The 57,671-nt window shown below is 66.1% G+C and carries 47 protein-coding genes, 4 tRNA genes and 2 pseudogenes (2 of these 53 running past the window's edge); 30 read left to right on the top strand and 23 right to left on the bottom strand.

What is annotated here, in order from left to right; all coding sequences use genetic code 11:
• Both OG203_RS10690 and OG203_RS10685 read right to left on the bottom strand, forming a co-directional pair.
• On the bottom strand, positions 1–992 hold the 5' portion of the coding sequence (locus OG203_RS10690) for a sigma factor-like helix-turn-helix DNA-binding protein (RefSeq protein ID WP_405165518.1). 238 nt of this gene lie to the left of the window's left edge; 992 of the gene's 1,230 nt are visible here — the first part of the coding sequence; the start codon lies at positions 990–992; its stop codon lies off the left edge, out of view.
• A gap of 89 nt (positions 993–1,081) precedes the next feature.
• Positions 1,082–2,146 carry a cobalamin-independent methionine synthase II family protein gene (locus OG203_RS10685; protein WP_405165517.1) on the bottom strand — a complete coding sequence of 355 codons (1,065 nt, stop codon included), beginning with the start codon at positions 2,144–2,146 and terminating at the stop codon, positions 1,082–1,084.
• A gap of 177 nt (positions 2,147–2,323) precedes the next feature.
• Between OG203_RS10685 and OG203_RS10680 the strand changes: the two genes are divergently transcribed.
• The 3 genes from OG203_RS10680 (at position 2,324) to gyrB (ending at position 5,412) form a co-directional block, all read left to right on the top strand.
• Positions 2,324–2,665, top strand: a complete 342-nt coding sequence (locus tag OG203_RS10680) for an SDR family NAD(P)-dependent oxidoreductase (RefSeq protein ID WP_405165516.1) — start codon at positions 2,324–2,326, stop codon at positions 2,663–2,665.
• Positions 2,650–2,901, top strand: coding sequence for an SDR family oxidoreductase (locus OG203_RS10675; RefSeq protein ID WP_405165515.1), 252 nt, complete (start codon positions 2,650–2,652; stop codon positions 2,899–2,901). The genes OG203_RS10680 and OG203_RS10675 overlap by 16 nt, the downstream gene beginning before the upstream one ends.
• Positions 2,902–3,420: 519 nt before the next feature.
• The gene (gene gyrB / locus OG203_RS10670) at positions 3,421–5,412 is read left to right on the top strand and encodes a DNA topoisomerase (ATP-hydrolyzing) subunit B (RefSeq protein ID WP_405165514.1); all 1,992 of its coding nucleotides are present in this window, start codon (positions 3,421–3,423) and stop codon (positions 5,410–5,412) included.
• A 7-nt stretch (positions 5,413–5,419) separates the two neighbouring features.
• Here the strand turns inward: gyrB and OG203_RS10665 are convergent, their stop codons facing one another.
• On the bottom strand, positions 5,420–5,746 hold the full coding sequence (locus OG203_RS10665) for a hypothetical protein (protein ID WP_405165513.1): 327 nt from the start codon (positions 5,744–5,746) through the stop codon (positions 5,420–5,422).
• Between the two features lie 210 nt (positions 5,747–5,956).
• Between OG203_RS10665 and OG203_RS10660 the strand changes: the two genes are divergently transcribed.
• A complete protein-coding gene (locus OG203_RS10660; protein WP_405165512.1) occupies positions 5,957–6,199 on the top strand; it encodes a hypothetical protein in 243 nt (80 codons plus the stop codon).
• 258 nt (positions 6,200–6,457) lie between these two features.
• Here the strand turns inward: OG203_RS10660 and OG203_RS10655 are convergent, their stop codons facing one another.
• From OG203_RS10655 to OG203_RS10640, 4 genes are all read right to left on the bottom strand, one after another.
• Positions 6,458–6,610 carry a hypothetical protein gene (locus tag OG203_RS10655; RefSeq protein WP_405165511.1) on the bottom strand — a complete coding sequence of 51 codons (153 nt, stop codon included), beginning with the start codon at positions 6,608–6,610 and terminating at the stop codon, positions 6,458–6,460.
• Between the two features lie 341 nt (positions 6,611–6,951).
• Positions 6,952–7,026, bottom strand: a tRNA-Val gene (locus tag OG203_RS10650).
• 1 nt (position 7,027) lies between these two features.
• Positions 7,028–7,098, bottom strand: a tRNA-Cys gene (locus OG203_RS10645).
• Positions 7,099–7,144: 46 nt separating this feature from the next.
• Positions 7,145–7,216, bottom strand: a tRNA-Gly gene (locus OG203_RS10640).
• A gap of 357 nt (positions 7,217–7,573) precedes the next feature.
• Here OG203_RS10640 and OG203_RS10635 point away from each other — a divergent pair.
• The 5 genes and pseudogenes from OG203_RS10635 to OG203_RS10615 all read left to right on the top strand — a co-directional run bounded on the left by OG203_RS10635 (position 7,574) and on the right by OG203_RS10615 (position 10,681).
• Positions 7,574–7,645, top strand: a tRNA-Val gene (locus tag OG203_RS10635).
• A gap of 396 nt (positions 7,646–8,041) precedes the next feature.
• Entirely contained in the window at positions 8,042–8,239 is a 198-nt protein-coding gene (locus OG203_RS10630; protein WP_405165510.1) for an excisionase family DNA-binding protein, read from the top strand.
• 274 nt (positions 8,240–8,513) lie between these two features.
• Positions 8,514–8,678: a hypothetical protein gene (locus tag OG203_RS10625; RefSeq protein ID WP_405165509.1), complete on the top strand. Its 165-nt coding sequence runs from the start codon at positions 8,514–8,516 to the stop codon at positions 8,676–8,678.
• 54 nt (positions 8,679–8,732) lie between these two features.
• Positions 8,733–8,975: pseudogene (locus OG203_RS10620) on the top strand (LGFP repeat-containing protein); the annotation flags it as partial.
• Between the two features lie 20 nt (positions 8,976–8,995).
• Complete coding sequence (locus OG203_RS10615; protein WP_405165508.1) at positions 8,996–10,681, top strand: LGFP repeat-containing protein; 1,686 nt, start codon at positions 8,996–8,998, stop codon at positions 10,679–10,681.
• Positions 10,682–10,799: 118 nt separating this feature from the next.
• On the opposite strand, the gene OG203_RS10610 is transcribed toward OG203_RS10615, so the two are convergent.
• Positions 10,800–11,066 (bottom strand): Arm DNA-binding domain-containing protein, encoded by a 267-nt coding sequence (locus OG203_RS10610; protein ID WP_405165507.1) that lies wholly within the window; start codon positions 11,064–11,066, stop codon positions 10,800–10,802.
• 892 nt (positions 11,067–11,958) lie between these two features.
• On the opposite strand from OG203_RS10610, the gene OG203_RS10605 reads away from it, so the two are divergent.
• Positions 11,959–13,020 (top strand): serine hydrolase domain-containing protein, encoded by a 1,062-nt coding sequence (locus OG203_RS10605; protein ID WP_405165506.1) that lies wholly within the window; start codon positions 11,959–11,961, stop codon positions 13,018–13,020.
• 1,007 nt (positions 13,021–14,027) lie between these two features.
• On the opposite strand, the gene OG203_RS10600 is transcribed toward OG203_RS10605, so the two are convergent.
• Entirely contained in the window at positions 14,028–14,387 is a 360-nt protein-coding gene (locus OG203_RS10600; RefSeq protein WP_405165505.1) for a MerR family transcriptional regulator, read from the bottom strand.
• A 147-nt stretch (positions 14,388–14,534) separates the two neighbouring features.
• Between OG203_RS10600 and OG203_RS10595 the strand changes: the two genes are divergently transcribed.
• The 5 genes from OG203_RS10595 to OG203_RS10575 all read left to right on the top strand — a co-directional run bounded on the left by OG203_RS10595 (position 14,535) and on the right by OG203_RS10575 (position 18,255).
• Entirely contained in the window at positions 14,535–14,957 is a 423-nt protein-coding gene (locus OG203_RS10595; protein ID WP_405167823.1) for an Hsp20/alpha crystallin family protein, read from the top strand.
• A gap of 36 nt (positions 14,958–14,993) precedes the next feature.
• Complete coding sequence (locus tag OG203_RS10590; protein WP_405165504.1) at positions 14,994–15,269, top strand: hypothetical protein; 276 nt, start codon at positions 14,994–14,996, stop codon at positions 15,267–15,269.
• A gap of 196 nt (positions 15,270–15,465) precedes the next feature.
• On the top strand, positions 15,466–15,732 hold the full coding sequence (locus OG203_RS10585; protein WP_405165503.1) for a hypothetical protein: 267 nt from the start codon (positions 15,466–15,468) through the stop codon (positions 15,730–15,732).
• Positions 15,722–16,150 carry a hypothetical protein gene (locus OG203_RS10580; RefSeq protein WP_405165502.1) on the top strand — a complete coding sequence of 143 codons (429 nt, stop codon included), beginning with the start codon at positions 15,722–15,724 and terminating at the stop codon, positions 16,148–16,150. Before OG203_RS10585 ends, OG203_RS10580 begins: the two co-directional genes overlap by 11 nt.
• A gap of 650 nt (positions 16,151–16,800) precedes the next feature.
• Positions 16,801–18,255, top strand: a complete 1,455-nt coding sequence (locus tag OG203_RS10575) for a threonine/serine exporter ThrE family protein (protein ID WP_405165501.1) — start codon at positions 16,801–16,803, stop codon at positions 18,253–18,255.
• Between the two features lie 250 nt (positions 18,256–18,505).
• On the opposite strand, the pseudogene OG203_RS10570 reads toward OG203_RS10575, so the two are convergent.
• Positions 18,506–19,127, bottom strand: a pseudogene (locus OG203_RS10570) (response regulator).
• Positions 19,128–19,319: 192 nt separating this feature from the next.
• Between OG203_RS10570 and OG203_RS10565 the strand changes: the two are divergent.
• Complete coding sequence (locus tag OG203_RS10565; RefSeq protein WP_405165500.1) at positions 19,320–19,964, top strand: helix-turn-helix domain-containing protein; 645 nt, start codon at positions 19,320–19,322, stop codon at positions 19,962–19,964.
• 412 nt (positions 19,965–20,376) lie between these two features.
• Here OG203_RS10565 and OG203_RS10560 read toward each other — a convergent pair whose 3' ends face one another.
• From OG203_RS10560 to OG203_RS10540, 5 genes are all read right to left on the bottom strand, one after another.
• The gene (locus OG203_RS10560) at positions 20,377–20,997 is read right to left on the bottom strand and encodes a response regulator (RefSeq protein WP_405165499.1); all 621 of its coding nucleotides are present in this window, start codon (positions 20,995–20,997) and stop codon (positions 20,377–20,379) included.
• The gene (locus OG203_RS10555) at positions 20,994–22,163 is read right to left on the bottom strand and encodes a sensor histidine kinase (protein WP_405165498.1); all 1,170 of its coding nucleotides are present in this window, start codon (positions 22,161–22,163) and stop codon (positions 20,994–20,996) included. The genes OG203_RS10560 and OG203_RS10555 overlap by 4 nt, the downstream gene beginning before the upstream one ends.
• Positions 22,160–22,972, bottom strand: a complete 813-nt coding sequence (locus OG203_RS10550) for an ABC transporter permease (RefSeq protein ID WP_405165497.1) — start codon at positions 22,970–22,972, stop codon at positions 22,160–22,162. Before OG203_RS10550 ends, OG203_RS10555 begins: the two co-directional genes overlap by 4 nt.
• Positions 22,969–23,805 (bottom strand): ABC transporter ATP-binding protein, encoded by an 837-nt coding sequence (locus tag OG203_RS10545; protein ID WP_405165496.1) that lies wholly within the window; start codon positions 23,803–23,805, stop codon positions 22,969–22,971. Before OG203_RS10545 ends, OG203_RS10550 begins: the two co-directional genes overlap by 4 nt.
• A 664-nt stretch (positions 23,806–24,469) precedes the next feature.
• Entirely contained in the window at positions 24,470–25,075 is a 606-nt protein-coding gene (locus OG203_RS10540) for an LmbU family transcriptional regulator (protein ID WP_405165495.1), read from the bottom strand.
• Between the two features lie 746 nt (positions 25,076–25,821).
• Between OG203_RS10540 and OG203_RS10535 the strand changes: the two genes are divergently transcribed.
• The 4 genes from OG203_RS10535 (at position 25,822) to OG203_RS10520 (ending at position 31,061) form a co-directional block, all read left to right on the top strand.
• Positions 25,822–26,811 (top strand): hypothetical protein, encoded by a 990-nt coding sequence (locus OG203_RS10535; protein WP_405165494.1) that lies wholly within the window; start codon positions 25,822–25,824, stop codon positions 26,809–26,811.
• A 190-nt stretch (positions 26,812–27,001) separates the two neighbouring features.
• Positions 27,002–29,068 (top strand): iron-containing redox enzyme family protein, encoded by a 2,067-nt coding sequence (locus OG203_RS10530; RefSeq protein ID WP_405165493.1) that lies wholly within the window; start codon positions 27,002–27,004, stop codon positions 29,066–29,068.
• Entirely contained in the window at positions 29,068–30,903 is a 1,836-nt protein-coding gene (locus OG203_RS10525; protein WP_405165492.1) for a carbamoyltransferase, read from the top strand. Before OG203_RS10530 ends, OG203_RS10525 begins: the two co-directional genes overlap by 1 nt.
• A gap of 26 nt (positions 30,904–30,929) precedes the next feature.
• Entirely contained in the window at positions 30,930–31,061 is a 132-nt protein-coding gene (locus OG203_RS10520; protein ID WP_405165491.1) for a hypothetical protein, read from the top strand.
• 90 nt (positions 31,062–31,151) lie between these two features.
• On the opposite strand, the gene OG203_RS10515 is transcribed toward OG203_RS10520, so the two are convergent.
• Positions 31,152–32,951 (bottom strand): non-ribosomal peptide synthetase, encoded by a 1,800-nt coding sequence (locus OG203_RS10515; RefSeq protein WP_405165490.1) that lies wholly within the window; start codon positions 32,949–32,951, stop codon positions 31,152–31,154.
• Positions 32,948–33,178, bottom strand: coding sequence for an MbtH family protein (locus tag OG203_RS10510; RefSeq protein ID WP_405165489.1), 231 nt, complete (start codon positions 33,176–33,178; stop codon positions 32,948–32,950). The genes OG203_RS10515 and OG203_RS10510 overlap by 4 nt, the downstream gene beginning before the upstream one ends.
• Before the next feature lie 270 nt (positions 33,179–33,448).
• Here OG203_RS10510 and OG203_RS10505 point away from each other — a divergent pair, with 270 nt between their 5' ends.
• Genes OG203_RS10505 through OG203_RS10485 form a run of 5 tightly spaced genes read left to right on the top strand, consistent with a single transcriptional unit; the run spans position 33,449 to position 39,588 of the window.
• Entirely contained in the window at positions 33,449–34,843 is a 1,395-nt protein-coding gene (locus tag OG203_RS10505; RefSeq protein ID WP_405165488.1) for a condensation domain-containing protein, read from the top strand.
• Positions 34,840–36,132: a lysine N(6)-hydroxylase/L-ornithine N(5)-oxygenase family protein gene (locus OG203_RS10500; protein ID WP_405165487.1), complete on the top strand. Its 1,293-nt coding sequence runs from the start codon at positions 34,840–34,842 to the stop codon at positions 36,130–36,132. Before OG203_RS10505 ends, OG203_RS10500 begins: the two co-directional genes overlap by 4 nt.
• A complete protein-coding gene (locus tag OG203_RS10495; RefSeq protein ID WP_405165486.1) occupies positions 36,132–36,776 on the top strand; it encodes an FMN-binding negative transcriptional regulator in 645 nt (214 codons plus the stop codon). Before OG203_RS10500 ends, OG203_RS10495 begins: the two co-directional genes overlap by 1 nt.
• A gap of 11 nt (positions 36,777–36,787) precedes the next feature.
• Positions 36,788–38,332 (top strand): condensation domain-containing protein, encoded by a 1,545-nt coding sequence (locus OG203_RS10490; protein ID WP_405165485.1) that lies wholly within the window; start codon positions 36,788–36,790, stop codon positions 38,330–38,332.
• A 2-nt stretch (positions 38,333–38,334) separates the two neighbouring features.
• Positions 38,335–39,588 (top strand): ATP-grasp domain-containing protein, encoded by a 1,254-nt coding sequence (locus OG203_RS10485; protein ID WP_405167822.1) that lies wholly within the window; start codon positions 38,335–38,337, stop codon positions 39,586–39,588.
• On the opposite strand, the gene OG203_RS10480 is transcribed toward OG203_RS10485, so the two are convergent.
• From OG203_RS10480 to OG203_RS10465, 4 genes are read right to left on the bottom strand one after another with little or no spacing between them, the layout of a single operon-like run.
• Positions 39,575–40,834 carry a cytochrome P450 gene (locus tag OG203_RS10480; protein WP_405165484.1) on the bottom strand — a complete coding sequence of 420 codons (1,260 nt, stop codon included), beginning with the start codon at positions 40,832–40,834 and terminating at the stop codon, positions 39,575–39,577. The genes OG203_RS10485 and OG203_RS10480 overlap by 14 nt on opposite strands.
• On the bottom strand, positions 40,831–42,606 hold the full coding sequence (locus OG203_RS10475) for an amino acid adenylation domain-containing protein (protein WP_405165483.1): 1,776 nt from the start codon (positions 42,604–42,606) through the stop codon (positions 40,831–40,833). Before OG203_RS10475 ends, OG203_RS10480 begins: the two co-directional genes overlap by 4 nt.
• 14 nt (positions 42,607–42,620) lie before the next feature.
• Positions 42,621–43,364, bottom strand: coding sequence for a thioesterase II family protein (locus OG203_RS10470; RefSeq protein ID WP_405165482.1), 744 nt, complete (start codon positions 43,362–43,364; stop codon positions 42,621–42,623).
• A 13-nt stretch (positions 43,365–43,377) separates the two neighbouring features.
• On the bottom strand, positions 43,378–44,646 hold the full coding sequence (locus OG203_RS10465) for an MFS transporter (protein ID WP_405165481.1): 1,269 nt from the start codon (positions 44,644–44,646) through the stop codon (positions 43,378–43,380).
• A gap of 391 nt (positions 44,647–45,037) precedes the next feature.
• On the opposite strand from OG203_RS10465, the gene OG203_RS10460 reads away from it, so the two are divergent.
• From OG203_RS10460 to OG203_RS10440, 5 genes are all read left to right on the top strand, one after another.
• Positions 45,038–46,222: a cytochrome P450 gene (locus OG203_RS10460; protein ID WP_405165480.1), complete on the top strand. Its 1,185-nt coding sequence runs from the start codon at positions 45,038–45,040 to the stop codon at positions 46,220–46,222.
• Positions 46,223–46,317: 95 nt separating this feature from the next.
• On the top strand, positions 46,318–48,096 hold the full coding sequence (locus tag OG203_RS10455) for a non-ribosomal peptide synthetase (RefSeq protein ID WP_405165479.1): 1,779 nt from the start codon (positions 46,318–46,320) through the stop codon (positions 48,094–48,096).
• 5 nt (positions 48,097–48,101) lie between these two features.
• Positions 48,102–51,257, top strand: a complete 3,156-nt coding sequence (locus tag OG203_RS10450) for a non-ribosomal peptide synthetase (RefSeq protein WP_405165478.1) — start codon at positions 48,102–48,104, stop codon at positions 51,255–51,257.
• A 3-nt stretch (positions 51,258–51,260) separates the two neighbouring features.
• A complete protein-coding gene (locus OG203_RS10445) occupies positions 51,261–52,556 on the top strand; it encodes an ATP-grasp domain-containing protein (protein ID WP_405165477.1) in 1,296 nt (431 codons plus the stop codon).
• Positions 52,557–52,651: 95 nt separating this feature from the next.
• Positions 52,652–55,600, top strand: a complete 2,949-nt coding sequence (locus tag OG203_RS10440) for an amino acid adenylation domain-containing protein (protein ID WP_405165476.1) — start codon at positions 52,652–52,654, stop codon at positions 55,598–55,600.
• 59 nt (positions 55,601–55,659) lie between these two features.
• Here the strand turns inward: OG203_RS10440 and OG203_RS10435 are convergent, their stop codons facing one another.
• Entirely contained in the window at positions 55,660–57,258 is a 1,599-nt protein-coding gene (locus tag OG203_RS10435; RefSeq protein WP_405165475.1) for a hypothetical protein, read from the bottom strand.
• A gap of 4 nt (positions 57,259–57,262) precedes the next feature.
• Positions 57,263–57,671 carry the end of an MFS transporter gene (locus OG203_RS10430; protein WP_405165474.1) on the bottom strand. It continues 950 nt past the right edge of the window, so the window shows 409 of its 1,359 coding nt (coding positions 951–1,359); its start codon lies off the right edge, out of view; it ends in the stop codon at positions 57,263–57,265.

Raw genomic sequence — 57,671 nt, 5'->3', positions numbered from 1 at the left:
GTCCAGATGAGCCAGCCCCACCCTTTGCCGTGCGCGTAGGCGCGTGCCGCGGCCGCCTTCGCCCGATTGACGTGGAAGGCAACGTGTCCGAGCGGTTGGACATCGATCAGCACCACCCGGCCGTCGGTGAGCCGCGCGGCGATGCTCGGGTAGCAGAGCTGTTCGGTGCCGTTCATGTCGAAACCGACGGCGCCGGGTTGTTCCTGGAACGAGTCGACGAGATCGCTCGCGTTGAGGATCCACAGCAGGCGTGCTTCCAGCCCGGAGTCGAACGGTACATCTCGCCCGACCTTGTCCAGGTAGAAGTGCCCCCGCCCGTCGTCATCACTGTCGACGGTGCGCGCCGATGTCACGGGCAGCGCGTCCGGCGCCGCCGAGCCCGGCCAATCCACTTGCCCAAGCCACGGATTCAGCTGACTCGTCGCGCGCGGTTCCGCGTCGCGCAGTTTGGCCAGCCGCCGGTTCGTCTTCTTCTGCCAGGCCGCGATCCGCTGCGTCACGAATCCCGCGACCCTTTTCGCGTCCTCGGCGGCGTGCCCGGCCAGCCGTAACTTCAAGTACGACAGCTCGTTTGCCGCGATATCGGTGTCGGTGGCGTAGGTCTCCACCAGCAAGGTGCGCATCAGCTGCTGGTCGCGGGCGCCGATCGGATAGCGCGCGGCGAACACGCTCGCCGCGCGATGCCCGCTCAGCTGGGCGTTGCGGATCAGCTGGCCGACAGCCTTGGTGTGCAGCTGACGGATCCGGTCGCGGGACAGGTCGTAGCGCGCGCCGATCTTGGCCAGCGTCTCGGGCTGCTCGCCGGTGACGCCGAGTCGATAGGACAGGATCTCGCCGTCCTTGGCCTTGCGGTCGGCCTGCAGCGCGATCAGTTCGGCGAGCAGCTCGTTGACTTCCTCGAGCTCGAACGAGATATCGTCCTGCAGATCGAGTAGCTCGGGGTCCGTCCCGTCCGCCGCGGCGGGTGTCTCGACCTCCCGGCTTGCCGTCACGCTGCGACCCCCTCGGCTCGGTTTCGGTGTGCCGCTCAGCCTAATGCCGACCACCGACAATTCCGTCGCACCGAGGGGGTTGCCCCGTGTCAGACGCCTAGCTGCTCAGCGGCCAGTGCCGTGCCGTCGATGCGCGCCTTGATCTTGGCGAACGCGGTATCCCGCGAGGTCGAGGTGTCGTCGGAGAAGGGGGAGAACCCGCAGTCGTCACAGGTGCCCAACCGCTCGACCGGCAGATGACGGGCCGCGACCAGCACCCGATCGCACACCTCTTCGGCCGTTTCCACCCTCGGATCGATCGGGTCGATGACGCCGACGAAGATGCGCGCGGCCGCGGGCAGATGCTCGGCGATGACGGTGAGCACTCGCTCCGCGTCCGGCTCGCTGGCCAGCTGGACGTAGAAGTTGCCCACCTTGAGCCGCAACAGCTTCGGCAGCAGCGCGGTGTAGTCCACGTCGAGGCTGTGCGTCGAATCCTGGTCACCACCCGGGCACGTGTGCACCCCGATCCGCGTCCGCTCCTCGGCCGAGAACCGTTCGAGCACCAGGTTGTTCAGCTCGATGAACTGATCGAGCAGCTCGCCGCTCGGATCGAGCTTCAGCGACAGCCTGCCCTCGGTGAAATCGAGCTGCACCACCTCGGCCCCGGCGTCGAGGCAGTCGCGAATGTCGGCCTCGGCCTCGGCGATCAGGTCCTTCAGAAAGGCCTCCCGCGAATAGCCGTCGATGCCGTCGGCCGGATACAGCAGGCTCATCGCCGACGGCGCGATCACCGCCTGCTTCACCGGCACAGTTGCCTGCGCCTGTGCCGCCCGCAGGTAATCGACCGCATGGGCCTGGTATCGGAACGGCCCGGCGGTGAGCACCGGCAACTGCCGCTGATGCCCGTCGGCGAACGGAATCGTCACGCCCGCCGGCGCCAACTGACTGAGCCCGGCGATCGGATACGTGACGAAACTGGGTTTGCTCTGCTCGCCGTCACTGACGACCGGCGACCCTAGCTCTTCTAGTCGGCGAACAGTGTCACTGACAGCCCGCTGCTGTACTTCAGCGAGCCCAGCGTCATCGATCTTGCCTGCTGCGTGGGCCGCCATCGCGGCAAGCAACTCGTGGGGACGCGGAATGCTACCGATCAGCTCTGTGGGAATGGTCACATTGACGAGTGTAGGTGAATTACTCTGGTGTACATCTCAAATCACCTGTGCCGGTATCAAATTCACGCGCGGTACGGGTCCTGACCAGTCATTGCGCGGCGACGTGCGCGGGTTGGTCAAGGCTGAGCCGGATACTCGCTGCCAGATGATTCCGGCGTCGCGCAGCACTCGGTAGCGGTGGATCAGGTTCGGCTGGGGCACGCCGTACATGATCGAGCCGCAGGTGTGCTCGCGGCCGTCGGACAGCACGCGAACGATGCACAGCCGCAACGGGTTTCCCACGGCGTAGAGCATGTTCGCCACGACAAGATCGCTCTGATCACCGGCGGCACCAGTGGAATGGGGCTGGCGACCGCCCGCCGCCTGCTGGACAAGGGCGCGCGGGTGGTCATCGCGGGGCGCGACAAGGCGCTCCTCGACGCCGCCGTCGAGGAGCTGGCGCGCGGGGGCCGCATGCTCGCGGTGCCAGGCGACGCGCGAATCTCGCTGACCTCGATGAGCTGGTGGCTGCGATCGTGATCAACGCGTCGTTTGCGATGCGCCGGGTGCCCCGGCGCCGCGCTCTGCTCGGCAACCGAGCGGCCGTGCACAATCTGGTGCGCACGCTGGCGGCGGCACTGGCGCCCAAGCGAATTCGGGTCGACGCCGTGAGTTCCTGCTGCACCGTTACTCCGGCGTTCGGTGTCGAACCGTCAGCCGAGGTGCGGGCCGCTGTCGTCACCACCCGTGGCGTCAGGCCGCATCGGCACGTCTGAGGCGGTCGCATACCGCGCCTCGGGCGACGGTGCCTACATCAATGGACAAGACCTGCTCATCGATGGAAGTCCGGTCGCCGCTACGCCCATGGGGCCATGGTCTAGGCACCGAGCGATCGGTCAGTGGTTGCTGCGTATCTGTCCGAATTGTCGTTGTTTTTGAGGGGGCGCCTGCTCGCTCGGCCTGATAGTTGATGTGTCATTTTCAGTCTCTTCCGTCAGATCTGCCGATTTCCCTCGTTTGGCGTCTAGCGTGGCCGTGGAGGCTCTGGTAATGAAACTCGAATAGGGGGGGTCGACTTGGTCGGTTGTGATGGATCTGCATGGACTCTAGCGGTATTGAATCGACATCTGTTGACCATCTATGGATAGGATGGAGAAGTAACTAGCGGCGAACCCTTCGGCGCGTAGCGCGCAGCACGCGCGAGGACCCGTACTTCTGCTCGACACCACCCCTGGGCCTTCCGTGTGCGATCGACGCTGCGTCGAAGATCGACAAGTAGGGAGGGCTACCGACCAGTGGCTGCCACAGACTCCGAATCCAAGGACTACGACGCCTCGTCCATCCGGCTGCTCGAGGGGCTGGACGCGGTCCGCCTACGTCCCGGCATGTACATCGGTTCCACCGGTGAGCAGGGTCTGCACCACCTGGTGCGGGAGATCGTCGACAACTCCGTCGACGAGGCGATGGCCGGATACGCCACCCGCATCGACGTCACGCTGCTGGCCGATGGCGGCGTCGAAGTGGCCGACGACGGCCGCGGCATTCCCGTGGAGATGCACGCGCTCGGGGTGCCGACGGTCGAGGTCGTCATGACCGAGCTGCACGCGGGCGGCAAATTCGACTCCAACACCTATGCGGTGGCCGGTGGCCTCAACGGCGTCGGGCTGTCGGTGGTGAACGCGCTGTCGGTCCGGATCGAGTTGGAGATCGACCGCGACGGCTACCACTGGACGCAGAACTACCTGCGCGCCAAGCCGGAGGAGCTGGTGCGCGGCGCGCCGACCAAGCGAACCGGCAACACGACGCGGTTCTGGCCGGATCCGGAGATCTTCGAGACGACCACGTTCAACTTCGACACCGTCGCACGTCGCATGCAGGAGATGGCGTTCCTCAACAAAGGCTTGATCATCGTCTTGACCGATGAGCGGGCCACCGAGGTCCTCGATGACGTGGTCGAGGCGCCCCGAGCCGGGGACGTCGCGCCGGTCGAGAAGCTCAGGACGCGTACCTACCACTACCCTGGCGGCCTGGAAGACTTTGTCCGCCACCTCAATCGGACCAAACAGCCGATCCACAACTCGATCGTCACCTTCACCGGCAAGGGTCCAGGGCATGAGCTGGAGGTGGCGATGCAGTGGAACGCGGGGTACTCCGAGTCGGTGCACACCTTCGCCAACACCATCAACACCCACGATGGCGGCACCCATGAGGAGGGCTTTCGTGCCGCGCTGACCTCGGTGGTCAACAAGTACGCCAGGGACAAGAAGCTGCTCAAGGACAAGGAGGGGAACCTCACCGGTGAGGACATCCGCGAGGGCCTCACCGCCATCGTGAGCGTGCGCCTGGCCGAACCGCAGTTCGAGGCGCAGACCAAGATCAAACTCAGTAATACCGAGATCAGGTCGTTCGTGCAGCGCACGTGCAACGAGCATCTCGCGCACTGGTTCGAGGCCAATCCCGCCGACGCCAAAACTATTGTGAGCAAGGCGGTTTCGTCCGCCCAAGCGCGCAGTGCCGCCCGCAAAGCTCGCGAACTCGTACGCCGCAAGAGTGCCAACGACCTCGGCGGGTTGCCGGGCAAACTGGCCGACTGCCGGTCCAAAGATCCGCGTAAGTCCGAGATCTACATCGTCGAGGGCGACTCCGCCGGCGGCTCGGCCAAATCCGGGCGCGACTCGATGTATCAGGCGATCCTGCCGCTGCGCGGAAAGATCATCAATGTCGAGAAGGCCCGCATCGACCGGGTGCTCAAGAACAACGAAGTCCAGTCGATCATCACCGCGTTCGGCACCGGTATCCACGACGAGTTCGATATCGCCAAGCTGCGCTATCACAAGATCGTGCTGATGGCCGACGCCGACGTCGACGGCCAGCACATCGCGACCCTGCTGCTCACGCTGCTGTTCCGCTTCATGCGCCCCTTGATCGAACAAGGCCACGTCTACCTCGCCCAGCCGCCGCTGTACAAACTCAAGTGGCAGCGCGGCGATCCGGAGTTCGCCTACTCCGACCGCGAACGCGACGCCCTACTGGCCGACGGCCTGGCCGCAGGCAAGAAGATCAACCGCGACGACGGCGTCCAGCGCTACAAGGGCCTCGGCGAAATGAACCCCAAAGAACTCTGGGAAACAACCATGGATCCCTCGATCCGCGTCTTGCGCCAAGTGACGTTGGACGACGCCGCCGCGGCCGACGAGCTGTTCAGCATCCTGATGGGCGAAGACGTCGAAGCCCGCCGCACCTTCATCACCCACAACGCCAAGGACGTCCGCTTCCTCGACGTGTAGTCGGACGTCAGCCGCAACAGAACGGGTTGTCGCAGGCTTGCCCCACCTCGCTGCCGTACGCCACGAAATCCTCGACAGGCGCCAAAACCGCCTTGGCTGTATCGGACTCCAGCCTCGGAGCGGACGGATCAAGCGGTCGCCCCCAGGTCGACGGAGCATCATCCACATCGAAGCGCGGCGCACCATCGATGAACAACGTATAGAGCGCATGATCCGGAAAACTGTTGAGCCGCAACACCCACCACCGGCCATCAACCAGCGCCGCAACCGGGAAGTACGTATTCCCGGTCCAACGCCACTCGGGGCGTGCATCCAGTTCAGGCGGGGCCATCATGCCAGTCTCCCCGATCCCACGGCGACCGCACCAGCCGCGAGAACCGGTGTGTGCGGCCAACTCCGGGGGTCCTGTTCCCGGGGCACATTTCATGCCGTCGACCGGCGCGCAGCTGCCCCACGAACGTCGAATACGCCGCAGGATAGAGGAGGTGAACCCAGGTTGTGCCTCGAACGTGGTACGGGAGGGTGTTCGACCACGGGAGGAACCATGAAACGGATCATCGCGGGCACTGTGTTCGCAGGGGCGATCGCGACAGGAATAGCGATCGCGGCAGGACCGGCTGCCGCCGACAACGGTGTGATCCACATAGAGGCGAGGGGCGCCGAAGCGGCATCGACACCAGGCGGTTCGGCCACACGCGATGCGACGGCGATCGAGTACGGACTGGTGGCGAAGTCTGGCGGTGGCGCGGTGCTCACCGACTCGAACGCCCTCGGACCATCTCGCTGAACGCGCAGCGGGAAACCGTCCTTGCGGTAGCCACTGAGGGGTGCGAGAGATGCGCTCTCCCGCTGAGCTGATCGCACGAGGACGGGGCCGCGAAGTCCCACGAATTACTTCTCGCTACCCGCGGAGGTGTGGTCGGTCGCTTGTTCTCCAGACGCGTTGTCCTGCTGCTGTTTCTGCGCTCGCTCAGCCTGAAGTTCGCGATACCACGGTTCGTACTCGGTGCCGACCATGTCGTCGTGGAACCGCTCGGGCAGTGGCTCAGCCCGAGGTGTGTCGGTTGGCGACGCCGCACGCTGTCGGGTCGTACTCGGCGAAAATGGCCAAGGCGTGTGCGACCAACTTCGGGTTTGGTGGTTCGTCGGGGGTGCTGAAGGTCTTCCCTGCGATCCGGTTGCCCTCGTTGTTGTTCACGGTGTCCCCTTCCCCTAGCTGGACTTCTCTACCAGTGTGATGACCGTGCGACCGGAGACGAGGTCATCGACGCAGTTGAACTTGGTACCGGGCTTAGACAGGATCTCCGGGTTACCAGGGCCGAGTACGGCGTGATGTCCTACGACGCCGATCGTGGCGCAGCACGGAGCGAATTCGGCAACAAGGCGGTCGATCTGCCAGGCCCTTGTGAGAAGGCGTTCTGCATCCTCTGCGGACACTGCCCGTAAGAGGTGCGCTCGGTGATGCAACGCCCGCGGAGGCAGGGCTGCGCCGGAAACAAGAAAGGCCCCCTCGAAAGGGGGCCTGACCTGGTACTACGGTGGTGCGCGATACTGGGATTGAACCAGTGACCTCTTCCGTGTCAGGGAAGCGCTCTCCCGCTGAGCTAATCGCGCGAGGTGGAGACGGGAATCGAACCCGTGTGCACGGCTTTGCAGGCCGTTGCCTCACCACTCGGCCACTCCACCGTGCGAAGGGGGACGGCTAAACTAATTGCCTGGCCCTACCTCTTCGAGCGGATGACGGGATTCGAACCCGCGACCCTCACCTTGGCAAGGTGATGCGCTACCACTGCGCTACATCCGCATTGTGCATCTCGGTGACCGTTCTGGCCTCCGTGGTGCGAGACAGAACATTAGCGGACGCCCGGTGAAAGCTACAAATCCGCTGGTAGAACGGGGGAAATCGGCGAGGTTGCCAGTGTGGCGGAGGTGGCCGGTGTGGTTTGGGAGGATTTTCGGCCGCCCGAACTGATCGGGGGACGGCTCGCAAGCCAGGGGAGCGGACCCCACCCTCGCCCCACCGAGACGAACTGCCGCACAGCACGTTCCGCCCCTGTCCGGATGGCGATTTGGTGAACCGCCGGTGCCGCATGCTAATGTTCCATCTCGTTCGGAGGGCGCTCCCACGCCACCCGGCCCGCCACCATGTGGCATGAGTTCAGGTCCCATAGCTCAGCGGGAGAGCGTCCGCCTCACACGCGGAAGGTCGCTGGTTCGAAACCAGCTGGGACCACAGAGAAACTGCAGGTCAACGCTAAGAAGAGCGATGGCCTGCTTTTTTCGTGCCAAATACGTGCCAGATTGTGACGCGATTTCGCATGTGCCTCTTGCCGGGCGTCAATGGGCCCGCCAATCGGCGAATGGAAGATCGGCAGGCGGCGGTCAGATGTCGGCAGTGACTGGGCATCCCGCTTACCGGCCAACGGGGGGCATAACCGGGGGCTTGACTCGACGACCGTAATCCGGCGCGGACGGACCGTCGGATCAGCGATCGGGGTTGTCCTTCGTCTGTTGGAGGACCCTCTGTCGAATTCCCAACCAAATTCCGGAGTCCAGGTGTGTCAAGAGCGCTCCAGGCGGACGCGCACTACACCGGACGTCAGTATGACGGGATGCGGAGGCCATCAACATGACTCGACGCGATCACGCCGACCTCGGTCGGCCGAGTTACTACCTGTCGATCCCAGCGGCAGCGGGCCGTGCATGCGTTAGTAGGGACACCATCAGACGGATGATTGCTTCCGGCCAGCTCAAGGCGTATCGGTTCCGTGGGCAGATCCGAATCGCGATCGAGGATTTCGACAATGCAATGCGTCCGGTGCGTTGAGCTGGATGCCTCGCCGTCGAACGCCGGTGGCATCGACTGGGCCGTGCATCGTTGCCGAGGTGGCCGATCGGCTCGAACTGGATCGGTTCGTATTGCTCGGCGCCTCCGGTGGTGGCCCTTATGTGTTGGCGTGCGACCGCCGTCTGACTCCACCGTGTGACTCGGGCGGTTGTGGTCAGCTCGCCTGCCCGGTTCGACGACCAGGTGAACAACGAAGGCGCAAGGGGCTTCAAGCGTCCTGGTGGGCTGATGGTGTTGCGACGGTTTCCTTTTCTTGCGCGACCAGCGGCTGGCTCGGATCGCCGCGGTCATGGCCCCCGAGCTGCACTGGACCTCCGTCGCGAAGCCGACCGCGAAGTCATCGCTGTGCACCGCGACCTCCGAGACAAGCAAGCGCAACTCGACGCTGCGCACGGCTACGCGCCCACGGCTGGCATAGCCGGTGATCAGCGCGATGAGTTGATCCCGCCGTTCATCACGTGCCTCGGCGTGGATCACCGGCTGGGAAGGTGGAGTCCTGGGCTATCCGACCTCCGACGAGATCGTCAACCCGGACAACATCGGCCGCCGCCAATACTTCCGGGGTGGCACCATCTATTGGAAACTCAACGAGGCCTACTACGTCGCAGGCGCGATCCGTGACAGCTGGGGCGAAACCGGTTGGGAGGGCGGCTGGCTCGGCTATCCGACCAGTGACGAGACAGGCACTGCGGACGGGGCAGGACGGTTCAACCGATTCGAGCGCGGCGTCATCTATTGGTCATCGCAGACCGGCGCGCAGCCGGTGACGGCCGGGTCCTCGACGCGTGGGCCGCATCCGGCTATGAGCGGGGTCAGTATGGTTATCCCGTTGCCGCACAGACCAGCCCGGACAACGGCGTGACCGCGGAACAACGTTTCCAGCACGGCACGATCACCGCGCCCGGCCCGAAGACGGTGCAGTTGGCCGACTTTCTGCCCGCCACGCCCGAGCATGTTCTCGCTGATGCGCGCAAGGCGATCGACGGGCTCGGCCGATCGTTGCGGGAGGCGATCGAGCAGGCACTGATCGAAGCCAGCGGCAACAGCGACTCCAGGAGCACGCCCCGTGACGAGAAAGACGCGGTCCAGCTCCCGCCCGCGAGGCGGGCCGGTGACCTCTTCTACTCCGACGCCGCGACTGGAGTGGGCAGGGTGCAGTATGAACACGGCCACAACGGCATATTCATCAACGTACGAGACACGATCCAAGCGTTGGATCCGGAGCAAGGCGTGAAATTGGTCCTCGGCGACTCCTCCAAGGGACCTGCCCTCGTGGCGTTGGTGATCGCCACCTCGGCCTGCGGGCGAGATTCCGCTCCGATCACCGCGGCCGAGATGGCCAGCGTGCCGGGCGAGGCGATCGCCGTGCTCACGGTCGGTCCGTCGCAACCTCCGATCATGACCAAGATCGACCACACGTCGGCCTTCGCCATCGACGCCAACGGCAACCTCGTCGGCAAGCTCCAGGGCGGCGCGATCGACTCGGCACGCATTGTCAGTTGGAATCGCGGGTTCACCTTCGCCACAGCTGATTCGGTGATGACCGTCGGTCCCTCCGGCCGCACCATGCTCGCGAACAACCAGGACGCGGTCGAAGGCATCGCCCACGATGTCGCCTCCGGCCGAAGCCTGATCTGGTTCAACACCGGCACCCGCGGCGGAACAGCGGCGCAGTATCGGCACGACTACGTCCTGACCTCCCCGGACGCAGCACCACTGCCGGGGTCAGTCCCCGGGATCATGCTCTCGGCGGCGCACTGCGGCGAGCGCGCGTTCGGGGTCGTCGTCACGTTCGACGACCTCACCTCGGACCAATCGATGATCAAACACCGACTGTTCGAACTCCCCATCAACGGTGGCGAACCCGTCCTGCGCGGTGAATGGCAGTGGCCCAACATGTTCCGCAGCGAGTCACGGACCTCGACATGCTCGGCGGACGGGTCGGCGCTGTTCAACCTCTACGGCTCGGCCGACGCAAGCTACGACCGCACCGGCGGGCTCGGACTGGAGTTGGTGCAACTCGATACCGGCACCGGTGCGCGCACTCAGTCACACGTGGGTATGGCCGGGCATTCCGCACGGTCCCGGCCGAACACGCTGACCCGGAGCGGGGATCGGCTGTACTGGATCAACGGTGACGACGGGGCAGTACTTTCCATACCGCTGAATCAGCCATCCGAAGCCCGCAAAGAATGGGAACTCCCTGCAAAGGGATTCGGACATCAAGCGACGGTGACCGGAACCACGGTCGCACACATCGACTCCCACAACACACCGGCATACACCGAGTACGACCTGATCACCGGCAAAAAGATGCGCGGCCCGATCGACCTGCCGTGGCTGAAGCCGATCGTCGACTCGCAAACCGAAAGCGGCAAAACGACTTACGCGGTGACCGGCGTCACGTGCCTTCCTGCATAACCGGATCTCCATCCGGGCTGTCGTCACGCGCGAGGTTTCTCGAACAGCAAGTTGTACAACACCGTCCTCGGCAATGCGATTGTGCCGAACCGCGGGCTCGGCCGCGGGCCTGCGGTGGTCAGCGCGGCAGGGTGACTGGGTCGGTGCAACTGTCGGGGAAATCGACGAACGAGCAGACGGCCGGGCCGCGTTCGGTCTCTGCGATCGCGTCGCGGGCTGCTGTCCATGCTTCCTTCTCGGTCTTGAATCCGCCCTTCGTGATCGAGGGCCCAGTGGCTTGAAGGGCAGCTCGCCCGCATGCGCGAGACGGTAGCCAGCCGATCGGCTGATGCCCATCAGCTTCGCCGCACGAGGAACCGCCAGTAGCAGCGGCAGGTCTTGCCATGCTTCGGGGTGTTCGGTGTCCAGCTCGACTTTGTCCATGAAACCGTCCTCTCTAGGAGCCAACAGTTCGCGCGTCCCACGCGTATGGACATCCACGCTCCATGCGATCGGTTAGTCAATAGTGTTGCAGGAGAAGAAAGTTCATTTCGTTGTTCTGGGTGGGTCAGGTTCGGGATCGTGGGCACGGGCAGACACGGTTGGTACGCTGCACCCTTGGCCTCCGGATATCGGCCATGGTTTCAACAAGACGAAACGCGATTTCTCGGCGAGCTGTCGATCCGGCGGCGTTGGTAGGTCTGCAACGCACCATCGGTGTGCACGGTCGATGACGCCCCGGCGGGTCGCAGGTTCGCGCCAGGGGCGGGGCACCATATACATGGGAACAGGACCGACCAGCATCTTCTTGCTGGTCGGCTGGTCATCGAAGCCGATTTCATCCTGAGCAGCGTTAAGAGCCAGGAGGTCATTGGCGTTGAGACCTCCTGGCGGAGGTGGCTACCGCCCCCGGGGATTCCCAAGTGGACTACTCCTGTCGCGATGCCTGCCATTTCGTGATCGCCCGCAACACCTCGGCTCGGCGTCGCGCGAGCATCTCGCCGTCACGCCCCTCGGCGATCACGATCTCGAACTCCGCATCCAGCGGCTCATGCCTGGCTCGCCTGAACGAGCGGGTACGACCGTAGAGGTAGGACGAATTCAGGGTGATACCGGATAGGCGTGGGTGTCCCGCATTCCTAGAGTCGTAGCCGAGGAGTCGTTGTGGTGTCGTCGAGAGAGGGAATTACGTGGGCGTGAGCATTTTGCGGCGTGGATGGTACGGTCTCGTGGCCGCGGCCGTGCTGGTGACGGCCGGTTGTGGTAGGAGCGCGACGACTTCGAGCCCGGCAGCTCCGATGCCCGCTCCGGTGTCCGACGCGCTGGCCGCGCTCGTCCGCTCCGGAATGCCCGGGGCGCAGGCCGTCCTGTACGGACCCGACGGACAGCGCACCGCCACCGCGGGCGTGGGTGACCTCGCTACCGGTGCGCCCTACGCCGACAACGCCCACTTCCGCATCGGCAGCGTCACCAAGACCTTCGTCGCCACAGTCGTGCTGCAACTCGCCGCCGAGGGCGTGATAGACCTCGAGGCCCCGATCGCACGCTATCTACCGAATGTGGTGGCGGGCAACGGGAACGACGGCGCCCGGATCACCGTGCACCAGCTGCTACAGCACACCAGCGGCCTGGCGGACTTCGCTCCCGAGGACCCCTCGCACAAACTGCCCCAGCAACTCGATCAGACCAGCGACGGCAAGGCATATCGCGATCTGACCCCGGCCGACGTGGTCGCCATCGCCATGAGCATCCCGCCGCAGTTCGAGCCCGGCGCAAAATTCCAGTACACCAACACCAATTACGCGCTGCTGAACCTGCTGATCGAACACGTCACCGGCCGTCCGCTCGCCGCCGAGATCGGTAGCCGCATTCTCGATCCCCTCGCCCTGCGCGAGACCTACATCCCCTCGGCGGGCGATACCGCACTGCGGGATCCCCACGCGCACGGCTACCGCAGCGTCGACGGCACGTGGCTCGATGTCACCGACACCGAGGTGGCGTGGGCGGGCGCGGCCGGCGCGATCGTCTCCACGGGGGCCGATCTGAGCCGGTTCGTCGCCGCCCTGCTCTCCGGAAAACTCCTCCCCGCAGCACAACTCGCGCAGATGGAACAGACCATGCCGATGTCAACCTCCACCGAGATGGAATACGGCCTCGGCCTGATCCGATTCCGGATGCCGTGCGGCGCGGACGGCAAGGACGTGCGGGAAGTCTGGGGCCACGCCGGCGGCATCCCCGGCTTCAGCACCCTGGCCATCGCCACCCCCAAGGGAACCGCGGCATCCCTCAGCATCAACACTGTGGAGACTAACGGCCAGTTCTCGACCGTCGCAACCGCCCTCGCCTGTGCGATCGCCTAGCCTCTATCATCCGGCAGTTCACTGCCATTCGCCCCAGAACACCTACACGGGGTAGAAGCGGCTCCGCCAGTAGGTGGCAGCCGCGCTCGACGCTGCCTTGACTGAAATCGCCCATGAGGGCACGAGGGGAGTCGATCCGAAGGTGGGGTTGATGTGCTAGCGCAGGAGGTAGTTGTAGCTGTCGACGGTGCGACGCGCGAGCGGCTTGCCGCGGCGGGATACGCGCGTTGCGACGACCTTCTTGGCGTACGGGCCGAACAGTATCGGGGGCGGAGGGCGTCGCGGATGGTGCTGGCGGGGAAGCCGGTGAGTCTGCTGCAGGTGGCGAGGGAGTGACCGGCGAGGTAGAGCCGTTCGGTGTGGTCGATGTCGGTGGTGGTCATCGACTGGTGGCGCCGCGGGACCTCGTGGTTGGTCAACAGCGTGAGCACCGCAGTCTTGGATATCCCGTACCGGGTGGCGAGTTGGGCGGTGGAGGCTCCGTCGCCGTATGCCTGGATCAGCTCTTCGACGATCGTGGAAGTGAGTCGCCGCTCGATGTTGCGAGGCACGCGAGGCTTGGCGGCGAGTGGCTGTTACGTCGGTGGCTCAATCCCTTCGCGACAGCTTGCCAGGACGTGCCCCCTGCTCGACATCTGGGCTCGCGATTCTTCGCAACGAACTGTACGGATGAAGACGCACGAAATTCGGATAGCGGATAGGAGACGCCCCTCTGGCCCGGCATGGACCGAGGGTGTTTCATCTGTCCGGTCACCGAAGAGGTGATACCTGCGGGTTCGGGTGGACCTTTCATCGGCTGACACGCCATGCCCAACGAGTAGCTGGCGACAGTCCGGTCGTAGACCGCGGACCGGCCGCCTACAAATGTGCGGCAACTAGCCGCTTGGCGGGCGTTCTGCGCGATGAGATCGACTGCGGCGCAGGACGTTTGCTCTCAGCCGAATACCGTGCACCCGTTCGCACCACTTCCCGGTTCGGGCGGAGTTCGGTCGTGACCAGCCCGGCAATCAGGGGATCGGTCGGGGATCCGAGACAGTGTCGGAGGGGTTGCTGGTCTGGGTGTGGCGGTGGTCGTTGGCGGCGCGCAGCTCGGCGTTGAGGTCTTCGAGGTCGAGGATGCGGGCGATGCCGGCGAGGTTGACTCCGGTCGCGGCGAGGGTGGTGATGCGGTGCAGGCGTGCGAGGTCGTTGCTGCTGTAGCGGCGGGTGCCGCCGTCGCTGCGCGCGGGGGTGATCAGGCCGTGGTGTTCATAGAGTCGCAGTGTCTGCACGCCGATGCCCGCCAGGTCCGCGGTGACCGAGATTCCGTATACCGCGCGGCCCGGATCGGGCAGCGGTGATCGGGGTGGTCGTTGTTCCTCGGGCATAGGTCTCCTCGCCTCCGCATCGCAGTCAGATTTTCTATTGTAGATACTTGCACTCTCCTATCGAGAGTGCTAAAACAAATCTATGCCAGATGGCATAGGTTATCTGGTTTCTACGATGAAGGATGGAGTGTGTTGGAGGTGGCGACCATGTTGATGCGTACCGATCCGTTCCGTGATCTGGACCGTCTCACGCAGCAGGTGTTCGGCACAGCGGCGCGGCCCGCGGTGATGCCGATGGACGCCTGGCGCGACGGTGAGCAGTTCCTGGTCGAGCTCGACTTGCCCGGGATCGACCCGGCATCGCTGGACCTGGATATCGAACGCAATGTGGTGACCGTGAAAGCCCAACGCCCAGGGCTGGATTCGAACCGATCGATGATCGCCGCGGAACGCCCGCGCGGTATGTTCAGCCGCCAGTTGTTCCTCGGTGAGGGCCTCGATACCGACCACATTCGCGCCGATTACACCGATGGTGTGCTGCGCCTGGCGATTCCGGTCGCGGAGAAGGCCAAGCCCCGCAAGATCGAGATCGAACGCGCCAACGGCAAGTCTCAGGCCATCAACGCCTGAACCGCGCCCGGCGCTTCCTTCGGAGGAGGCAGCGTCATGACCGCGGAACCCGCCCGCATCAGATCGACAGTGATCCTCGACGCGCGGCTGCTCGTGCTCGATCCTGACCTCGAGCCGTTGTTCGCCGAGGTGGAGCAGATCCTGTGCGAAGCTCTCGCGCCGCGGCTCTGTGCGCGGTGCGCGCCGGTTCCTGAGTCTGCGCCGAACCTGGTGTCGTGGCAGTACTACCGACGGTGGCGGGGGTGCCGTCCCGCGCCTGGGCGCGCTACCCAGCGCGGGCCTCCGCCACGCCCGAAATTTCCCCGACAGTGAACCAGCCCAGCGGGAATGGAGGTGATGCCCGTATCCCGACACCGTGGGAAGCACACCGTGCGGTGGCGGCGACACCCGCCACGATCCCCGCGCCGCGGCGCGTTCGAGATCCCGGCACTGACCGGAACTCCGCGCAACGCCACCTATGTGAGTGCAGCGGGCAGCGGGTGTCAGCGCCACCGCACGGACCGCAGGAATGTTCACAACCTTCCATCACGGCCGTGGGCCCGGACCCGGTAACTGGTATATCGAGGCCGAACGCGGGGTCGAAGAGTTCCTGGCACTCGGCGCCCACCACCGGACCGTGTCCCGTGCCGGACTGGGACTGTTCGATGTGGTCCTCGACACGGTGGGCACCGACCTGCGTACCGTGCGGCGGACGCTCGAGCCCGGCGGACGCATGGTCACCATCGCCATCGACCTGACGCGGCTCGCCGACTCGCTGGGCTACATTGCCGCGTGAGCTGCTCCTCCAGCCGGAGGTGGACGAGGACGGCCCGCGCGGCAAGTTCGGGATCGACGGCGGCCTCGCCCCAGACCTGCACCGACAGGCGGGCGTGCTCGCCTGGATCTGCCACCTACACGAGGCCAAGACCCCCGAGGCCGACTGGTTCGAGGTCGCGGTCATCCACCACACCGACTGTGGCTCAGCACTATTCGCCGACGACGATCTCCGCCACACCTTCGCCGCCCGCGGCGGCCACGACGAGCAGACCGCGGCAGACATGGCGGTCCTCGACCCCGTCGTGACCGTGCGCGCGGACGTCGCGCTCCTGCGGGCGGCACCTGAATTACGTCCCAGTAGTGAGCATTTCGCCATCGGGGGATATGCCTACGATCTGGAAACCGGCTTGTTGACCACGGTTGTTCCGCCCGCGTGAGGGTGCTGTGTCCACCTTGAGTTGACCAACTGCGACGGTTACGCCCCTGAATCGCGACTGGAAAAGTCAGGTCGGCGCTTCGGCATTCTTGGATGTATGAACGGGCCGAGTCATGGAATAGGTGAGAAATCGAGACTAAGCGCAGCGGGAACGTCCGGCTCGCTGAGGTGGTGATTCCTTGGCTCAGGACAGGAGCGGGCGGTGAACCAGATCCGGGGTTGTGGGCAGTTAGTGTCGTCACACTCCGAGATTTCCGGACCGCCATTGGGCAATCTTGCAGCAGCGCGCACCCCAGCGCCGCCGCTGGCTTCGCCGTTCCTTCCAGCACTCGATTGGAGATCATGCCAAGCACAATCGAGATGTACCCGCTCTGCCTTCGCGCCGTCGACAATGGGCAGATAACCGGCTGCGGTGTGTCGACGGTGGCGTTGACGCTATGGCGCGCGGCATACGCACAGGCTGCGTAGATCGGTATGCGACGAATCCGCATCGGACGCGCCTCTGAACCAGCCGACCGGCCCGAGACCGGTCGGCCCGAGCTTGGCGATCGTGGCCGGTCACGCGCGCCTGCGCCGAAGCGTCGACCTCGCACGTCGGTCACCCATACGGCTAACGGTGCTCGGCGTCCCGTTCGGCAGCGTCGACGACGGGTGACGACGGCCGAGCAGCGGCGCGATATCGCACTGCTGCTGCGCGGGAGCATCTACTCGGGCGTAACGCCGTCGCCGACCGCGGCGGGGGAAGAGTATTCGCCCCGCCAGGTCATCGACTTCTGTCTGGATCTAGGCGAGGTGATGTTGTCGTCGGGAGCCGATGCGCGCAGCGTCGAGGTAGCAATTGTCGCCGTCTCGGCAACCTGGAATCTGGCGGCCGTCGAACTCGACTTTCCTGGCTCGTCGATCCACATGGTGTACGCCGTGCCCGACGAGCCGACCATCGCCGGATTGCGGGCTGTTCGTGACACGGGCGCCGATCTGCACCGGCTCAACAATGTGTACGGCGTGGTCGACGATATCGTCGGCCATCAGACCGATATGACTCAGGCAAGCCGGCGACTGGTCGAGGAGATACGGTCGGATCCGCGCTGGCCTTATCGTGTTGTCGCGGGCGCCATGGGAGTTCTGGGCGTTGTCGTCGCGCTACAGGCAGGCGGGACCTACCGGTCGGCGGCCGGTGCGTTCGTGCTGATGTTCGTCCTGATGTATCTCGGTAAGGTACTTGGGAGACGTTATCTTCCAACGTTTTTCGTCGCCGTTGCGCAAATGGCGCTGGCGACGACGGTCGGCAGCGTGGCGATCGCGTACAGCCCGATCGATCCGGGCGAGGCGGCCAGTATGGTCGCTGCGTGTGTGGTGCTGCTCCTACCGCATCCGTCGATCGTCGCGACGGCGCAGGACGCAATATCCGGATTTCGGAGCTTGGCTCTGGTGCGCGGCCTCGGCATCGGCCTGGTGGTGCTCGGGATGGTCACCGGCATTCAGGCGGGTCTGATGTCGGCTCGGTGGGTCGATCTCGAAGTCGATCCGTCGGCGATCCACCTGATGGGTTTGACACCGTTCTGGGCGTTGTTCGCTTCGGCGATCGCGGCCGCGGCCAATGCCTTCGCGCAAGGAGCGACCGCGCGTGTGGTGCCTATCTCTATGGCGTTAGCGGTATTTACCCAGCTGATTGTGCAGTTATGTGCCCGTGCGCATATCGGCCTGCAATTGTCGTTGATGCTCGGCGCGGCGATACTAGGCGCACTCAGTACATGGACGGCCGCCCGCCTACGCATCTCCCCGGCATCGATAGTTGTTCCCGCATTCTGCGGCGCTCTACTGCCATCGCTGACCGTGGCCCACTCATTACTACAGTTCATCGGGCACTCGCCAGGATCGGGAGTCGCGTTCGCCTTTTCCGTGCTCACCACGCTGGCAATAGGCGCGGGCCTGGTCCTAGGCAATATCGTGGCCACGGGCGGGGCACGTCGGATGGTAAGCACCCGAACCCGGATCCGCTCGGCGAGCCTGGATACCGAACCGCGACCGACTACTCCGGAGAGTAAGCCCCGGCCGAGCAACACGGCAAACGGTCAGCACAGTGCCGGACCGCTCGGTCGGGAGTGATTCTCGACGGCCGATCCAACTCGGCTGGCGAGGTTCACCTTCCCGGTATTACTGGTTCAGCCCTGCTCTCGAAGGGCGGCCCTGCCTCGCTGCCCTAGAACCCACAGCCCCGGCCGAGGCCGCGACACCCGGGAGACGATGCGCCGGAGCTACTCCGGCGCATCGTTCGACAGGTTCGTCGATAGCGGGGTGCCGTTGTCGCCTATCCCGAGAACCTGCGGTAGGTCATGGTTTCCGGCACGTCCTGGCTTCACCCCGCGCCGAGGTAGCGCAGTACCGCGAGTACCCGGCGGTGGTCGGAATCGGCTTGCGGCAGGTCCAGTTTGGTGAGGATGTGGTTGGTGGCGGCTCGCTCGCAACCAGCCGGGCCGCGATGCCGGAGTTGGAGCGACCGCTGGCCATTAGTTCAAGCACCTCGGGTTCGCGAGGGGTGGGCCGGTCGAGCGGGTCACGATCGTGGCGCACCAGCAGCTGCGTCACCACTTCGGGATCGAGGGCTGTGCCGCCGGTGGCGACGCGGCGTAGCACCTCGCCGCACTCTTCGATATCGGCGACGCGTTGTTTGAGTAGATAGCCTATCCCGCTGGTCTGTGTCACGAGAAGCTCTGCGGCATAACGCTCTTCGATGTACTGCGATAGCAGCATCGGCCGTGCCTGGCCGGTCGCGCCGGATGGTGAGGACGGCACGGACGCCTTCGTCCCGGAAGTCTGGCGGGCATCCGGACATCGACGACGGCCAGGTCAGGCCGATGCTGTTCGACCACGTCGAGGAGCGCTTGCGCGTCGGCCGCCTCGGCCACGACATCGAATCCGGCGAGCCGCAGCACCGCTACCACGCCGACTCGCAGCGGCACTGAGTCTTCGGCGATCACTGCCCGCCTGGCAACTCCGCGGCGAGCCGGGTTGGACCGCCGGGCGTGCTGGTCACCTCGAAACGCCCGTCGATTGAGGCGACGCGCCAGGCCAGTCCCGTCAACCCGGTACCGACGCCCCGTATGAAACTGCGAAGACTTCTTCGCGAAGAAGCCTTCGCGAAGAACTGTTGGCGGTCTAGAGTGTGCGGTATGACTGATGCAGGCGCGGCGCCGGACAGCCCGAAAGTCGAAGCGGGCGTTGTTGTTCTGGATGCCAAGGGGCTACGCGTATTAGCGCATCCGGTGCGCGTGCAGTTGGTCGGGCTGCTGCGCAAGTACGGCCCGTCGACCGCTACCCGCCTATCCGAACGGCTGGGAGTGGGTTCCGGCACGACCAGCTACCACCTGCGCCAGCTCGGCGCGGCCGGTTTCGTCGAGGAGGACACCGAACGCGGCAACGCGCGAGAACGCTGGTGGCGTGCGGTGCATCAGGCAACGCAGTTCGACAGCGCTGAGTTGACCGGGCGAGAGCCCGAGGCCACACTCGCCTACTTGCAGTCCATCGCGACCGCCCACACGCTGCACGTCCAGCGGACGCTCAACGAGCTTCAGACGATGCCGCGCGCGTGGCGCGACACCTTCACTATGAGCGACTGGGCCCTGCGGCTCACCCCCGAGGAAACCGAAGCCTTGGGCCAAGAGTTGCGGGCGGTGATCGCCCGCTACCGCAAAGACGCACCGGAGGAGGCGGCGAATGCCCCTGCGGGGGCCGAGCGGGTCGAGCTCATTACGCATCTGCTGCCTGAGCTGGATGTGCCCGCTGTCGGCGCCATTTCAGTCCTTGGCGAACGCTAGGGACGGAGATGCGTTGTGACCGAAGATGTCTCGAGCGTCGACGACGTACCCAGCGGACGGTGCTCCCGACGGCTGAGCCGACTACTGGCGGCCATAGCCCGTGCCGCTGAACGGTCCTCGGATCTTGACCACCGCATTGCACTGGTTCGTGCTCGTCAGGACCGCCAGCTCCCCGCATGGTGGTCAAGACGTTCACCGGGCCACTGGTAGACCGGATCAGCCCGCCCGGCAGGCTCCTGGGCCACTGACCTGGCCAGACTCTCGCGGCAGCCCCCTCGCCGAAGCAGAATCGAAGCCGCCTCGCTCCTGCTCCGCTCAGTGCTGGCCAAAATGTGCGGACTCGGCTGGCTCAACGACCTCGCCGCCGCCAGCAGGTTCCGCCCGACCGCCGATAAGTGGCGGTTTTGGCTGGTCACCCGAGGAGGCCGCGCTCCATGGCGGTGGTGACGGCGGCGGTCCGGTCGGACACGCTGAGCTTTGCGAACACGCGCAGCAGGTGGGTCTTCACCGTGGCCTCGCTGATGTGTAGCGCGCGCCCGATGTCCGCGTTCGTCCCGCCCTTTGCGACGAGCCGCAACACCTGCGTCTCGCGGGCCGACAACGGCGGCGGCTGCGGGTTCCGAACCCGGTTCACCAGCTTCCCGGCCACCGACGGCGCCAGCACGGTCTCCCCGCGGGCTGCCGCCCGGATCGCCCCGACCAGCTCGGTCCGCGACACGTCCTTGAGCAGGTACCCCGACGCGCCGGCCTCGACCGCGCGCAGGATGTCGGCGTCGGTCTCGTAGGTGGTCAGCACGACGACCCGCCGCCGCGGTGTCTGCCGCAGGATCTTCCTGGTCGCGCTGACGCCGTCGAGGCCGGGCATCCGCAGGTCCATCAGGATTACGTCTGGCTGCTTGACTCGGTCGAGCGCGACGGCTTCGTCGCCGGACCCCGCCTCGCCGACCACACTGAAGTCTGGTTCTGACTCCAGCATCCCGCGCAGTCCCTCCCGCACCACGGGATGGTCGTCGACCAGCATGATCGTGATCACGCGGGCACCTGCAGTTCCACGTCGGTCCCCTCGGAATATCCACTGCGGATGCTGAGCTGTCCGCCGATCTGCCCCGCCCGCGACCTCATCCCGGACAGTCCGAACCCCCCGGTCGGTGCGCCGGGGTCGAAACCCGCGCCGTCGTCGTGCACCAGCAGACGTACCGAGTCGTCCACGGCGGAGACTCGGACGAGCACCGCCGACGCCGACGCGTGCTTGCCGATGTTGGCCAGTGCCTCCTGCGCGGCACGCAGCAGGACCACCTCGGTCGCCATCGGCAGTGTCGGCAACGGACTGTGCACTTCGTAGGTCACCGTGAGGGTGCTCTCCTCGGCGAGCCGGTCGGCGAGGCGTCGCAGCGCCTCCTCCAGCGATCCCGCCGCCAGCCCGGTAGGCGCGAGTGCGGCCACCATTGTCCGTGCCTCGCCGAGGTTTTCTCGCGCGGTGCGCGCGGCGAGGCCGAGATGCCGTCTCGCTGCGGCGGGGTCGGTGTCCATTTCGGACTCGATCGCCTGGGTGAGGGTGACGATGCTGGTGAATCCCTGCGCCAGCGTGTCGTGGATCTCGCGGGCCAATCGCTCGCGCTCGATGGCCGTGCCCGCCTCCAGGGAGAGCCGGGCGACCTCGGCCTGGCTGGCTTCCAGCCGCTCGATCAGCCCGGCGCGGGCATGGCTCTCCTCGATGATCCCGGTGATGTAGCGCCCGGTGAGCATGCTGAAGACGATCACGATCATCGGCACCACGATGGCCAGGGCCTCGGCCCCGTCGCGGACGATCGAAGCGACCAGGCTCAGCATGATCGTCAATGACGTGAGCGCGGCGGCCGGTGCGAAGTCCAGCGTCATGTACACCAGCGGGCAGACGATGAACAGACCGAAGCTCGCTTTGGGGTCGGCGAACATCGCGACGACGATGAGCAGCGACAGAACCCCGGCGAACAGCCAGCGCTGTGTGTCGTTGTCCTCGCGGGTGAGGGCTCGGCGGCCCTGGGACAAGTAGACGATCGCGATCCCGGTCAGCGCCGCGACGCTGACCAGTCTGGCCGCTATCGCCGTCGTCGGCTCGTCGGTGAGGACGTAGGCCACTGTCCCGACGTAGGCCACCCCGAATACCACGTCCCAGACCCAGCGGAAGCGCTGCCACGCGCTGCGCGATGACGGGTTCACCGGCCCTCGTTCGTCCAGCGGAACGTCAGCCTCGCCAGCAGCAGTCCCACCACGCACCAGGCGCCGAGCACCAGCGCCACCCTCGAAAGTTCCCATGTCCCCGCCATTTCCTGAGCCGCTGCCTCCGGGGGCAGGAACACCGAGCGGAAGCCCTGACACACCCACTTCAGCGGAAATACCGACGCAACGTCGACCATAACCTTCGGCAGGTGCGTGATAGGGGTGACGAACACCCCCGACATGAACTGCAACACCAGATAGACCAGGTTGACCACCGCGACGACCCCGTTCGTCGACCGGGGCACCGAGCCGATCACGATGCCGAGCAGCGTGCACGACACGGTGCCCAGCACAAACACCCAGGCCAACGTCAGCCACTGCGCCGGCTCAGACGGCAGGTGCAGCTCGAACATGAGCACGGCCACCGCGATCATCAACGCCGACTGGACCGCGCTGGACACCGCCACCAGCACCATCTTCCCGACGAAATACGACCCCGCGGGCATCGGTGTCCCGCGAAGCCGTTTGAGCGCGCCACTCTCCCGGTCGACGGCCAGGCCGATGCCCATGCTGTTGAACGACGTCGAGACGATGCCCGCGCCGATCATGCCCGCGGCCAGCAGCTGCCCCGAGCTGACCGACACCTGCGCGGTCGGACCGTCCAGAATGGACCCGAGCAGGATCATCAGTATCGCGGGCATGGAGAAGGTGAAGACCACCTGTTCCCTGTTGCGGAAGAACTGCCGCAGCTCCGCGCCGCCGCGGGTCAGGCCCAGCGAGAACGTGCCGGGCAGAGCGAGCGTGGTCATGGCGTCTCTGCGATCAGCTCGAGGTAGATGTCCTCCAGGCTGGGCCTGGTCACGGTCAGCTCGCCGAGCTCCCCACCCCCAGCGGAGAGCTCGGCGACGAGCTTCGTCGGATACGCCGTGCGCTCGACGTGCTCACCGCGTTCATCCACCCAGCGCACAGTCGCCTCCGCACCGGCACGGCCACCGAGCTCACGCGGGGTGCCCTCGGCGACGACCCGCCCGCGGGCGATCACCGCGACCCGGTCGGCCAGCGCCTCGGCTTCGTCCAAGTAGTGCGTGGTGAGCAGGATCGCGGTGCCCTCCCGCGCGAGCCCGCCGATCAGCGTCCACAACCGGCGGCGAGCCTCGGGATCGAACCCGGTCGTCGGCTCATCGAGGAACACCAGCTCGGGACGGCCGATGATGCCCAGCGCAACATCGACCCGCCGCCGCTGCCCACCCGACAGCGACTTCACCCGCGCCCCCGCCTTCTCGCTCAGCCCGACCTTGTCGATCACCTCTTCCGGATCACGCGGATCGGGGTAGTACTTCGCGAAATGCCGGACCGTCTCCGCCACCGACAACTCGGCCACGTCGGTCGCGGTCTGCAAGACGATGCCCAGCCGCGCCCGCCAAGCCCGGCCCGCCCGGCCAGGATCCTCACCGAGGACACTGACCTCACCCGCCGTCCGATCCCGGTGCCCCTCCAAGATCTCCACGGTCGTCGTCTTGCCCGCACCGTTCGGACCGAGCAACGCGAACACCTCACCCTGCCCGATATCGAAATCGAGCCCGGCCACGGCGAGCTGCCCCGGATACTCCTTGCGCAAGCCGCGCACCCGCACTGCTGTCATAACTCAAGTCTGTTGCCGCACTGGACCTCCCGGGACATCCGGAAAGTTGAACCCGGCTGTCCACCGATCGATGGACAGACCTGACCCTGACAAAATTACGGACTAAGTTTGTCTTGTGTGGCGCGCTGCAGGGAGGTATGGCGAGGCGCCACGTCTGTCACCGATTCGAGTTTTCGTTGCGCGGGTGTAGGTGTCGTGGTCGGTGCCCCTATGTGGGTTAAGTGCTGGTGATCGCATCCACGGCCAGCAGTTTGCAGCGCTCGTGGAAGGACTTCAGTGCATCGTGCGGATCTTGCCGCCAGTTCCACGGCTTCGATTTCATATCGTTGATATCGGCGGTGCACGACGCAGATCGAACGAAAAGTCACGGATCGTGATGAGATAGCGAGGTCAAGAAGTGTGCTCCCCGCGCACGCGGGGATGATCTAGTTCGCAGTGTCGGGAAGCAGGGTGGACGCTCTACGAGCTGCGCTGGGCATGAACCGGCACATGCACAGCTATTGGTCGGCTTGGATATTGGTGTTGCGTCGTAAGTTACGGCGGCGTTGGAGTGCTGGCACCTGGTCGGGGGGATTTTCGCGTTGTAGGTATCGGTGGGCGAGGTTGGCGGCACTCCGTCCGCTTTGGGTCTACCTGGGCTGGTGTGCTGGTGGTTTTCGTGGCTTCATTCGTTGAGGGTTTCCGAGGCTGCTCCGTCCAGATGCGTCAGAACCCAATCCTGTAAAGGTTGGATCTCGCGCTCGGCGGCACTCGTCCATCGTGCTAGCTGTTCTGTGGTCACCGCGATTCTGCCTAATACTCCTGCCAGTGAGGGTGTTTGTTCTTTGATTTCTCCACTGCGTATGTAGCCGCGTAACTGGTTTCTCGACCAGCTGAACCGTTCCGCGCGTTCAAGCCAAAAGTCTTGCATTTCGGTGGTCAACGCGGCGACCTCTGCGTGATGCTGGAAACTGAGGTTTTCTCGCCGACGGTCGATCGGAAACTTCCTGGCAACCCAGGCGTAGTTACGCAGAGTCTGATAGTCGAGTCCGGCTTCGTTGATCGCTGTCCGGTATCGACTTTCGTATCTGTTCTGGCCATATACAAGCCAGTCGCCAAGGCACCATGCGGACGAGTTGTGAGCGTCGGTAAGTCGCCGACCGGCCTGCGTCCACTCCTGATAGGGGAGTGGGCCTTGTATGCGGAGTCCCACTCGAGTGACAAGCACCGGTTTCTTTCGCATAACACTGGAATGGCCCTTAACAGGACTAGCCATCTGCTTACCCATCATGATGCTCTCCTTCGCACTTCTCATTGCGATGACCAGACCAGTTCATCCGGCGGGGAGCATGCAGTCGGCCGCTGTAGACCCCCCCCTGCAGATATTCGAGCCTCCGCGAGTTGCAATGAATGTCGAGTTCCAGAACGAAATCATTATCGAGGAACGGTCGTTTCGACAACAGAATCTTCGCAGCTCTTTGCTGTATTAATTCATACCAAGACCGTACGGCTTAGTTGGACCCCCCATGCATGGCGACAGTCGATAGTCAAGATCAGTCTAAAAACGAAGTAATTATGTGTCAACGTCATTGAAGTGCGTTCGGTGTCGGCAGTTCACATAACTAATCGGCCATTCGGGCAGCCTCCGGAGACGTGATTGTGAACTTTGTCTGGATTGCTTCGGTCCCTCCCGACAGTGCTCGAAAAGCGACAGTCTCGTCTTTCGCGGCGTTATCGTCGAAAGCGCATACGGATCTAGCTGGTGTCCTGCTGACAGGACGGGGTAGAACAACGCCGGGGACCGATGGTTGCGGTGGCAGGGCGAAGCGTGTGCGTGTACGCGGTGGTTTGCCACCGCTGTCCAGTTCGCGATTGTCCCCGCTGGCAACACTATACGGAGACGTCCCGCTGGCGGGACACCGCCGCGGAATGCAGATTTGCATTTGCTTGACCCCGTAAGTAGCAAGTTGCTAGCGTTGCCGTGAATGATATTTCGGTAAATTATATTTCGGTATGAAATTTCGAGAGGTGCCTTCCGTGTCGTCTCAGCGTGCCGTGTTGACGCCCCAAATGATCGAATACACCGAGCGGTTGTACGAGAACGGGGATGTCCGATGGCTTCCCTATCTGCTGTACTTTCATCCGGCGGATCACCGATCGGATATCGCGAATACGGACCGTTTCGGTTTTCGTTTCGCACACGGAATCGATGTGCGCGCTGCGCCCGGCGAGGGCGTGCCGAACGGGCCGGTGCGATTGTTGGTCGGCAGCTCGGTGGTTTTCGGAGTCGGCGCGACCTGCGACGAAGCGACCCTTCCCTCGCGACTGTGGTCGCGGCACGCGCCTTCTCTGCCATGGTTGAATTTCGGTGGGCGAAGCCACAATTCTATGCAGGAACTACTCCTGTTCCTGTTGCACCGCCATCTGATACCTCAGGTCGAGGAGATCGTCATCTTCTCGGGCTTCAACAACCTCGGGTTGGCCAGGCTGCCCGAGTCGAAGCGGGGCGACCACGGGGCGTTCTATCTGTGCAACGAGTACTTTGCGAAAATCGAGGAATTGCGGAAGCACCCCCGCCGAGAACTCGTCGAGCTTGGCGACGATGGTGTTCCGTCGAGCGCCGACCAGATCGCCACCGCCACCGAGTTGACGGTTCGGCACCTCGACGCCTGGCGGGTGCTTGCCGCGGGACTCGGGGCTCGATTGTCGTTCGTCTTGCAGCCGCTGGCTCCCTGGGTGCGCGAGCGCCCGGCGCCTCAGGAGCGGCTGCTGTTCGATGAGCTGGACGCTAAATTCGATTTCGGCGCGACTTTCGGCGATATCACACCGATGGAGGTTGGCCGATCGTATGCGGATGCGCTTCGAGTCGGCTGTGCGAAGCTGGCTGTCCCGTTCTACGACATGAACACTGTACTCGGCGAGTCCGTGAAACCCGATGAATGGTTGTTCGTTGACCGTGCGCATTTCACCGATAACGGATACGACATCGTCGCCGGGTTGTTGGCCGATCGGCTCGGCCTCCGCTGATTCGACCCTATCGGATGAGAAAGGTTGTGATTCTCCGTGGTGTGGTTGCGGAAAATCTTCGCGAAGGTATTTCGACGTAAGTCGGAGCGTCCGCGTGACAACTCCATTTACCCGATGTTCTGACGGGGGAGTCGCGGTGCCCCACGATAACGCTCGATCTGCCTATCAGCACTTCTTGGATCCGGAGTGTATGCCCCCGGGGAACATGTTGACGGCCGAGATTCGTGCCGAAATCCAACGGCTTGCCGGGGATGGGCCGAACCGACTGGAGCAATGCCAGCGGCAGGCGGTGGCGTGGTCGGCGGCTCAGGCCGACCGCTTCGCGGCGCTGATGCGGGCCGATTCCGACGAGGAGGCCGACGTCCTGGTGCGTAGAGCGGTTCTGGGGTGCGCACCGTTGGGTTTGGTGTCCGGGGCTTGGCTGCAATGGTTCAGCGCCCCGGGCAACGCCGACGATCCGGTGGTTTTGCGCGTGTTGGCGGTGTATGCCACCGACGTCGGCGTCGGACGTCCGCGCGCCTCGCGAGGCAGTGCGTTCCTTGCCATGCTCGATCGGCTGCGATTGGCCGCGCGCGCGGCGCCGACCAGCACGATCGCGCTCGAACAGCGGGTTGCCGACCAGGCGTTCTCGCTGCCTGCGCTGCTGCTCGCGATGAGCCGCCACTGCGATGAGTTCCGCCCGGAAATCCTCGGCGCGGATCTCTGTCTGCGGACAGTGGGACTGCTGCCCGCGCTCGCTATGGTCGCCAAGGTCATGCCAGCGGTCGCGGACTGGGATTCGCTCGATTTCGGTGCGGCCCGGGCGGCGGGAGAGCCGGCCGCGGTGGAGCTGTGCCGCGCGGCAGTAGCCGATTTCCTGGCCGACCGGCCCGCCGCCGCGGTGCGACTGGCCGCCGGATTCCGCTGGGCGCTGGCAGCATTGCGGGACTGGCATGAGGCGCTGTACGCGGAATTGGCGGCAGCCAGGAACCCGGCCTTCGAAATGGCCGAACTGCTGCGGTTGCGGGGCAGCGAAGGCGCGATCTACCACCGGAAGTACCGGATCGCCGGAAAGACGTTGGCCGACTGGCTGACCGAATGCAGATCCGACCCGTTGCCGTTGCTGAACGCCTTGGCCGGAAGCCGTTTGGTGAGGCCGGGACACTCATCTGCGAGTCCGCTGATCACCTGGCTGATCGGCGAGGGCGGCCCGATGTTCCGGATCTTCGACGCCGCGGATCTTGCCGTGATCAGGCGGTGGATCGATGCGCTGCCGACCGAACAGCCATCGACGTCGGCGCAGCAGCTGCCACCGAGCTCGTCACTGTTCGATCAAGCCACTGTGGACTCGACTGTCGAGGACGGCAGCACCCCTGCCGACCTGCGCGAGGCGTACCACCTGCTGCAAGCGAGGGCGCACACCTCGGCGTTGCATCGTTATGCCGTGGCCTACGCACGAGGTTGGCTGGGCCGTGCGCGCTACGGAATGGATCGGGGCGATATGCCGTTGCCTGCCGTCCGGCCCGTCGCCGGGCTGCGCCCCTGGCTGGCGCAGCAGCACGACCGCCACGCCAAGGAATTCGAGGAGACGGCGGAGGATGCCGTGTCGACTCGCCAGGAGTTGATCGACTCGACGGTGCAGTTGGCCCCGCTGACGCTGATCGACGGGACCTGGTTGCAGGGCTTCACCGACTATGAGCAGGCCAGCTCGGAATTCGGGTTTCCGCTTTTCGACACCTACTGGGACGAGCTCGGCAACGGCGAGGCCAGGCTGAACCATCCGTTGATCTATCGCGAGCTGCTGGTGGAGATGGGGGTGCGGTTGCCACCGACGGCGTCCCGCGAGTTCGCCAGATGGCCGGGGTTCCGGGAACAATCCTTCGCGTTGCCGGTGTACTGGTTGTGCATCGGCCGGTTTCCCCGGACCTTCCTGCCGGAGTTGCTTGGCCTCAACCTCGCTATGGAGCTGTCCGGGGTCGGCGGCAGTTATCGCAGGGCGCATATCTCGCTCGCGGCCCACGGTTTCAGTACGAGGTTCGTCGACGTCCACAACACCATCGACAATGTGGCGACCGGACATGCCGCCTGGGCCGCGGACGCGATCGACACCTACCTGTTCTCGGGCCCTGGGTCACCGGATTCCCGTGCCGGACAGCGCGAATGGGACCGGATCCGCGTCGGCTACCGGTCGCTGAACCCACCACAGGGATGGCGGGCAAAGCTCACCGGCCGCCGGGCGATGCGTCGCGGCGCGAGCGCGTCGGAAGCGACGCGCTGATGTCCGAGGTGATTCTGGGCGTGTCGGCGTTCTATCACGACAGCGCGGCGGCCTTGGTCCAGGACGGTCGGCTGGTTGCCGCCGCACAACAGGAGCGGTTCAGCCGCATCCGGCATGACCCGGCCTTCCCCGCCGACGCGGTGCGGTACTGCTTGCTGGAGGCGGGGCTGTCGCTCGTCGATGTGTCGAGAGTCGCGTTCTACGAGGATTCATCGGTGAAATTCCGGCGGGTGCTGGCGAACTATCTCGGTGCGGCCCCGACCGGCTTCGTCTCCTTCCGCGACACCCTGCCGCAGTGGCTGTCGTGGAAGGCGCGGATGGAACGGACCGTGCGGAACGAGCTGATGGGGCTCGAGCTTGGCGCGGTGCCGCCCGTCGTTTCGCGTCGGCACCACGAATCCCATGCCGCATCCGCGTTCTACCCGAGCCCGTTTTCCACCGCGGCCGTGCTCTGTGTCGACGGTGTGGGGGAATGGGCAACGACGACGATCTGGCACGGGCAGGGCACCACACTCCGGCAATTGTGCGAGCTGAGGTACCCGCACTCGCTCGGCCTGCTGTACTCGGCCTTCACCTATTTCTGCGGCTTCAAGGTCGACTCGGGCGAGTACAAGCTGATGGGGCTCGCGCCATACGGAAAACCGAAGTACGCGCGGCTGATTCGTGAGCAACTCATCGACCTGAAGCCGGACGGGTCCTTCCGATTGAATATGAAGCACTTCGAATTCCTGCGCGGGCAGGTCATGACCGGTCGCGGATTCGAGCGCCTGTTCGGCCGGCCGCGGCGGGAGCCGGAAGGCCCGCTCACCGAACTGGAATTCGATCTGGCCGCGTCGGTGCAGCAGGTCACCGAGGAGGTCATGCGCCGACTGGTCGGCACCGCGCTGCGGCTCACCGGGGAGCGCAGGCTCTGCCTCGCCGGTGGTGTCGCGCTGAATTGCGTGGCGAACGGCAAGGTAATCGGCGAGCGCATGGTGGACGAGATGTGGATTCAGCCTGCGGCCGGTGACGCCGGCGGCGCGGTCGGGGCCGCGCTCGCGGTGGCCGTGGAGCGCGGCGCGGGGCGGACCCATGTGGCGCAGGGCAGGGATGCGATGACCGGCTCCTTGCTCGGGCCGGGTTTTCGCGATGCGGAGATCGAGTCCTATCTCGACAGTGTCGGGGCGGTCTACCGCCGACTGCGCCAGGACGATCTGGTCGAGCAGGTGGCGGCCGGGCTTGCCGAGGGCAAGATTGTCGGATGGTTCCAGGGGAGAATGGAATTCGGGCCACGGGCGCTGGGCGCGCGGTCGATTCTCGGCGATCCGCGTAATCCGGCGATGCAGTCCACGATGAACCTCAAAATCAAGTTCCGGGAGTCGTTCCGCCCGTTCGCGCCGTCGGTGCTGGCCGAGCGGGCGCGGGAATACTTCGACCTGCGTGGCGACAGCCCGTACATGCTGGTGGTCGCCGACGTGGCCGCCGATCAGTGGCGGCAGGTCGATGGGCAGGACCGGCTCACGGGGCTGGATCTGTTGCGGGTGTGTCGGTCGAGCATCCCGGCCGTCACCCATGTCGACTACTCGGCACGCGTGCAGACGGTCGCCGCGCAGAGCAATCCCGCCTATCACCGGTTGTTGTCCGCATTCGAGCGGGCCACCGGCTGCCCGGTGCTGGTCAACACGTCTTTCAACGTTCGCGGCGAGCCGATCGTGCTTTCCCCGCAGGACGCCTATACCTGCTTCATGCGCACCGATATCGATCTGCTGGCGATCGGAGGGTTCCTGCTGGACAAGGCGAACCAGCCGGAATGGCGGGAAGCCGGTAGCTGGCGGGACACCATCCCGATGGACTGAGCACAAATCCGACCCATGGAGTCATCATGCGCACACTGCTGCTGGCGCTGGCCTACTTTGTTCTTGTCGTGCCGCTCGGATTGTTGCTACGTCTGGTTCGCGACCCGCTGCGCCGCCGCTGGGACCGACAGGCTCGCACCTACTGGCATACGGTCTGATCTCCATGGCGGGGTAGCGGTCGCCGCCTTGTCCGGGCGGACGATATCGATGATCTGGGAAATCCGGGGACGGCCGCTTCTATTGCTCGCTCACTGGGAGACCGCCATATCGAGGAGCGCGCCGAAGGTTTCCGGTGTCGGGGCGTCGAAGATGACCCGCGCCGGTATCCGAACCTTGAACTGCTTTCGCACCCGCGCAATGAGGCGCATCGCCAGCAGGGATTGCCCGCCGAGCTCGAAGAAATCGGAGGAACGGCCGATGTCCGCTACCCCGAGCACTTCCGCCCAGATGATGGCCAGCCGCGCCTGAGTCGGCGTCTCCGGCTGGTCGTTCTCGCCCTCGGTCGACTGCGCCGGCTCGACGGCCAGGCCGGCGAGCGCCGAGCGATCGACCTTGCCGCTGGCCAGTTTCGGCAGGCTCCGGTGATGCCGGTAGTAGCTGGGAAGCGCGACGGAGGGCAGCCGCTCAGCGAGGAACCTCCGCAGCCCGCCTTGGTCCACCGGGCCGTCCGTGCCGACGAGGTGCGCGGCGAGGCTCGGCTCGCCTCGGCGGTCGCGCACCGGAACCACGGCGGCCTGACGCACCTGAGGGTGTGCCTGCACGGCCGCTTCCACCTCGCCGGGCTCCACCCGCACCCCGCGGATCTTGAGCTGGTTATCGGCCCGGCCGATGAATTCGAACGCTCCATCGGGTCGCGCCCGCATCAAATCGCCGGTGCAGTACAGGCGCGCGCCGGGTTCCCGGCCGGTCGGATCGGGGACGAACACGGCGGCGGTTGCCGCCCCCATATCGCGGTAACCCCAGGCCAGGCATTCTCCGCCGACGTAGAGCACGCCCGGTTGGCCGACCGGCACCGGCTTGGCGTCGGCGCCGAGCAGATGGGCGGTGACTCCCGAGATAGGCCGACCCACCGGCACGGACTCCGCCGCGAGATCCCGGTCAGGTAACTCCCAGGCGAGCACATCGATGCAGGCTTCGGTTGGGCCGTATTGATTGAAGATCCGGCCCGAGGTCGCCGCCCGCAGCCGCCGCGCGAGGTCGGCGGACAGGGCTTCGCCGCCGCAGAACATCAGGCGCAGGTGACGCAGCGCGGAACCGTCTGTGCCGCCAAGGAATTCGGTGAGCAGGGTCGGGATGAAATGGGCGGCGGTCACCTGCTGTGCGACGATGAGTTCGGCCAGAGCCGTCGGCTCGGCCTCGACCCCCTCCGGTGCGATGACCACGGTGGCTCCGCAGCACAGCGGTGCGAGGACATCCCAGAAGGAGAAGTCGTAGATCATCGAACCGGCGTGCAGGACGGCGTCGCCGGGGCCGAGCGGGTAGGTTGCCTGCGCCCAGGCGATGCGGTTTGCCAGCGCGCCGTGCGGGACGAAAACCGGTCTTGGCTTGCCGGTGGAGCCGGATGTGTGCAGTACATAGGCCAGGTCATTGGCGCTCGGCGTGCTCGGTTCCGTCGGCTCGGGTGCCGCGTTCAGCAGATCGTCGAGTGGAGTCGCGTCCGGCACTACGGCACGGCCGTCGTGGTCGGCCAGCGTCAGCTTCGGCCGGAGTTCCGCGATGGTCTCCTTTGCCCGTGACCTGGCCTGGCTTGCGTCCACCGGAGCAGGGGCTGCCCCCGCTGCCATGACCGCGAGCACGGCGATGACCAGGTCGGCGGAGCGGGCAGCGCAGAGGGCGACCAGGTCGCCCTGCTCGATCCCTTTGTCGCGCAAGGCATTCGCCGTAACCTCCACCCGATGCGCGAGTGCGGAGTAGGTCAGTGCGCGCGTGTCGTCTCGAACCGCGACGTGGTCGGCGAAGCGAACCGCAGTCGCGCGGAACCAGGCCGGGGTCGTGCTGTCTCGCTGGCGGGACAGCACGACCCCGCGATCGTGGCGCCGGTCGGTCATTTCTTATTCGCCTCGGCCAGCCTCTTGCGCACGCTGAGCGGCGTGATATCGGTCCAGACCTCGTCGATATGGCGTAGGCATTCTTCTTTGCTCCCGGCCATCCCGGCATCGTTCCAGCCGAGTGGGTTCTCCCGGTCGCTCGGCCAGATCGAGTACTGCTCCTCATGATTGACGACGACACGATAGGCCTGAGCGGAAAAGGTGTCGGCGGTCTCTTCGGAACTCATTGCGTTTGCCTCCACGAAATTTCCATAGATATTGTCGGGGCTCTCTCCGTTGGAGAAGCGTAGCGATCTGGGCCGCGCGCCGTCGAGCGCGCCGCGAAGTTATTGCCAACGGGCAATGGCCCTCGGTAGCGTGAAAATCTGTTCAGCGCACAGCCATTCAAACGAAGGACTTCGACAGTGGCGCAAGAATACTCGTCGTCCCTTTCCGTTGAAGGTCGAAGGCTCCTCGAGTTACGCCTTTCCGGTCGTAATTATCGCAAGTCCTCGCCGGTGCCGGACAGAAAGGAATCCGACGGCATTCCGCTTTCCCTTGTCCAGCGCCGACTCTGGTTTATCAGTCAGATGGCTCCGGACACCCTGGCCTACAACGTCGACGCGGCCTACCGGATCCGTGGCGAGCTCGACCACCGCGCGCTCGGCACGGCGATCCAGGACATGGTTGGCCGACACGAAGCGCTGCGCACCCGATTCCAGGTGGTCGACGGGGAACCGTTCCAGGTGGTGTCGCAGCGGGTGGATGAGGTTCTGGCGCTGCACGATCTGTCCGGCGAGCACGATCCGATCGGCAGCGCGGTAGCGATGGCCGTAGCGAATGCGGACACGCCGTTCTCGGTCACCGATGGGCCGTTGTTCAGGGCGTGGTCAGCCCGTCTAGGCGAGCGTGACCATGTGTTCGGGATCGGTGCGCACCACTTGATCTTCGACCGTGAGTCACTGGATGTGCTGGTCGACGAACTGTCCATGGCCTACGCGGCGCGCGTGACGGACCGGGCGCCGAGTCTGGGGGAACCGTCGGCCCAGTACTCCGACTTCGCACTGTGGCAAGTTCGACAGTCCGAAGTGGATGGCTTCGCCGAGCATCGGCACTACTGGCGCGAGCGGCTGCGGTCGGCGCCGATCCTCTGCACGCTGCCGACGGATCGGCAGCGGCCTGCTCAGCCGTCGTATCGCGCCGGTGCGGTCGAGGTCTCGATTCCGGCCGAGACCGTCGCGGGCCTGCGACAGCTCGCACGAGAGCGAAACACCACGGCGTTCACGGTCGCGCTCGCCGGCTTCCAAGGCCTACTCGCCAAGTACAGCGGTGCCGAGGAGCCGATAGTGGTCGGCTGTGGATTCAACGGCCGCCGCAGGGTGGAATTCGAGGGCGTGCTCGGGTTCTTCGCCAACTCGCTGCCGATCCTCGCTGATCTCTCGGCAAATCCGCCCTTCACGGCGATGGTGGACGCGGCACGTGCGGCCATGCTCGAGGCACACGAGCACCAGGACCTACCTTTCGACGAAATCGTGGCTGAAGTCGCGCCGCCTCGGGATCTCAGCCACAACCCGGTGTTCCAGGTGTGGTTCGACCTGACCGAATCGGCAGGCGGTCCGGACGCCGGCCTGCGCCTGCCGGGCTGTGCGGTCGAGCCGTTCCCGACCGGATGCGTACGTACCCGCTTCGATCTGGAACTACATCTCGTCGAGACGGCGGCGGGGACGCTGTCCGGCCGGTTGCTGTACGCGACAGATCTTTTCGATGCCGCCACCGCACGAGAGTTCGTCGGGCACTACCGGCAATTGCTGACGGCCGTGGCCGCTGATCCCAGCCTGCGTCTCGCGCGGATCCCCATCCTTGATCCGGCGGAGCTGAGCCTCATTCTCGACACCTGGGGGACGGCCTCGTGACGAGCACGGCAGCGAACGATCTGGTCGGCATCGGATTCGGCCCGGCCAACCTGGCCCTCGCCGTCGCGCTCGCGGAGCACCACGAGGCCGGTGGCAGGCCGCTGTCGGCCCGCTTCCTCGAGCGCAAGAGCCGGTTCGGCTGGCATGAGAACACGCTGATCGACGATGCGACGATGCAGGTCAGCTTCCTCAAGGATTTGGCGACCCTGCGTAATCCGGCCAGTGCGTTCAGCTTCCTGGTCTATCTCAAGGATCGCGGTCGTCTGGTCGACTTCGTCAACCACAAGACGTTGTTCCCCACCAGGGTGGAATACCACGACTATCTGGAATGGGCCGCCGACCGGTTCGCCGATCGCGTCGAGTACGCCACCGAGGTGGTAGATGTCCGGCCGGTGGTGCAGGACGGCGCGGTGAGGTGGCTCGACGTGGTCGGCAGAGCCGGCTCGGCCGTGGTTACCCGGCGCACCCGGCACGTGGTGGTAGCTCCCGGGTTGGTTCCGAAACTTCCCGCCGGGGTGACCGTGTCGAGCAGGGTGTGGCACAGCGCCGAACTGCTGAACCGAACCGCCGAGCTGCCGGTGGACCGGCCGCTCCGCTTCGGTGTGGTCGGTGCGGGGCAGAGCGCCGCCGAGGTCACCGCCTATCTGCACCGCACCTATCCGAAGGCCGAGGTGCACGCGGTCTTCTCCCGCTACGGCTACAGCCCTGCCGACGACACGCCGTTCGCCAACCGAGTGTTCGATCCCGGCGCCGTCGACCGCTACTTCCACGCTCCGGCTTCGGTGAAGGAGAAGTTCTTCGAGTACCACGCCAACACCAACTACTCGGTGGTGGACATCGAGCTGATCGAAGACCTGTACGCACGGGTGTACCGGGAGTCGGTGACCGGGCGCAGGCGTTTGCACATCCATCATCTGTCCACGGTGGTCGACGTCGATGCGGGGGAGCGCGGGCTGTTCGCGGCCATTCGGTCGCTCGCGGATGGCGACATCCGCACGGTGGAACTCGACCACCTGATCTACGCGACGGGATATCGGCCGGCCGATCCGATCGACATCCTCGGGTCGTCGGCGGAACTGGCCAAGCGCGACAGCCAGGGACGGCTCAGGGTGGAACGCGACTATCGCGTGATCACCGGGGCGCACGTGCTGTGCGGGATCTACCTCCAGGGCGATACCGAGCACACACACGGCATCTCCTCCCTGCTGCTGTCCAATGTGGCCGGCCGAGCCGATGACATCCTTGCCTCGGTCCTTCGGGGCACAGATCCCGAAGGGGCGACCGAATAGTGTTCGTGCCCAAGGACTATCGCCCGGGCGATCTATCCTGGACGACCCAGCTGATTCGGGAGCACGCGCTGGCCTGCCTGATAACCAATGGACAGCCCTGGCCGCTCGCCACGCATGTGCCGATCATTCTCGACCCCGCCCAGCCGATGGACACCGATGCCACGGCCGGATTGGTCGGGGCACGGCTGCTCGGCCATATGAACCGGCTGAACCCGCATTGGCCGAGCCTGCACGCGGAACAGTCGGCGCTGCTGGTTTTCCAGGGCCCGAACGGCTATGTGTCGCCGACCGTTTATCAGACCAGACCCGCCGCGCCGACATGGGATTTCGCCTCGGTGCATATCCGGGGAACCCTCGAGCCGATCGAGGATCGCGAGCAAACGCTCGAGGTTGTGCGGCAGACGGTGACCGCGTTCGAGCGTGATCTCGGCACCGGGTGGGATATGACCGAATCCCTGGAGTATTTCCGGCGCCTACTCCCCGGGGTCGGGGCCTTCCGGATCACCGTGCACACGGTGGATGAGATGTTCAAACTCAGCCAGGAGCAGCAGCCCCAGGTGCGGGAGCGGGTTGTGGCCGCCTTCGCCGCCAGCCGATGCGCGCACCATCAGGCGCTCGCCGAGTACATCCGCCGGGTGGGATAGGGGTGCTGGACATGACCGAGGTTGAAAAGATTCTGCTCGGCGTGCTGCAGGAGTTCCTGGATGACGACATCGGACTCGAGGACAACTTCTACACCGCGGGCGGGGACTCGATCATCGCGCTGCGGGTGGTGGCCGCGGCCAACGAACGTGGACTGGATATCGAGCTGGCGGATCTGCTGCTCCAGCCAACCGTCGGTGCGCTGGCCGAGGTGCTCGCCGAGGCGGCGGCCGAGCCCCGAGCCGACGAACCGTGCACTGGATCGGACAGCGGGGACCCGGCCGGGCTGCCGGACGGGGCCGCGGACCTGTTGCCGGCCAGCTCGCTGCAGTCCGGCCTTATCTACCTGTGCGAGATGGCCGACGATCCCGGCCTGTATCACGATTTCGTCGGGGTCCGGGTGTCCGCCGACTTCGCCGAGCCACTGTTCCGCGCCGCGTTGCGCAGCCTGCTCCGCCGACATGCGGTGCTGCGCAGTTCCTTCGACCTCGCCGACTACGACTCGGCCATGCAGGTCATCTGGTCCGACGTGGCCGATCCGCTCACGGTCGAGTTCGGCGCGACGCAGGACGACGCGGACGCTCGGGTTTCGCGATGGCTGTCCCGTCGGCTCGCCGAGGGAATCGACTGGGCGAGCCCACCACTGTTCCAGTGCCACGTGGTCGCCGTCCCCGGCTCCTTCCGCTTGACCATCGGGATTCACCATTCGATCATCGACGGCTGGAGTTTCGCCCGGCTGCTCGTCGACCTGCTGACCTTCTATGACGCGGAGCTGACCGGTCGGCCCGCGCGACTGTCGCAGGTCCCGTCCGCGGGGCAGCACGAGTTCCTCGCCTTGGAGCGGGCTGCTATCGGGTCGGCGGATTCGGCGCGGTTCTGGCAGGAGCAGGCCGATCCTGGCCCATTGTTGTTCCAGCGCACACGTTTCGCCGGTTCGGCCGATCCGTCGGCAGACCGCGCGTTCCCGATCGATCTCAGTCGAGCGGAAGCCCTGCGGCGGGCCGCCGCGGCAGCCGGGGTCCCGTTGAAGAGTCTGCTGCTCGCGGTCCACGGATGGGCGCTCGGACGTTGGGTGGGGCGGGCGCGGGATGTGGTGACCGGACTGGTGGTCAATGGCCGTCCGGAGATCGAAGGCGCCGACCTGCTGGTCGGCCTGTTCCTGAACACGGTGCCGCTGCGGCTTCGGTCGGTGACCGTCCCCATGCGTGAACTCGCCAAGCAGGCATTGGCGGCCGAGCAGCGCACCATGGCGCACCGGCGTTACCCGCTCGCGCAGATCGAGCACCTGCTGGATCGGCCCGCCTTCGACGTGTCGTTCAACTTCACCCACTTCCATGTCTATCGGGAGTTGGCGGCACTGCGTCTAGTCGAGGTCGACGGCTGGTGGACCCATGACAAGGCCAGTTTCCCGTTGTTGGTGAACTTCGTGGTGGACGCGCCGGGATTCGGCACCGGGGTGCAGATCGCGTTCGACCCGACGATGGTGTCCGACGACCGGATCGACGGACTTACCGCGCTCCTGGACGAAGGGCTGGACCTGGCCGTCGAGGGGGTTTGAGCGTGCCGCGCGTGCTCGCCGTTGCCTACGACCGAGGATCGGCGTCAGCCACCGAGATCGCGGCGAGCCTGGGCGAGGTGGCCGAGTTGGTGTTCTTGGTCGCCGACTCCGAGCACACCAGGGCGCTTCGTCAGGTGCTCGCCGAGTTCGGCCGGTTGGTGCCGGTCAGCGGCGACATCCGCACCGATGCGGCGATGATCCGCGAATTCGCACCGCACGCGGTGGTGACCTTCAGCGAACCCATGCTGCGCTTCGCCGCCGCGGTGGCCGCCGAACTCGGCCTTCCTTTCCACACCCCGGAGACGACGTGGTTGCTCACCGACAAATCCGCCCAGCGGGCGCGGTTGCGTTCGGCGGGAGTGGATTCGGTACGGTTCGCGCGGATCGACGCGGCACCGGACTGGTGGCCGGCGCTGGCCCGAGTCGGCATGCCCGCCGTGGTCAAGCCGGCCTGGGGCGGCGGCAGCGAGGACACCTATCTGCTCGCGGACGCCGCCGCGGCCGGCCGGGTGCTCGCCGAGCTGTCCGACCGGCCGAGCCCATGGCCGGCCCTGGTCGTGGAGGAGTTTCTCCGAGGCAGGCCGAGCTTTCCCTACGGCGACTACGTTTCCGTCGAGAGCCTCTGCGGGCCGGACGGACCCGTGCATATCGCGTTGACCGGCAAGTTCCCCCTTCAGCCGCCGTTTCGCGAATGCGGGCAGTTCTGGCCCGCGGCGCTGCCCGCCGCTGACCAGGTCCAGGTGCTCGACCTGGTCACCGAGGCGCTCGCCGCGCTCGATATGCGGATCGGCACGGCGCATACGGAGGTCAAACTCACCGAGGACGGGCCGCGCATCATCGAAGTCAACGGGCGCCTCGGTGGCAACCTCCAAGATCTGGCCCTGCGTTCCGGGGCTGCCGACCTGGTGCTGGCCTGCGGACTGGCCGCGCTGGGCGAGCCGGTTCGGCTCGAGCCGATCAGGCCGGACAAGGTCTACTTCCAGTACATGTACCTGGCGCCGACTCGGCCATGCCGGATGGTCGCGGCGCACGGGGTCAAGGCACTGCGGCGGATGCCAGGGATCACGACGTACCGCGCCACGGTGCGCCCCGGTGACTGGATCCCCGGTGGGGTCGGAACACGGCAGCTCGGCCAGCTCTACGGGGTGGCCGACGACCATCACGCGATGTTCGGCATCCTCGATACCGCGCTGGCCGAGCTGTCCTTCGACTTCGTCGGGGCGGACGGCGAGCAGTTCACGCTCACCCGGCGGTGAGCGAGTCGACCGCCGCCCGCCGGGTGGTTCGGACGGGGAGGCTGGTGAGTCCGGCGATGAAGTTGGATCGCAGATGCGTTGGCGGACCGGCCAATTCGAATGCCTCGAACAACTCGAAGGCTTCCTCGAAGAACATCCGCAGGGTGAGCCGGGCCAGGGACGCCCCGAGACAGTAGTGCGGTCCGTGGCCGAACGCGATGTGCCGGTTGTCCGCGCGGGTGATATCGAAGGCGTACGGATCGTGGAAGACGTCCTCGTCCCGGTTGGCCGAGCCGATCCAGACGGCAACCGCGTCGCCGTCGTCGACCCAGCCGCCGCTGAGCTGGACCCTGGATGTCGCGTGCCGCAAGAAGCTGTTCGCCGGCGATGTCCAGCGCAGCCCCTCCTCGACCAGAGGCTGCGTCAACGGTGGGGCGGCGGCGGTCCGGTACTGGTCGTCGTGTTCCACCAGCGCGAGCACCGTGCCCGAGACGGTGTGCGGCGTGGTCGCGTTCGCGCCGAGCAGCATGCTGTAGCAGTTGAAGACGACTTCCTCGCGGGTGAGAGTCGCCCCGGCGACGGGCATGGTCATGAGGTGCCGGATCAGGTCGTCGCCCGCTGTCCCCGCCCGGTCCCGCTGACACCGGGAGAAGTACTCGAAAAGCTCGTGGTGCGCGATCGCAAGGGTCGCCCCGCTGCTGCCGACCCGGAACACGGGATCCGCTGGGGCGGCGGCTCCGCCGGTCCAGCGGACCAGTCGCGCCCAGTCCGGTTCGGGCAGATCCATGAGTCCGGCGGCCACCGCCATGGGCAGCATGGTGGCACGCTGTGCGAGATCCCATACCTCGCCGTCGTGCGCTGGAGCCAGCACCGCCCGCACCGCGTCCCGAATCCGCTCGACCGAAGCGGCGAGCGCCCTACCGGTGAACATCTGGTGCAGCGGGCGGCGAAGCTCGCTGTGCCGAGGAGGATCGGTGGCGACCAGCATCTTGCCCGCCGCCGCGTCACCGTGGCCGAGCTGGTTCAGCAGACTGCCGCGCTCCGAGGTGAATTCGCGATGGTTTCCGAGCACCCGGCAGGCATCGGAATATCGGGTGACCGAGTAGAAGGCCCTGCCGTCCGCGAGCACTTGCCGGTGCAGCGGGGCGCGGGCGCGCATCGCCGCCCACACCGAGTGGGGATCGCCGGTCGCATAGAACTGCGCGTCGAACAGATCGACCTGGTCGAGGTCCACCCGGGTGCGATCGGCCGCGGCGGTGATCTTCATTGTCCGGCCTCCGCCAGCGCCTTCTGCAGGGTCCGCGCCAACCCGGCTGGGCTGGGATCGAGATAGAAGGACAGCGGCGAGATCTCCACCCCATGGGCCCCGCGCAGTTCTTCGAGAAGAGTCACGGCGAGCAGCGAATGCCCGCCGAGTTCGAAGAAGTCGTCGTCCGCGCCGATACCGACGATGCCGAGATGGTCGGTCCACATGTCGATCACCTCTTGCTCCAGCGGTGACTCGGCCTCGCGATACTCGGCGTCGACCTCCGGCCGGCTATCGGTGGGCAGCGCCGCAAGCGCGATCCGGTCCACCTTGCCGCTGGAGGTCAACGGCAGGACATCGACGATCCGCATCAGGGCCGGCACCGCATAGGAGGGCAACATCCGGGCCAGTCGCTGCCGGATCGCCGACGCGGAGACGCTTGCTGTGGAGCCGACCACATGCGCGATCAGGCGGGTGCCATCCGGCGAGTGCCGCTGCGCCACCACAGCGGCGTGCGCCACTTCGGGCAGCCCGGCGATCGCGGACTCCACCTCGCCCGGCTCCACCCGGAAGCCGCGGACCTTGACCTGCCGGTCGGCGCGGCCGAGGAACGCCAGCGCACCGTCGGGGTATTCGCGCGCGAGGTCCCCGGTGCGGTACATCCGCGCGCTTTCCGCTTCCGCGAATGGATTCGGCAGGAACCGTGTCGCGGTGTGGGCGGGGCTGTTCAGGTACCCGTGGGCCAGGCCGTGTCCGGCTGCGTATATCTCACCCACCGCGCCGCGCGGCACCGGCCTGAGCCGCTCGTCGAGCAGGTACACCTCGGTGCCCCTGATCGCTCGTCCAATCGGCACCGTAGCCTCGTCCACTTCATCGGTGACCGGCATACAGCAGGTGAATGTCGTGTTCTCGGTGGGGCCGTAGCCGTTGATCACGGTGGTCCGGGGTAGCGCGCGGACCACCCGGTTGACCTGCGGGGGCGAGAGCACATCCCCGCCGGCCAGCAGATACCGCAGCCCACGCAAGTCGTCGAGGTCGGTCTCGGCGATCTGGTGGAACAGCCCGGCGGTCAGCCAGAGGACGGTGACGCCCGTGCGGCGAGCCAGCTGTCCTAGCGCGCCGAGTGACAGCTCGCCCGTCGGGGCGACCACCAGGCGGGCGCCGTTGAGCAGCGGCCCCCAGATCTCCAATGTCGATGCGTCGAAGGCGATCGGCGCGAACTGGAGGAAGACATCATCAGCTTGGATGGGGAGAAAGTCGGCGTCGAGCACCAGCCGTGCCACCGCCCGGTGTGGCACACACACGCCCTTTGGGCGGCCGGTGGAACCGGAGGTGTAGGCGACATACACGAGGGAATCCGGACAGTTGACCACATCCAGCGGAGTCGCCGGATAGCCGGAGACCGTCGGCCAATCCCGATCGACACAGACCTTCCGGACTGTCTCGGGCAGATCGTCGGCCAGCGGCTCCTGCGTCAGCACGACCGTGACGGCGGCGTCGCGCAGGATCAGCTCCCTGCGCTCGGCCGGCTGCCGCTGGTCCAGCGCGAGATAGGCCGCTCCGGCCTTGAGCACGGCCAGCAGCATGACGATGGTGGACGCCGAACGCCGTGTCCATATGCCGACGATTTCGCCTGGGACTACCCCGAGTTGGCGCAGATGCCTGGCCAACTGGTTGGCACGGCGCTCGAGTTGCGCGTACGTCAGCTCACCGTCAGCGTCGGACACCGCCACCGTGTCCGGACGCACTACGGCATGTCGGCCGAACGCCTCGCATATGGTCTGCATTGCCATGTCATCTCACCTGCCTAGGACCCTGCCGCATCGGCAAGTTCGCTCATCAGCGCCGATGGGGCCGACAGGAATCCGTAGTGGCCACCGTCGAGTACGGCGAAGCGGACATCCGTCGAGTAGTGCCGCCAGCCCTGGAGTTCGGCCAGCGTGACTTCGGTGTCCTGTCGCCAGTGCAGAGTCGTGATGCCGACCGTCAGGGGTGCCGGGCGGTCGAGGTGGTACACCTTGTTTGCCGCGAGATCCTGGTGCAGCACGGCCAACGTGAGCTCGATGAGCGTGGGATGCGGCTGGCCGCCACGGGCGATCATCAACTGCGCCAGCTCATCGGCCAACTCCGCATCGGTGAGCTCGAGAAAGCGATCATGCGGGCAGTCGTGTGGGGCGACCTGCGCGGACACCACGAGGCGGCGCGGCGCGGGCGCTTCGAGCTCAGCGAGACGGCGGGCGGTCTCGAACGCGGGCAGCGCTCCCGCGCAGTGTCCGAAGAAGACGAATGGCCGGTCGAGATACGGCACGAGGGACGCGGCCAGCTCAGCGGCCAACGCCTGGAAGGTGCCGAAATGCGGTTCGCGGATACGGTTCTCCCGCGCCGGCAGTTGCACCGGGCAGATCTCCACTCCTTCGATCCACCGCGGCCATTGATTGAACATCGAGGCCCCCACTCCCGAGTAGGGGAAGCAGAAAACACGTGCCCGTGCGTCCTCGGACGGTTTGCGTAATAGACACCGGGAAAATCGCGCCCGCTGTGACGTCGGCATGGCTGTCCTCCAATCAGATTCCGGCCGTGGCGTTCTCGGCGGTTTTCGCCGGCTGGCGGACGGCGCGGACGGCAGGCAGGGCGAGGACCGCCGCGCTGGCGATGAGCTGCCACCCCACGCCGACCGCGAGCACGGGCGTGACGCCGACGGTCTGTGCGATCGGACCCGTGATGGCGAATCCGATCGGGCCAACGGCATACGCTCCCAGCGATACATACGAGCTGATCCGCGAGAGCGCCGCCGCGGGGACCCGCTGTTGCATGGTCGTCGACCACAACGTGTTGAAAACCGCGCTCGCCGCGCCGGCAAAGATCGCCCCGACGACCACAACGCCCACCGGCGCGGCGAACAGCAGGCAGGCCGAGGGCGCCGCCCACAGGAACGTGACGCCGATGGCGACCACCAGCGGCCGAGCCGGCCGCCGACCGAGCAGCGCGATTCCGCCGAGGATGGATCCTGCTCCGTAACCGGCCATGATCGCGCCCCACGCCGAGGCGCCGCCGTAGCTCCGGTACGCCGATTCCGGGCCGAGGATCAGATAGGGGGCCCACACAATGAGGTTGAACAACGAGAACTGCACGGTGATGGCCCACAGCCAGGTGTGCGAGCGGAAGATCGTCCAGCCCTCACGCAATTGGGTGATCATCGAGCTGCGCGGGCGGGGGGCTGGCGTCGGCAGGCGCAGCAGCAGCAAACCGAGCACGCTCACCGCATAGCTCGCTGCGTCGATGGCCAGCACCGTCTGTGCTCCCGCGACGGCGACCAGGATCCCGGCCAGGGCGGGCCCGGCCACGTTTGTGGCAGCGCGCGACAGGCTCAGCAGCCCATTGGCCTCCTGGAGATGGCCTTCCGGGGCGAGCGACGGGATCAAGCCGCTCAGCGCGGGATTGAAGAACGCCTCACTCAGCCCGCCCGCCGCGGCCAGCAGCAGTAGTGCCCACAGCGATGCGTGGCCGAGGGCGAACAGCAGGGCGATCGCGCCCTGGCTGGCTGTTCTGGCGCAGTCGGCGACCAACATCACCCAGCGGCGGGGCAGCCAGTCGCCGACGACCCCGCCACCGAGCAGGAATAGCACCAGGGGCACGATTCGCGCGGCATTCACGTATCCGAGGTCGGCCAGCGAACCATTATTTTCCAGTACGCCGAAAGATAACGCGACCGAGGCCATCGAGGTACCGAACATCGATATCGAGTAGGTAGTGAAAAACAGCCGGAATCTGCCGTTTCGGAATGGAGCGAAGCGATCGGTGCGATTCGATGGCAGCCGTCGCCGAGAGATCATGCTCGACTGAAACACGGCACAAGAGATCTTGTCAATGGGACTCGGCCGGGCCACGAAGGATCTCCTCCCGATCGGTCGACGTCGACATCAGGTATCCGTCCACTCCATATGCCTCCCAGGATGATTCGGTCGATGTCGATATCCCTGGCTCGTCACTCCCGATGATTTCGCATCACCGCGAGAGTCTTGACAGAACACACCGGACGGTATTGCTTCAACCCCATCGAAGACGGGCCTTCATCGAATAGCTTCGACCCTTTCCCTGGCTGGAGTTCATTCCGTAGCATCCGAAATGTCCGCACGATTGCTACGGCGAGTGAGCGCCGAGGCGGTCCCGCCGGCGAGACAGCGGCGCAATTGTCGCTCGCTCGAATCCATGGAGGGTAGATCAATGATCTCCGGACAAACCCGGCGCGGCGATCCCGATCCATATCCGAATTACGCCTGGTTGCGGGAGCAGGCTCCGGTGAGTGCCGTGTTCAGCCCGCACGGCTCCGGTCAGACCTGGCTGGTCACCTCCTACGAGCTCGCCCGCGCCTGCCTTGCCGATCCACGGCTAAGCAATGACAAACGCAAGTCACGGGGCGATCCCGAGCGCGCCGCGGCGGAACACAGCACTACCGCGCGCGGCCTGCTCGACCTCGACCGGCCGGAGCACGCCCGACTGCGCAGGCTGGTTTCCGGCGCTTTCAGCCCGATCGCGTCCGAGCAATTCCGGCCCATGATGGAGCGGTTGTGTCAGGCCGCGGTCGACAGGTTCGCCGATCTGGGCGTGGTGGATTTGGTCGCGGAATACGCGCTGCCGGTTCCGGTGGCGATCATCCACGAGGTCCTCGGCGTGCCGGAATCCGAGCGCAAGGACCCCGCGCGGTGCTTCGATCTGTTCTATCGAGCCGGGTTGGCCAAGCCACCCGATCCCACCTGTATCGATGAGCTGATCGACTACGTCGATCACATCGCGGAGTACAAGCGTGGCCATCCCGGCGACGACGTCACCACGGCGCTGCTCGGCCATCTGGAGACCGGTCAGTTGCGTGACCAGCGAGAGCTACGCACCATGCTGCTCGCCCTGCTCGGCGCCGGGCACGTGACCACGGTGCAGTTCCTCGGCTGCGCGGCATTCCGTCTGCTCGAACACCCCGAACAGCTGGCCGACCTGATGGCGGCGCGAGCAGGCTGGGCGGACTCGGTGAACGAGGTGCTGCGCTTCGACTCGCCGATCCAGGCCAGCGTGTATCGATATGCCTTGGCGGACATGGAGATCGGCGGAGTCTCGGTGGCGAAGGGTGACGCCGTGCTGATCTCGCTTGCCGCCGCGAACCGCGATCCGCATCGGTTCGACGATCCCGAGCGGTTCGCCCTCGCCAGGACCAGCCTGTCGCACCTCGCCTTCGGCCACGGCGCGCATCTGTGCCTCGGCGCGCATCTCGCGCGCCTCGAGGGCGAGGTGGCCCTGGACGTCCTGTTCCATCGGCTGCCCGATCTCCGGCTGGTCGGCGAACCAGCGGACGTGGTCTGGGCGTACGGGCCGATGCTGCGCGGGCCGAGAGAGCTCGAGGTGGTCGTCAGCCGATGAGGCGGCCGGACAGGCGGAACGAACAGCGAGAAACTGGAGGACCTGTGCTGCAGGCAGTGGAAAACAGTGAGATTCCGACCGGACACGATCGAGGCGTGATCAGGGGATTCGATGACTGGGTCGGGAAGGCCCCTGACGATCTCGCTGTGGTGTCCGGTGAGATCGGACTGACCTACCTCGAGCTCGACCGACGGGCCAATCAGCTGGCCTGGGCGTTGCGGGAGCGCGAGGTCGGTCCAGGAGCCATCGTCGGCCTGTGCGTGCGCCGGGGTGTCGGGCTTGCGGTCGCGGTGCTCGCGGTGATCAAGACCGGCGCGGCATATCTGCCGCTGGATCCGGAGTACCCGGTCGACCGGGTACGGTCCGCGCTCATCGACTCCGCCGCGATGTTGTTGCTGGCGGATCAGTCGGTCCTGGACGCCATGCCCGGCATCGACCTGACCACGCCGGTGCTGTGTGCCGGTGACAGTGTGGCTGCCTTCCCCGTCGAGGCTCCGCCGGCCGCGGTAGCAGAGGACGACCTGCTGTACGTGATCTACACCTCGGGCTCGACCGGTCGACCCAAGGGAATCGCGATGCACCACGGGCCGCAGGTCCGTCTCCTCGACTGGAGCCGGACGCAGTACGCTCAGCGGCCGCGCGCACTCCAGTACTTCCCCATCACCGCTGACGTCGCCGCGCTGGAGCTGCTGTCGGCATGGTGGTCCGGTGGCTGCGTGGTGATCGCCACCGAACGCGATCGATACGACATCACCGCGATCGCCCGACTGATCCGGGAACACCGGATCACCAAGATCCTGCTCCCCGTGGTGGCCATGCAGCAGCTGGCCAGGCACGCGGTCGCGCATCCGGACGACATCGCCAGTCTGCGCGAGTTGATCACTACCGGCGATCGGCTGGTCATCACCCCCGAGCTTCGGCTGATGTGCGATCGGCTTCCCGACGTGGTGTTCGACGATCACTACGGCTCCACCGAGGTCAACGTGGTCACTTCGCCGCGGTTGTCGGCCCCGGCGGCGAGCTGGACGGATCACCCGGAACTCGGCCGGCCGTTGCCGGTGGCTCGGATCTACGTACTGGACGCGGATCTGAATCCGGTGCCCAAGAACGTGTCCGGCGAGATCTACGTCGGCGGCGGTCCGCTCGCCTGGGGCTATTGCGGCCGTGGCGCGTTGACCGCGGCGTCGTTCATGCCCGATCCGTTCAGCCGGACTTCCGGCGCGCGGCTGTACCGCACCGGGGACCTCGGTAGGTGGCGGCCCGGCGGTGTGCTCGAGTTCCTCGGCCGGGCCGACTTCCAGATCAAGCTCCGGGGTTACCGGATCGAGCCCGGCGAGATCGAGGCGCTGCTGTCCGAACGGGACGGGGTGGCCAAGGCCGTGGTCACCCTGGTGCGCCCCGAGCCTGGCGAGAATGCCGAGCCGCTGCTGGCGGCGTATGTGGTTCCCGCGCCGCTGCCCCCGGGGGAAGTGCTGCACACCGAGCCGCTGCGCGACTACTTGGCCACGAGATTGCCCACCCACATGGTGCCGCAGGCCATCGTGCTCATCGACCGGTTGCCGCTCACCGGGACCGGCAAGGTTGACCGCGCCCGGCTGCCTCGGCCCGAGGCCGTCGAGCCGGAGTTCGTCGCACCTCGCGACGAACTGGAATCGGCGATCGCCGACATCTGGGCGAAGGCGCTCGGCATGGACCGGGTCGGCGTGCGGCACAACTTCTTCTGGCTCGGCGGCCATTCGCTGCTGGTGACCCGGATCGTCTACGAGATCAGGGAGACATTGCGGATCGATCTGCCGCTCAGCTCGATGTTCCAGCGGCCGACCGTCGAGGCGCTCGCGGTCGAGCTGCGCCAAGCCATGGCGGGGCGAGGATAGCGGCGATGGCGCCGGTGCTGTCCTTCGCGCAGCGGCGACTGTGGTTCCTCGATCAGCTCACCGATAACCACGCCGCGTACCTGACCCCGCGCACGTACGCGCTGACCGGATTGCTGGACCCCGACGTCCTGGAGGCGGCACTGCGCTGGGTGGTCCGACGCCATGATGTGCTGCGGTCACGGGTATCGGTGCGCGACGGTGAACCGTATGCGGTGTACGACCGGGAAGACATTGTGCGCCTGAGTCGTATCGATCTGCGCGCGGAGCCGGAGCCGAGGCGCGCGGCGCTGCGGCGTGTCGCCGAACTGATGGTGCGGCCCTGCGATCTGGCCGCCGGTCCGCTGCTGCGCGCCGCACTGCTGCGGCTGAGCGAGAACACCTATCTCTTGCACTACACCGTGCACCACATCGCTTTCGACGGCATGTCACGGGTGGTGTTCGAGGAGGAACTCGGCGCCGCGTACACGGCCCTCGCCACCGGTCGGTCGGTCGGTCTCGACCCGCTGTCCATGCGGTATGCCGACTATGCCGAGTGGCAGCGCGCTCAGGTCGGCGACGCCGAATGGGTTGAACAGGAACAGTATTGGCGCGATCGGCTGGCCGGGGCTCCGTCGATGCTTGAGCTGCCTGCCGACCGGCCGCGGCCCGCGGTCCCCGCGCTGCGTGGGGCGCGGCTGCGACTGTCCGTTGCCCCCGAGGTTGGCGCGGGCCTGCGCACCGTGGCACGGCAGGAACGCACCAGCGTATTCGTCGTGACCCTGGCCGCCTACCACGCCGCGCTCGGCTGCTTCGCCGATGCTCTCGATGTGCTCATCGGGGTCCCGTTCGCGGGACGCCCTATCCCTGAATTAGAGCGACTGGTTGGTTTATTCGCCAACACGGTGGTGGTCCGAGCGGATCTGGCCGAGGCCGTGACGTTCCGCGATCTGGTCAGGCAAGTGCGGGACCGGGTGCTGGAGGCCATGGATCACCAGGACCTGCCCTTCGAGCGAATCGTGGACATCGTGGAGCCGGACCGCGACGCCGACCGTAATCCGTTGGTGCAGCATTGGTTCAGCCTGGTCGAAGGCGACCTGGCCGAGGCGGGGCTTACCCTGCCGGGGATCGAGTGTCAGCCGGTGGACGCCCCGGATGCGCTGTGCCGCTTCGACACCGAGCTCGAGCTCAGGATGATCGGCGAGCAGTTGACCGGAACCTTGGTCTACGCCGCCGAGCTGTTCGATGAGTCAACGATGGACCGGTTCCTCGGTTGCTACCGACGGTTGCTGACCCATTTCGCGGCGCATCCGGACGCACGGCTCATCGGCACCGCCCTGGTCGGCGCGGCTGAGCGCGCCGAACTCCTGCGACTGGCGGGCGAGCGGCCGCACGCGACCGTGCACCTGCCGACGATCGGGGAGTGGTTCGACCGGCAGGCCGCGCTCACCCCGGACGCCGTCGCCGTATCCGCCGCCGCGACCGAACTGACCTACCGCGAACTGGCCGACCGCGCGGCGCGGCTGTCCGCGCGGTTGCGCAGGGCGGGGGCCGGTCCCGCGAGTGTGGTCGGCGTCTTCCTGCCCCGTGGCACCGACTGGGTGGTGGCGCTGCTCGCCGTCGTCAAGGCCGGGGCAGCGTATCTCCCGATCGACACCGAGTCGCCGGCGGCGCGGGTGGACTATCTGCTCGACGACGCCGCGGCCTGCCTGGTCCTCACCGACGGCTCGTCCCGAGATCGGCTCAGCGCGGAAACGGTCCGAATACTCCTTATCGATCAGCAGGACGATCCAGGGCCGATCCCGCAGCAGTCGCCTCCTGCCGCCGAGGCCGTGCTCTACCTGATCTACACGTCGGGTTCGACCGGTCGGCCCAAGGGTGTTGCGGTGAGTCACACCGGCTTCGGCAACCTGGTCCGCTGGCATCTCGACCGCTATCCGACCGGGCCAGGCGACCGGATCGGCCAGCTCGCCAGCAGCGCCTTCGACGCGGCCGGCTGGGAGGTCTGGCCGGCCCTGCTTTCCGGCGCACGGCTGGAAATCTGCCCCGATCAGGTTGTCCGCGACCCCGACGCGCTGATGTCCTGGCTCGGCGATCGTTGCTGCACCCAGGCATTCGCGCCTACCCCGCTCGCCGAGCGGTTGATCGGCCTTCCGCTCGGCGAGCGCACCCCCTTGCGGATCTTGCGCACCGGGGGTGATGTGTTCCGGCCGGCGCCCACCGCCGATCCCGGCGTCCCGGTGGTCAATCACTATGGCCCCACCGAGAACTCGGTGGTGGCAACGGCGACCCAGGCACTGCGCGCACCGTGGGCGGAAAACTCGCTGGGGCGGCCGATCACCGGAGTGCGCGCCTATCTGATCGATCGTCACTTCCGCCTCGTTCCCCGTGGCGCTGCAGGAGAGCTCTGTCTCGGCGGAAGTTCGGTGGCCGTTGGGTATTGGCGCAAACCGGGCCAGACCGCCGAGCGATTCCTACCCGATCCGTTCGCCGGTGAACCGGGGGCACGGCTGTACCGGACCGGCGATAGGGCCCGCTGGCGATCGGATGGCACGCTGCAGTTCCTCGGCCGGTTGGACGAGCAGGTCATGGTGCGGGGCTATCGCATCGAGCCGGCCGAGGTGGAGGCCGCCCTGCTGACCGATCCGTCGGTGGCACAGGCGGTCGTGGTGTCCGGCGAGGGTCGGACGGGGCAGCCGATGCTCGTCGGCTACGTGGTCCCCGCGGGCACATCGGTTGATACCGAAGAACTTCGGGCCCGACTGTCGGCCGACCTACCTGCTTACCTGGTGCCGCAGGCGTTCGTGACCGTCGACTCGCTGCCGATGACCACGAGCGGCAAGCTGGACCGAAAGCGGTTGCCTGCGGCTGATTTCGGACAGTACGACCGCATCGCACCGCGCACTGAGGTGGAGCGCGTTCTCAGCGCCCTGTGGAGCGAGGTCCTCGGGGTCGACCCGGTCGGCGTCACCGAGGACTTCTTCGCGCTCGGCGGGAATTCGATGACCGCGGCCAAACTGCTGGCCAGGATCAGAGCGGCCTTCGATATCGACTTCCCGCTGCGCGGCCTGTTCGACCACCGCACCGTCTCCCGGCTCGGCTCCGCGATAGAAGCGCGGGTGGTGGCGGAAATCGCGGCGATGACGCCGGACCAGATCTCGGCGGAACTAGGACAAGGAGGCTGACCGGTGCGTGTGTTGCTGTTCAGCGTGAACCTCACTGTGCTCGGGGCGATGAACGAGTTCATGCCTCCGGCCAGCGTCGTGGTGCTCGAAGAGCGCGGTGTGCTCGATGCGCGAGACCGGTTGTTGGCGCACCGGACCGGCATGTCGAGCCGCCTTACCGGCCACGACGGGGACCATCGCTGTGTCGAGAAGATCGTGTTCGGAAACTATGTCCAGTCCGAGGAATTCCTTGACGTAGTGCTCGCTGAGCACGCGAAGCGCCCTTTTACCGCGGTGATCCCAGGCGGCGAGTACACGGTCGCGGCGGCGGCTTTCGTGGCCGAGCGGCTCGGCCTGCCGGGTGCCGGCGCAGCGGTCGCGCCCCTCTTCGGTGACAAGATCGCGCTGCGCGAGGCGATCGACCGTGCCGGTTTGCCTGCCCCTCGGTGGGCGGAGGTGGACGGAGCCGAGGACGTCGCCAGGTTCGTCGCGGGGGCGGCGGGCGGTTCCGTGCTGAAGCCGGCCGACCGGGCAGGCAGCCAGGGCATCCAATTGCTCGACCAGGACAGCGATCTGGAGCAAGCCTGGGCGCACGCCGTCGTCGGCGACGAGTCCGACCCTTCGGTCCCCGCTCGCCCGCTGCGCCGACGATTCCTGATCGAGCAGCGAATGCGCGGGCCGGAGTACACCGTGGGACTGCTCGTCCGAGACGGCGATGTGGTCTTCCACCACATCGGCGAGACCCTGTTGTTCCCTGGCCCGCACCCGCTGGAGCGCGGCCACACGTTTCCCGCCCCGATCAGTGCGGAGGTTCAGGCCGAGTTGTTGTCGGTGATGCGGCGCCTGGTGGCAGGCATCGGCCTGCACACCGCGATCCTGATCGCTGACTGCATCGTCACCGCGGCCGGCCCGATGGTGGTGGATTGCGCCGCCCGGCCGCCAGGCGCCAGCTTCATGTTCTTGGTCGGGTTGGCCTACCGGGTGAACATCACGAAGGCTCTGGTGTCCATGCTCAGTGGTGAGCCGGTCAGCATGCCGAGTCGTCCGACGGGAGCGGCGGCCCTCCGGTTCTGCTCGGGACTGCCAGGAGTGGTCACCGAGATCAGCGGGGTCGCCGAGGCCAGAAGGGTGCCGGGGGTGGTCGGCGTTGGGATCGAGACCAGGGTCGGCGATGTCATGGTGCCGCTGACCAGTTCGACGGCGAGAAAAGCGTACGTGATCGCGGTGGGCGAGAACCCCGCGTCCGCGGGCTCGGCGGCCGAGCGGGGCGCGGCCATGGTGCGCATCCACACCCGGCCTTCGGCGAATCTGGTTCCGTGACAACGACTCCGGTCAATGCCAAGACAGGCCGGTTGTATTACCCACTGACGACGGGGGGAGATGTTGTGGTGGAGCGTAATCGGACGGAAGTGCCGGTGCCCGTGACAGTGGTGTCGCTGTTGGAGAGGTGGGTGGATCGGGCGCCCGGCGCGGTGGCGGTGGTGTGCGCGGGGCAGCAGCTGTCGTACGGGGAGCTGGATGCGTGGGCGAACGAGGTGGCGTGGCGGTTGCGGGATGCGGGTGTGGGGCCGGAGACGACGGTGGGGGTGTGTGTCGAACGGCGTGTGTCGGCGATCGTGGCGATCGTGGCAGTTTTGAAGGCTGGCGGCGCGTATCTACCGCTGGATCCGGGACAACCCACCGACCGGATCGCGCAGGCGCTGGCCGATACCGGCGTATCAGTTCTGGTGGCGGATGCCAGGACGCGGACGACTGTGGCGTTGGCATCGGACATCCGGTGGGTGCCAGCGGAGCAGCTCTCGCCCTACGGAAGAGCTGATCGCCCGATACCGGTGGCCGGGCCGGAGAACGCCGCGTACCTGATTTTCACGTCGGGGTCGACCGGGCGACCGAAAGCGGTTGTGGTGGAACACCGCTCATTACTGAACCTGTGCTCGTTCTTCGCGGACAGCGGTATCTATCCGGACCCAGCGATATCGCGAACGACTGTGGGTTTGTTCGCGTCACTGGTCTTCGATTCCTCGGTAAAGCAACTGCTGCCGATGATGTGCGGGCATCTGCTGCATGTGATTCCGGAAGCGGTGCGGCGCGATGCGCACGAGCTGATCGAATACATCCGCCGGCATCGAATCGACATGGTGGACGCGACGCCGTCACTGGCGCGGCTGCTGCTGGAACAGGGATTGTTCGACAATGACGAGTGCGAGTCCGCTTCGCCGCGCGGATTGCTGCTCGGCGGCGAGCCCGTCGAGCAACAAATGTGGGATCGGCTAGCCGCTAGCGCCCGCGTTTCCTACAACCTCTACGGGCCAACTGAGTGCACTGTCGACACCACCTGGTGCCCGATCGAACCCGGCCCTCCGGCGGCGATCGGTGTGCCGATCAATAACTCGCGGGCATATGTGTTGGACGGGCTCGCACATCTGGTTCCGGTGGGTGTGGTGGGGGAGTTGTACGTGGGTGGTGTGGGGGTTGCTCGTGGCTATGCGGGTCGAGGGGGTGCGACCGCGGCTCGGTTTGTGCCGGATCCATTCGGGCCAGCGGGGTCGCGCCTGTACCGGACCGGGGACGCGGTGCGGTGGACGCGGGCGGGGGTGCTGGAGTTCGTCGGCCGACTGGACGACCAGGTGAAGGTTCGTGGTTTTCGGATCGAGCCGGGGGAGATCGAGTCGGTGCTGGTTGGCCATGCCGCAGTGGCTCAGGCAGCGGTGGTCGCACGGGAGGATCTGCCGGGGGATGTGCGACTGGTCGCCTACGTCGTCCCCCGGGCCGACGCCGATCGCGGTGATGAGACGCAAGCCGACGGTGGGACCGAGTCGGGAGTGCGGGTCGATGGTTCGGCCGGTGGGCAGGTGGCCGATTGGCGGGCGATTTTCAACGATGTGCAGGGGCAATGGGGTGATGTGCCAGGTGATTTCAACGTGTCGGGCTGGAACAGCAGCTACACGGGCGAGCCGATCGCCACCGAACAAATGCGGGAATGGGTCGACGCCGGCGTGACTCGGGTGATGGCATTGGGCGGCCACCGGATACTGGAAATCGGGTGTGGCACCGGCTTATTGCTGTCGAGGCTGGCGGCGGACGCGCGGGAATACGTCGGTGTGGACTTCTCGGCGCAGACGTTGGCGGGATTGCGGAAGGAGTTGGACGAGCGCGGTCTGCACCGGGTGCGGTTATTGTGCCGGGAGGCCGATGACCTGGGTGATCTGCCGATAGACGGGTTCGATGTGGTGATCGTGAACTCGGTGGTCCAATACTTCCCGGATCTGGAATATCTGGTTCGGGTGTTGCGCGGAGCGGCCCGCGTGGCCGCCCCCGGTGGGCATGTGCTGATCGGTGACGTGCGAAACCTGCGCGTGCTCGAAGATTTCCACACCAGGGTGCACGCCGCGAAACGTGGTGATGCGGCGGTGTCGGTGGCCCGAGCCATGGCCGAGGAAAGCGAATTGGTGATCGACCCGGCATTCTTCACCGGCCTGCCCGAATTGCTGCCCGAGGTGACCGGGGTCCAGGTGATGCCCCGGCGAGGCCGGTTCGCCAACGAGATGACGCAATACCGGTACGACGCCGTGCTGCGGGTTGGCACGCCCGTGCCACGGATCGCGGTCGAGCACTGGCAGGACTGGACCGACGAACCATCGCTGCGGCAATGGCTGGACCGACAGCACACCGGCGCGATCGGAATCAGGGCAATACCGAACGCACGCATGTACCAGGCCATTTCCGGCGCGGTCGACCCCGAACAGATCCATCAACTCGCCGCCACGTATGGATACCGAGCGGTGCTGAGCTGGGCTGACACCGACAACGCCGGCCGGTTCGACGCCGCGTTCCTGCCCGAGGATCCGAGCACGGAGTCCGACCGAACCCCGATGCCGTGGATCGACTTCCCGGTCGTGCCGACCTCACCGACCCGACCAGCCAACAACCCGCTACGGGGACGCCGACTGCAACAACAACGCCGCGACCTACCCGCCCTGCTACACAAGCACCTCTCGAACTCGCTACCCGACTACATGATTCCCGCGAGCTTGGTCATCCTCGACGCACTCCCACTCACACCCAACGGCAAACTGGACCGACGAGCACTGCCCGCGCGAGACTCTTCGGCCACCGTCGGTTATCGGGCTCCGTCGACGCCGACCGAGGAAGTGTTGTCCGGTCTGTTCGACGAGCTGCTTGGAGTCGATCGCTCCGGCCTCGATAGCGATTTCTTCGCGCTCGGTGGAAACTCGTTGCTGGCCATGCGCCTGATCGCCGCGATCCGACGATCGTTCGGCAGGAACATGGCGGTACGCGCGATCTTCGAAGCCCCGACCGTGGCAGGCTTGGCGCGAAGAGTCGAAGCCGATGCGAATGCTTGATAAACGGACGGATTTCTTGTCCGAGCCCTGCCCCACAGCGGATCTGCACGTATTCGTATCTATCCAGCCAACTGTGCACGCAGTTCGATCAAGAGGGCGGGGCTGATCGGAACAACGAGGTCGACGTTGCGGTCCGCCGGGCTGCCCGCCGAATGCGGTCCGCCGACCCGACTCGGCTCATTGCAGGACAGCTCGCGATGCAGGCTGGCCAGGTCCCACAGGTCGAGGGTGGGGCCAGGTTGTGGGGGCGCCGCGTGATCGATCATGGTTGATCGGATCACCAGGAGGTTGTCGGGCGAATCCGGTTCGGGCAGTAGGAGTTCCAGTGATCGAGCCTGGACGGGCCATTCGCACAGCCCGGAGGTGATCACGTGCCAGAATCCGCCGTGCGGGCCCGGGTGCGGGGTGATCGAGTTTCGGTGTTCGTGCCCGGCGAGCCAGAGTACGACGTTGTCGAAGCGGTGCAGGATCGCCTCGAGGTCGGCGGCGAGGTAACGCGGCAGGTCGGCTTCTGGTCCCTCGGTTGTGTTGTCCAGCATGGACATTCCGTGATGGGAGGCCAGCAGGACGACCCGGTCGCGGTTGCCGGTCCGCACCGGGGCGCCGTGCTCGTCGAGATGCGTGGAGTGCACCTCGGTCAGTCGATCGATCAGCCAATCCCGTTGGCGCGCACCGATACTCCCCGTGACGTGCCCTGCGGGGTTGGTGGTGTCCAGCACGATTATCCGGACGCCGGGCAGTGCGTCGTAGCAGTAATAGGCCGTACCGTCGGTGAGATTCTGTTCGGTGAACCCGTGACCGGCGGGCTCGGCCGGACTGTCCAGGTGCGCCCGAATGTATTCGGCGCGGTCGACCAGTCGTCGGTCTGCGCGCGGCTGGATCGGCAGGGCCGGACCATCCGATAGAGCTGTCGGGTCGGCCAGATAGGACCGCATCGGGTCGTCCGGGACCTGGACGGGGATGCCGACCGGTCGGCGATCCCCGGTCACCAGACGCTGGAAATCGGGAGTCACCGGTGCGCGCCCCTGCGCCAGACAGTCATGGTTGCCGAAGCACGCCAGCCACGGGGCGCCGAAGCCTCGGGTGGCGAAGGGAATCGCCGCTGCCGCAAGCAATCCCGGGACATCCGGGAATCCATGGTCGCGCTTGTACCGGTCCCTGGATTCGGGCTCGGGATTGTAGAACTCGCCCGATACCGTGTGCGAAGGATGTGTCTGCTTGTCGACAACGCCGAACGCCGGATCGAGCTCGACGCCGCCGTCCAGCAACGCCAGCACCGCGCGCAACTCGTTGAGCTGCGCGTTATCGGTGTTGTCGCCGGTGGTGACGACGAACGCGGCGTCGATGTCGCGGATGGTGCGCGCCATCGCTTCGAAGGCCTGCAGCGCGACGACTTCCTGCGGGCGGTAGGCAGGGAACATATCGTCCCAGCCGGGCCGCCCGGCCAAGCGCTGCAGGAAATCGAGGCGGCCCGGCGAAAACGGGTCGGCGAGCTGGAAATCGGTGATGTGCACGAACCGCAGCAGTCGGCGGCCGCCGCCCGGTTCGGCGCCCGGCGCGAGTTCGGTACGCGGCGTGTGTAATTCGCCGGGGGCGGTGGCCAGCGTGCGGTACCCGGCCGTGTCGCCGGGTACCAGGGTGTGATCGCGAGTCGACATGGGGTCAGCGCGCTACCGCGTCGGATTCTGGTGTCCGGGAAGGTGATTCGGTGAGTTCCTCCAGCGTGCGTCCCTTGGTTTCCGGGGCGAGGGTGATCGCGATGGCCAACCCGATCGCACCGGCGATGACGAAGATCCACAGCACGTTGTGCAGCCCCCACGCATTGATGAGGGTGGGTAGCAGCAGCGTGCCGGTGATCGCCCCAACCCGCGAGACGGCGGTGCCGAGCCCGTTCGCGGTCGCCCGCACTGAGGTCGGGAAGACCTCGCTCGGATAGACCAGGTTCACGATGCCGGGCCCGGAGTTCGCGAACAGGACCGCGATACCGAGCAGGGCGACGAGGGCGGCAAGCCCCGGCTCCCGCAGCAGCGCGAGCACCGTCAGCGCGACGAGCATGCCGGCGAATCCGATG

This window comes from Nocardia sp. NBC_01499 (assembly GCF_045040275.1).
Classification (GTDB): domain Bacteria; phylum Actinomycetota; class Actinomycetes; order Mycobacteriales; family Mycobacteriaceae; genus Nocardia.
This window is presented reverse-complemented; position numbering and strand designations above follow the sequence as displayed.

Coding starts and splice junctions, on each gene's coding strand:
- OG203_RS10665 (WP_405165513.1), bottom strand. CDS start 5,746: ATGATGGCCCCGCCTGAACTGGATGCACGCCCCGAGTGGCGTTGGACC.
- OG203_RS10660 (WP_405165512.1), top strand. CDS start 5,957: ATGAAACGGATCATCGCGGGCACTGTGTTCGCAGGGGCGATCGCGACA.
- OG203_RS10630 (WP_405165510.1), top strand. CDS start 8,042: ATGACTCGACGCGATCACGCCGACCTCGGTCGGCCGAGTTACTACCTG.
- OG203_RS10610 (WP_405165507.1), bottom strand. CDS start 11,066: ATGGCAAGACCTGCCGCTGCTACTGGCGGTTCCTCGTGCGGCGAAGCT.
- OG203_RS10605 (WP_405165506.1), top strand. CDS start 11,959: ATGCCCGCTCCGGTGTCCGACGCGCTGGCCGCGCTCGTCCGCTCCGGA.
- OG203_RS10600 (WP_405165505.1), bottom strand. CDS start 14,387: ATGCCCGAGGAACAACGACCACCCCGATCACCGCTGCCCGATCCGGGC.
- OG203_RS10595 (WP_405167823.1), top strand. CDS start 14,535: ATGTTGATGCGTACCGATCCGTTCCGTGATCTGGACCGTCTCACGCAG.
- OG203_RS10590 (WP_405165504.1), top strand. CDS start 14,994: ATGACCGCGGAACCCGCCCGCATCAGATCGACAGTGATCCTCGACGCG.
- OG203_RS10585 (WP_405165503.1), top strand. CDS start 15,466: ATGTTCACAACCTTCCATCACGGCCGTGGGCCCGGACCCGGTAACTGG.
- OG203_RS10565 (WP_405165500.1), top strand. CDS start 19,320: ATGACTGATGCAGGCGCGGCGCCGGACAGCCCGAAAGTCGAAGCGGGC.
- OG203_RS10550 (WP_405165497.1), bottom strand. CDS start 22,972: ATGACCACGCTCGCTCTGCCCGGCACGTTCTCGCTGGGCCTGACCCGC.
- OG203_RS10545 (WP_405165496.1), bottom strand. CDS start 23,805: ATGACAGCAGTGCGGGTGCGCGGCTTGCGCAAGGAGTATCCGGGGCAG.
- OG203_RS10540 (WP_405165495.1), bottom strand. CDS start 25,075: ATGATGGGTAAGCAGATGGCTAGTCCTGTTAAGGGCCATTCCAGTGTT.
- OG203_RS10530 (WP_405165493.1), top strand. CDS start 27,002: ATGCCCCCGGGGAACATGTTGACGGCCGAGATTCGTGCCGAAATCCAA.
- OG203_RS10525 (WP_405165492.1), top strand. CDS start 29,068: ATGTCCGAGGTGATTCTGGGCGTGTCGGCGTTCTATCACGACAGCGCG.
- OG203_RS10520 (WP_405165491.1), top strand. CDS start 30,930: ATGCGCACACTGCTGCTGGCGCTGGCCTACTTTGTTCTTGTCGTGCCG.
- OG203_RS10515 (WP_405165490.1), bottom strand. CDS start 32,951: ATGACCGACCGGCGCCACGATCGCGGGGTCGTGCTGTCCCGCCAGCGA.
- OG203_RS10510 (WP_405165489.1), bottom strand. CDS start 33,178: ATGAGTTCCGAAGAGACCGCCGACACCTTTTCCGCTCAGGCCTATCGT.
- OG203_RS10490 (WP_405165485.1), top strand. CDS start 36,788: ATGACCGAGGTTGAAAAGATTCTGCTCGGCGTGCTGCAGGAGTTCCTG.
- OG203_RS10480 (WP_405165484.1), bottom strand. CDS start 40,834: ATGAAGATCACCGCCGCGGCCGATCGCACCCGGGTGGACCTCGACCAG.
- OG203_RS10475 (WP_405165483.1), bottom strand. CDS start 42,606: ATGGCAATGCAGACCATATGCGAGGCGTTCGGCCGACATGCCGTAGTG.
- OG203_RS10470 (WP_405165482.1), bottom strand. CDS start 43,364: ATGCCGACGTCACAGCGGGCGCGATTTTCCCGGTGTCTATTACGCAAA.
- OG203_RS10465 (WP_405165481.1), bottom strand. CDS start 44,646: ATGATCTCTCGGCGACGGCTGCCATCGAATCGCACCGATCGCTTCGCT.
- OG203_RS10460 (WP_405165480.1), top strand. CDS start 45,038: ATGATCTCCGGACAAACCCGGCGCGGCGATCCCGATCCATATCCGAAT.
- OG203_RS10450 (WP_405165478.1), top strand. CDS start 48,102: ATGGCGCCGGTGCTGTCCTTCGCGCAGCGGCGACTGTGGTTCCTCGAT.
- OG203_RS10435 (WP_405165475.1), bottom strand. CDS start 57,258: ATGTCGACTCGCGATCACACCCTGGTACCCGGCGACACGGCCGGGTAC.